The organism is Streptomyces sp. NPDC092370 (assembly GCF_044755265.1).
In the GTDB taxonomy this organism is placed as follows: Bacteria; Actinomycetota; Actinomycetes; order Streptomycetales; family Streptomycetaceae; genus Streptomyces.
Genome location: NZ_JBIVQO010000017.1, coordinates 57,341 through 112,983, shown reverse-complemented (window position 1 = coordinate 112,983; position 55,643 = coordinate 57,341). Strand labels below are relative to the sequence as shown.

51 protein-coding genes and 2 pseudogenes (2 of these 53 running past the window's edge) are annotated in these 55,643 nt (G+C 72.1%); 26 read left to right on the top strand and 27 right to left on the bottom strand.

Annotated features, from left to right (window positions below; translation table 11 throughout):
* Positions 1-2,595, bottom strand: the 5' portion of a protein-coding gene (locus tag ACIQHQ_RS34900; protein WP_402620028.1) for a penicillin acylase family protein. The gene continues 204 nt to the left of window position 1, outside the view; only the first 2,595 of its 2,799 coding nucleotides appear in the window; the start codon lies at positions 2,593-2,595; its stop codon lies off the left edge, out of view.
* A 264-nt stretch (positions 2,596-2,859) separates the two neighbouring features.
* On the opposite strand from ACIQHQ_RS34900, the gene ACIQHQ_RS34895 reads away from it, so the two are divergent.
* Together ACIQHQ_RS34895 and ACIQHQ_RS34890 are read left to right on the top strand one after the other, a co-directional pair.
* Positions 2,860-3,462: a hypothetical protein gene (locus ACIQHQ_RS34895; RefSeq protein WP_384159887.1), complete on the top strand. Its 603-nt coding sequence runs from the start codon at positions 2,860-2,862 to the stop codon at positions 3,460-3,462.
* Between the two features lie 75 nt (positions 3,463-3,537).
* Positions 3,538-4,305: a 3-keto-5-aminohexanoate cleavage protein gene (locus ACIQHQ_RS34890; protein WP_402620107.1), complete on the top strand. Its 768-nt coding sequence runs from the start codon at positions 3,538-3,540 to the stop codon at positions 4,303-4,305.
* Here ACIQHQ_RS34890 and soxR read toward each other — a convergent pair.
* Positions 4,262-4,729, bottom strand: a complete 468-nt coding sequence (soxR, locus tag ACIQHQ_RS34885) for a redox-sensitive transcriptional activator SoxR (protein ID WP_402620024.1) — start codon at positions 4,727-4,729, stop codon at positions 4,262-4,264. The two genes, ACIQHQ_RS34890 and soxR, sit on opposite strands and share 44 nt — an antisense overlap.
* 110 nt (positions 4,730-4,839) lie before the next feature.
* Between soxR and ACIQHQ_RS34880 the strand changes: the two genes are divergently transcribed.
* Positions 4,840-5,301: a MaoC family dehydratase gene (locus ACIQHQ_RS34880; protein WP_033311842.1), complete on the top strand. Its 462-nt coding sequence runs from the start codon at positions 4,840-4,842 to the stop codon at positions 5,299-5,301.
* On the opposite strand, the gene ACIQHQ_RS34875 is transcribed toward ACIQHQ_RS34880, so the two are convergent.
* From ACIQHQ_RS34875 to ACIQHQ_RS34865, 3 genes are all read right to left on the bottom strand, one after another.
* Positions 5,292-5,945, bottom strand: coding sequence for a TetR/AcrR family transcriptional regulator (locus tag ACIQHQ_RS34875; RefSeq protein ID WP_402620021.1), 654 nt, complete (start codon positions 5,943-5,945; stop codon positions 5,292-5,294). The two genes, ACIQHQ_RS34880 and ACIQHQ_RS34875, sit on opposite strands and share 10 nt — an antisense overlap.
* Positions 5,946-6,017: 72 nt before the next feature.
* Positions 6,018-6,263 carry a YiaA/YiaB family inner membrane protein gene (locus ACIQHQ_RS34870; RefSeq protein ID WP_283973190.1) on the bottom strand — a complete coding sequence of 82 codons (246 nt, stop codon included), beginning with the start codon at positions 6,261-6,263 and terminating at the stop codon, positions 6,018-6,020.
* A gap of 60 nt (positions 6,264-6,323) precedes the next feature.
* Positions 6,324-7,475, bottom strand: a complete 1,152-nt coding sequence (locus ACIQHQ_RS34865) for an acyl-CoA dehydrogenase family protein (protein WP_402620105.1) — start codon at positions 7,473-7,475, stop codon at positions 6,324-6,326.
* Positions 7,476-7,550: 75 nt separating this feature from the next.
* Between ACIQHQ_RS34865 and ACIQHQ_RS34860 the strand changes: the two genes are divergently transcribed.
* The 3 genes from ACIQHQ_RS34860 to ACIQHQ_RS34850 all read left to right on the top strand — a co-directional run bounded on the left by ACIQHQ_RS34860 (position 7,551) and on the right by ACIQHQ_RS34850 (position 10,378).
* Positions 7,551-8,192 carry a TetR/AcrR family transcriptional regulator gene (locus ACIQHQ_RS34860; protein ID WP_402620018.1) on the top strand — a complete coding sequence of 214 codons (642 nt, stop codon included), beginning with the start codon at positions 7,551-7,553 and terminating at the stop codon, positions 8,190-8,192.
* A gap of 57 nt (positions 8,193-8,249) precedes the next feature.
* Positions 8,250-8,960 carry an ArsR/SmtB family transcription factor gene (locus ACIQHQ_RS34855; RefSeq protein ID WP_402620015.1) on the top strand — a complete coding sequence of 237 codons (711 nt, stop codon included), beginning with the start codon at positions 8,250-8,252 and terminating at the stop codon, positions 8,958-8,960.
* 449 nt (positions 8,961-9,409) lie between these two features.
* Positions 9,410-10,378, top strand: coding sequence for a DMT family transporter (locus tag ACIQHQ_RS34850; RefSeq protein WP_402620102.1), 969 nt, complete (start codon positions 9,410-9,412; stop codon positions 10,376-10,378).
* On the opposite strand, the gene ACIQHQ_RS34845 is transcribed toward ACIQHQ_RS34850, so the two are convergent.
* From ACIQHQ_RS34845 to ACIQHQ_RS34805, 9 genes and pseudogenes are all read right to left on the bottom strand, one after another.
* Entirely contained in the window at positions 10,367-11,734 is a 1,368-nt protein-coding gene (locus tag ACIQHQ_RS34845; protein ID WP_402620012.1) for an MFS transporter, read from the bottom strand. The genes ACIQHQ_RS34850 and ACIQHQ_RS34845 overlap by 12 nt on opposite strands.
* Positions 11,735-11,924: 190 nt before the next feature.
* Positions 11,925-13,007 (bottom strand): Zn-dependent alcohol dehydrogenase, encoded by a 1,083-nt coding sequence (locus tag ACIQHQ_RS34840; protein ID WP_402620009.1) that lies wholly within the window; start codon positions 13,005-13,007, stop codon positions 11,925-11,927.
* A 106-nt stretch (positions 13,008-13,113) separates the two neighbouring features.
* Complete coding sequence (locus tag ACIQHQ_RS34835; protein WP_402620006.1) at positions 13,114-14,502, bottom strand: aldehyde dehydrogenase family protein; 1,389 nt, start codon at positions 14,500-14,502, stop codon at positions 13,114-13,116.
* Between the two features lie 146 nt (positions 14,503-14,648).
* Positions 14,649-14,800: pseudogene (locus ACIQHQ_RS34830) on the bottom strand (sugar ABC transporter ATP-binding protein); the annotation flags it as partial.
* A 54-nt stretch (positions 14,801-14,854) separates the two neighbouring features.
* Positions 14,855-16,105 carry an MFS transporter gene (locus tag ACIQHQ_RS34825; RefSeq protein ID WP_402620003.1) on the bottom strand — a complete coding sequence of 417 codons (1,251 nt, stop codon included), beginning with the start codon at positions 16,103-16,105 and terminating at the stop codon, positions 14,855-14,857.
* 22 nt (positions 16,106-16,127) lie between these two features.
* On the bottom strand, positions 16,128-17,579 hold the full coding sequence (locus ACIQHQ_RS34820) for a CitMHS family transporter (RefSeq protein ID WP_402620000.1): 1,452 nt from the start codon (positions 17,577-17,579) through the stop codon (positions 16,128-16,130).
* A 134-nt stretch (positions 17,580-17,713) separates the two neighbouring features.
* Positions 17,714-19,981 (bottom strand): molybdopterin oxidoreductase family protein, encoded by a 2,268-nt coding sequence (locus ACIQHQ_RS34815; protein ID WP_402619997.1) that lies wholly within the window; start codon positions 19,979-19,981, stop codon positions 17,714-17,716.
* 94 nt (positions 19,982-20,075) lie between these two features.
* Complete coding sequence (locus ACIQHQ_RS34810) at positions 20,076-20,696, bottom strand: TetR family transcriptional regulator (protein ID WP_402619994.1); 621 nt, start codon at positions 20,694-20,696, stop codon at positions 20,076-20,078.
* Complete coding sequence (locus tag ACIQHQ_RS34805; RefSeq protein WP_402619992.1) at positions 20,693-21,289, bottom strand: hypothetical protein; 597 nt, start codon at positions 21,287-21,289, stop codon at positions 20,693-20,695. Before ACIQHQ_RS34805 ends, ACIQHQ_RS34810 begins: the two co-directional genes overlap by 4 nt.
* A 152-nt stretch (positions 21,290-21,441) precedes the next feature.
* Here ACIQHQ_RS34805 and hmgA point away from each other — a divergent pair, with 152 nt between their 5' ends.
* Genes hmgA through ACIQHQ_RS34790 form a run of 3 tightly spaced genes read left to right on the top strand, consistent with a single transcriptional unit; the run spans position 21,442 to position 24,751 of the window.
* Positions 21,442-22,794, top strand: a complete 1,353-nt coding sequence (gene hmgA / locus ACIQHQ_RS34800) for a homogentisate 1,2-dioxygenase (protein WP_402619989.1) — start codon at positions 21,442-21,444, stop codon at positions 22,792-22,794.
* Positions 22,795-22,820: 26 nt separating this feature from the next.
* The gene (locus ACIQHQ_RS34795; protein ID WP_402619987.1) at positions 22,821-23,570 is read left to right on the top strand and encodes a GntR family transcriptional regulator; all 750 of its coding nucleotides are present in this window, start codon (positions 22,821-22,823) and stop codon (positions 23,568-23,570) included.
* Positions 23,571-23,596: 26 nt separating this feature from the next.
* Positions 23,597-24,751 (top strand): type ISP restriction/modification enzyme, encoded by a 1,155-nt coding sequence (locus ACIQHQ_RS34790; protein WP_402619984.1) that lies wholly within the window; start codon positions 23,597-23,599, stop codon positions 24,749-24,751.
* A 400-nt stretch (positions 24,752-25,151) separates the two neighbouring features.
* Here the strand turns inward: ACIQHQ_RS34790 and ACIQHQ_RS34785 are convergent, their stop codons facing one another.
* From ACIQHQ_RS34785 to ACIQHQ_RS34775, 3 genes are all read right to left on the bottom strand, one after another.
* Positions 25,152-25,418 (bottom strand): hypothetical protein, encoded by a 267-nt coding sequence (locus tag ACIQHQ_RS34785; RefSeq protein WP_033312817.1) that lies wholly within the window; start codon positions 25,416-25,418, stop codon positions 25,152-25,154.
* A gap of 126 nt (positions 25,419-25,544) precedes the next feature.
* Entirely contained in the window at positions 25,545-26,357 is an 813-nt protein-coding gene (locus tag ACIQHQ_RS34780) for an anti-sigma factor domain-containing protein (RefSeq protein ID WP_402619981.1), read from the bottom strand.
* A complete protein-coding gene (locus tag ACIQHQ_RS34775; protein WP_402619978.1) occupies positions 26,354-26,896 on the bottom strand; it encodes a sigma-70 family RNA polymerase sigma factor in 543 nt (180 codons plus the stop codon). Before ACIQHQ_RS34775 ends, ACIQHQ_RS34780 begins: the two co-directional genes overlap by 4 nt.
* A 227-nt stretch (positions 26,897-27,123) precedes the next feature.
* On the opposite strand from ACIQHQ_RS34775, the gene ACIQHQ_RS34770 reads away from it, so the two are divergent.
* From ACIQHQ_RS34770 to ACIQHQ_RS34755, 4 genes are all read left to right on the top strand, one after another.
* Positions 27,124-28,656 carry a DUF4331 domain-containing protein gene (locus tag ACIQHQ_RS34770; RefSeq protein WP_402619976.1) on the top strand — a complete coding sequence of 511 codons (1,533 nt, stop codon included), beginning with the start codon at positions 27,124-27,126 and terminating at the stop codon, positions 28,654-28,656.
* Positions 28,657-28,756: 100 nt separating this feature from the next.
* Positions 28,757-30,328, top strand: coding sequence for a tetratricopeptide repeat protein (locus ACIQHQ_RS34765; protein WP_402619973.1), 1,572 nt, complete (start codon positions 28,757-28,759; stop codon positions 30,326-30,328).
* Positions 30,325-31,929 carry a nickel transporter gene (locus tag ACIQHQ_RS34760; RefSeq protein WP_402619970.1) on the top strand — a complete coding sequence of 535 codons (1,605 nt, stop codon included), beginning with the start codon at positions 30,325-30,327 and terminating at the stop codon, positions 31,927-31,929. The genes ACIQHQ_RS34765 and ACIQHQ_RS34760 overlap by 4 nt, the downstream gene beginning before the upstream one ends.
* A 114-nt stretch (positions 31,930-32,043) precedes the next feature.
* Positions 32,044-33,681 (top strand): protein kinase, encoded by a 1,638-nt coding sequence (locus ACIQHQ_RS34755; protein ID WP_402619968.1) that lies wholly within the window; start codon positions 32,044-32,046, stop codon positions 33,679-33,681.
* A 4-nt stretch (positions 33,682-33,685) separates the two neighbouring features.
* Here ACIQHQ_RS34755 and ACIQHQ_RS34750 read toward each other — a convergent pair whose 3' ends face one another.
* A complete protein-coding gene (locus ACIQHQ_RS34750; protein ID WP_402619965.1) occupies positions 33,686-34,492 on the bottom strand; it encodes an SGNH/GDSL hydrolase family protein in 807 nt (268 codons plus the stop codon).
* 337 nt (positions 34,493-34,829) lie between these two features.
* Between ACIQHQ_RS34750 and ACIQHQ_RS34745 the strand changes: the two genes are divergently transcribed.
* The 7 genes from ACIQHQ_RS34745 (at position 34,830) to ACIQHQ_RS34715 (ending at position 41,665) form a co-directional block, all read left to right on the top strand.
* Positions 34,830-36,035 carry a S8 family peptidase gene (locus ACIQHQ_RS34745; protein ID WP_402619962.1) on the top strand — a complete coding sequence of 402 codons (1,206 nt, stop codon included), beginning with the start codon at positions 34,830-34,832 and terminating at the stop codon, positions 36,033-36,035.
* 513 nt (positions 36,036-36,548) lie between these two features.
* A complete protein-coding gene (locus ACIQHQ_RS34740; RefSeq protein WP_402619959.1) occupies positions 36,549-37,370 on the top strand; it encodes a glycosyltransferase family 2 protein in 822 nt (273 codons plus the stop codon).
* Positions 37,367-38,365, top strand: a complete 999-nt coding sequence (locus tag ACIQHQ_RS34735; protein ID WP_402619956.1) for a glycosyltransferase family 2 protein — start codon at positions 37,367-37,369, stop codon at positions 38,363-38,365. Before ACIQHQ_RS34740 ends, ACIQHQ_RS34735 begins: the two co-directional genes overlap by 4 nt.
* Positions 38,358-39,158, top strand: coding sequence for a polysaccharide deacetylase family protein (locus ACIQHQ_RS34730; protein ID WP_402619953.1), 801 nt, complete (start codon positions 38,358-38,360; stop codon positions 39,156-39,158). Before ACIQHQ_RS34735 ends, ACIQHQ_RS34730 begins: the two co-directional genes overlap by 8 nt.
* A 74-nt stretch (positions 39,159-39,232) precedes the next feature.
* The gene (locus tag ACIQHQ_RS34725) at positions 39,233-40,327 is read left to right on the top strand and encodes a DUF5925 domain-containing protein (protein ID WP_402619950.1); all 1,095 of its coding nucleotides are present in this window, start codon (positions 39,233-39,235) and stop codon (positions 40,325-40,327) included.
* Positions 40,328-40,438: 111 nt separating this feature from the next.
* Entirely contained in the window at positions 40,439-40,825 is a 387-nt protein-coding gene (locus tag ACIQHQ_RS34720; protein WP_402619947.1) for a hypothetical protein, read from the top strand.
* Between the two features lie 63 nt (positions 40,826-40,888).
* Positions 40,889-41,665, top strand: coding sequence for a DUF72 domain-containing protein (locus ACIQHQ_RS34715; RefSeq protein WP_402619945.1), 777 nt, complete (start codon positions 40,889-40,891; stop codon positions 41,663-41,665).
* A 6-nt stretch (positions 41,666-41,671) separates the two neighbouring features.
* Here ACIQHQ_RS34715 and ACIQHQ_RS34710 read toward each other — a convergent pair whose 3' ends face one another.
* Positions 41,672-42,040, bottom strand: coding sequence for a GntR family transcriptional regulator (locus ACIQHQ_RS34710; RefSeq protein ID WP_402619942.1), 369 nt, complete (start codon positions 42,038-42,040; stop codon positions 41,672-41,674).
* A 71-nt stretch (positions 42,041-42,111) separates the two neighbouring features.
* Between ACIQHQ_RS34710 and ACIQHQ_RS34705 the strand changes: the two genes are divergently transcribed.
* Positions 42,112-43,041, top strand: a complete 930-nt coding sequence (locus tag ACIQHQ_RS34705; RefSeq protein WP_390992108.1) for a GNAT family N-acetyltransferase — start codon at positions 42,112-42,114, stop codon at positions 43,039-43,041.
* Positions 43,022-43,522 carry a DUF402 domain-containing protein gene (locus ACIQHQ_RS34700; RefSeq protein ID WP_402619938.1) on the top strand — a complete coding sequence of 167 codons (501 nt, stop codon included), beginning with the start codon at positions 43,022-43,024 and terminating at the stop codon, positions 43,520-43,522. The genes ACIQHQ_RS34705 and ACIQHQ_RS34700 overlap by 20 nt, the downstream gene beginning before the upstream one ends.
* On the opposite strand, the gene ACIQHQ_RS34695 is transcribed toward ACIQHQ_RS34700, so the two are convergent.
* Complete coding sequence (locus tag ACIQHQ_RS34695) at positions 43,481-44,140, bottom strand: class I SAM-dependent methyltransferase (protein WP_402619936.1); 660 nt, start codon at positions 44,138-44,140, stop codon at positions 43,481-43,483. The two genes, ACIQHQ_RS34700 and ACIQHQ_RS34695, sit on opposite strands and share 42 nt — an antisense overlap.
* Positions 44,141-44,277: 137 nt before the next feature.
* Here ACIQHQ_RS34695 and ACIQHQ_RS34690 point away from each other — a divergent pair, with 137 nt between their 5' ends.
* On the top strand, positions 44,278-44,412 hold the full coding sequence (locus tag ACIQHQ_RS34690; protein WP_388250983.1) for a hypothetical protein: 135 nt from the start codon (positions 44,278-44,280) through the stop codon (positions 44,410-44,412).
* Positions 44,413-44,459: 47 nt separating this feature from the next.
* On the opposite strand, the gene ACIQHQ_RS34685 is transcribed toward ACIQHQ_RS34690, so the two are convergent.
* On the bottom strand, positions 44,460-44,909 hold the full coding sequence (locus ACIQHQ_RS34685; protein WP_402619932.1) for a GNAT family N-acetyltransferase: 450 nt from the start codon (positions 44,907-44,909) through the stop codon (positions 44,460-44,462).
* Positions 44,910-45,076: 167 nt separating this feature from the next.
* Here ACIQHQ_RS34685 and ACIQHQ_RS34680 point away from each other — a divergent pair, with 167 nt between their 5' ends.
* Positions 45,077-46,078 (top strand): lytic polysaccharide monooxygenase, encoded by a 1,002-nt coding sequence (locus ACIQHQ_RS34680; RefSeq protein WP_402619928.1) that lies wholly within the window; start codon positions 45,077-45,079, stop codon positions 46,076-46,078.
* 141 nt (positions 46,079-46,219) lie between these two features.
* Here ACIQHQ_RS34680 and ACIQHQ_RS34675 read toward each other — a convergent pair whose 3' ends face one another.
* On the bottom strand, positions 46,220-47,083 hold the full coding sequence (locus tag ACIQHQ_RS34675) for an esterase/lipase family protein (protein ID WP_402619926.1): 864 nt from the start codon (positions 47,081-47,083) through the stop codon (positions 46,220-46,222).
* A 163-nt stretch (positions 47,084-47,246) separates the two neighbouring features.
* Positions 47,247-47,693, bottom strand: coding sequence for a MarR family winged helix-turn-helix transcriptional regulator (locus ACIQHQ_RS34670; RefSeq protein WP_402619924.1), 447 nt, complete (start codon positions 47,691-47,693; stop codon positions 47,247-47,249).
* A gap of 79 nt (positions 47,694-47,772) precedes the next feature.
* Between ACIQHQ_RS34670 and ACIQHQ_RS34665 the strand changes: the two genes are divergently transcribed.
* Positions 47,773-48,147, top strand: a complete 375-nt coding sequence (locus ACIQHQ_RS34665) for a cupin domain-containing protein (RefSeq protein ID WP_402619921.1) — start codon at positions 47,773-47,775, stop codon at positions 48,145-48,147.
* Between the two features lie 16 nt (positions 48,148-48,163).
* On the opposite strand, the gene ACIQHQ_RS34660 is transcribed toward ACIQHQ_RS34665, so the two are convergent.
* Entirely contained in the window at positions 48,164-49,147 is a 984-nt protein-coding gene (locus ACIQHQ_RS34660) for a DNA polymerase thumb domain-containing protein (protein WP_402619918.1), read from the bottom strand.
* A complete protein-coding gene (locus ACIQHQ_RS34655; protein ID WP_402619915.1) occupies positions 49,144-52,647 on the bottom strand; it encodes a DNA polymerase III subunit alpha in 3,504 nt (1,167 codons plus the stop codon). Before ACIQHQ_RS34655 ends, ACIQHQ_RS34660 begins: the two co-directional genes overlap by 4 nt.
* A 154-nt stretch (positions 52,648-52,801) precedes the next feature.
* Here ACIQHQ_RS34655 and ACIQHQ_RS34650 point away from each other — a divergent pair.
* A pseudogene (locus ACIQHQ_RS34650) lies at positions 52,802-53,819 on the top strand (DUF3533 domain-containing protein).
* A gap of 161 nt (positions 53,820-53,980) precedes the next feature.
* Here the strand turns inward: ACIQHQ_RS34650 and ACIQHQ_RS34645 are convergent.
* Together ACIQHQ_RS34645 and ACIQHQ_RS34640 are read right to left on the bottom strand one after the other, a co-directional pair.
* Positions 53,981-55,063 carry a S1 family peptidase gene (locus tag ACIQHQ_RS34645; protein ID WP_402619912.1) on the bottom strand — a complete coding sequence of 361 codons (1,083 nt, stop codon included), beginning with the start codon at positions 55,061-55,063 and terminating at the stop codon, positions 53,981-53,983.
* Between the two features lie 369 nt (positions 55,064-55,432).
* Positions 55,433-55,643 carry the 3' end of a S1 family peptidase gene (locus ACIQHQ_RS34640; protein ID WP_402619909.1) on the bottom strand. 695 nt of this gene lie beyond the right edge of the window, so only the last 211 of its 906 coding nucleotides appear in the window; its start codon lies beyond the right edge, outside the window — the gene reads right to left on this strand; it ends in the stop codon at positions 55,433-55,435.

Below are 55,643 nucleotides of genomic sequence, written 5' to 3'. Positions count from 1 at the left end.
CCGGCAGACGCCGAGGTTTCCGCCGCCGCAGTACTTCCGGGCCAGGGGGCCGTTGACCTGCTCACCGAGCACCGCGCGGACGTCCTTGTCGACGTAGCTCCACCAGCCGTACTGGAAGGAGCTTCCCGCGTGTGAGCCGGTCGGGCCGTGCGCGGCCGACGGGGACTCGTCGACTGGGAGGTTGGCGATGACGGCCGTGTACAGCTCGCTCCCCAGGCCCGGTTCGAACTCGGCCTTGACCAGCAGCGGCCACCAGGCGTCCAGGATGCGGATCGCGTCGGCGTCGGCGTACTTCTTCGAGCCGGCCGCGGTCTCCGTGCGCTTGCCGCCCGCGGCGACCCAGGCCTGGAGTCTGCTGACGGCGGCCGCTGCGGCGGGGTCGCTGACGGGCGAGCTGGTGACGACCTTCAGGAGCTCGGGCAGGACGTCCGCCGCCCGCAGATCGGTCAGCCCGGCGTCGGCCATGGCCTTCACCAGGGCGGCCCTGGTCACCCCTCCCTGCCGGACCAGCTTCTTCACCCGGTCCTCCAGGAGGTTGCCGCGGTGCACGGACCCGTTGCCCCAGGGCGCGGTGGTGTAGTCCCTGGCCTGCTTGTTGTTCCAGGAGACGTAGTAGTCCTGGTCGGTGGAGCGGGGGTGGGCGGAGGGCGGGGTGTAGTCGGCCGTGTTGGTCTCCGGCTCCCAGCCGCGCCACTCGTACGCGGGCCGCGCCCAGGCGGGGAACTCGGCGTCGACGCCGGTCGCCCGCACCGGGTTGTCGCCGCTGTTGTAGTACGCGGTGTGCTCGGAGTCGGCGTAGAACCAGTTGAAGGTGTAGTTGATGTGCTGCACGGCCTTCTGGAAGGACTCCGGGCCCTTGACGTAGTCCGGGTCGTTCAGCATCTGGAAGCCGATGATGGAGTCCGCCTCGTGCATGAAGGACGAGCGCAGGGTGGTGTAGGCGACCCGTTTGCCTCCGACCGTCGCGCGGTACTCGACGGGGCCGTACTTCGTGCGCCAGACGCGCATGGTGTACGAGCCGGCCGCGGTGCCGTCGGCGACCGTGGGCTTCCAGGCGTTCTTCCGCTCGATCTTCTCCATCGGCGTGCAGGTGCCGCGATACAGGTAGTGGTAGTCGTCCTGGCACAGCTCGACGGCGTAGGAGTCGATGATGTCCTGGCCGGACGTCGTGGCGCTCCACGCGTAGTCCTGGCCGCGGCCGAGCTCGACGTACATGCTCAGGCCCGCGAAGGAGGCGCCGCGGGCGCTGATGCCCGGTCCCTGGATCTCCTGGAGCAGCAGCAGCTGGGGGGCGAAGTAGCCGGTCTGCGGGCCGAAAACGGCGACGGGGTGGCCGCTCGCGGTGTGCTTGCCGCTGACCACGAGGGCGTTGGACATGCCGCGCCTTGCCGAGGACAGGGCGGCCTTCGCCGCTTCACCGGACGCGCCGGTCGCACGGGCCGTGGTGGCGCTGCCGGTGCGGTCGTACACGAGCGGTTCCGCCGTCACCGAGCCGGTGTCGGGCAGGGCGGTGCCCTGCGCCCGGTCGGGCTTGCCGCCGTACGGGAAGCTGCCGTCGTGCTGAGTGAGGACGGCCTCCGGATCGTTGCGCATCCGGAAGGACTCCCAGACCTTGGTGCCCTCGGTGACGCCGTACTTCTCCTGGGCGGCCAGCAGCGAGAGGGCGTTGTTCACCTCGCCGCCGCCGCCGGAGCCGAACAGCGTGCCGATGACGGAGGCCAGCGCGACCAGGTCCGTCATCTTGAAGTGTTCGATGGTCCCGGCGTTGGTGACTGAGTCCTTGTGCCCGGTGAGCACGTACTCACCGGGGAAGGAGCGTCCGCTGTCGGAGGCGTCGATGTAGGAGTTGATGCCGTCGAGGTAGGCCTTGACGTCGGCGAGAGCCTGCTGTCCGCGCTCGCCGTTGGTGGCGACGGCGTTGTCGATCTGCGCCTGCAGGTCGGCCTCGCTGTACGGGGCGTGCCTCCAGAACTGCTGTTCCAGGCCCTGGTTGGAGGGCGCACCGCCCGCGAAGGAGGTCAGCTGACCACGCCCGACGTGCCGGAAGACGTCCATCAGCCACAGCCGGTCCTGGGCTGCCGCGTAGCCGGCGCCGAACTCCGTGCCGTATCGGGTGGTACCGGTGATGTGCGGCACACCGGTCTTCTTGTCCCGGACGATCGTCACGTCGCCGCGCCCGGCGGGTCGGACCGTGGAGGCGACCTGGTCGGCGGGGACCCCGAAGGAGGCGTCGTTGAAGAAGGTGTTGATCCTGTCGTTGGTGAGGCCGGGGTAGCCCTTGGCCAGGCCCGCGTACGGCCCGAGCTGGTCCTCGGCGTGTTCGGGCTGAGTGCCGAAGGCCTGGTTCAGGAGGATCTGCGCGAGGGTGGCGTTGCCGTTCTGACCGGGCGGGAGGATGTCCGAGCACTGATTGCCGCAGTGGTCGTTCGCCGCGGCCCTGACCTGCGCGGTCGCTGTTTCCGAGGCGGCAGCCGGGGCAAGCGGCGACAAGAGACCTGCGATCAGGGCGCATACCGATGCTGTCTTCAGGAACCCGGGGATTCCGCTGGGAGTTCTCATTCCGTCGAGAACGGTGCGTGGGGCACGCCGTGGCATGGGGGGCTCCTCCCGCCGGGGGTGGGCCGGATGTTACCGCCGGTATCTCCCGGCTTGAAGATGAACAGGCGTCACTTTTTGGAGACAGCACAACAGGCACACGGACCACGGCAGTCGACTCGCGAGCCCCTTCGGGCGGCTTATGGAGGCCATTTGAAATCGGATGGAGCCGATTCGGTTGTCGATACGTCTATTCGGCGACGTCCTTACGACGACGCGGAAGTGACCGGATTACAGCTGCAGGTGTGACGGAGGTGCAGGACGATGGCCGGTTTCCGGAGTCTGGCGAGACAGGTCCGTGATCCGCGGTGCGATCTGGCCTTGCGGCGCTATTCGCTGCGCAAGTGTCTTGAGAGGTTCGCCCCTTACGGACACAGGGCGACCTGGGACCATCTGTGCTCCCGGGCGGGGTTCGGGCCCGAGGACCGCTCCCCCGATCCGGTGCGGCTCGTGGCCGCGCTGGACGAGCTGGAGGAGGCGCGGGCGGTCTGGCTGGCCTACGAGGTCGAGTTCGCCGAGCGCCGCAAGAAGGAGAAGCACGACGGACTGCGCAGGCCGGGCAGTGTGGACGACTGGCACCGGCTGACGTGGGGCGGTTTCGGCGTGGCGTGGTGCGACGATCCGGCGGTCCATCCCCGTGAACCGCTGGCCGAGGTGCTGCGTCGGCTCATCGCCGCGCTGGAGCGCGAGCCCGGCTCGGAATGCCCGGTGTGCGGTGGGGAGCAGCTCGTCTGGAGGTACGACCTGGACCACGAACCCTCGTCCGGTCCGGTCTGCACGGACTGCGGAATCCTGGTTCCCCGTCCCGTGCTCACGCCCGAGTCCCTGGCGTACGCCCGGCGGGCGAGGCTGTTGGTGTCGGCTTGACGGATGCGGGTGCGCGGGGGGTGCGCCGGGGATGCCGCACCCCCGCTGTCGGTGGCGACTGGCACCATCGACGGCATGATGCAGGTGTGCCTGAACGGTTCACGGACGGCCGCTGACTGCGTGGCCGTGCCGCTGACACCCGAGTCGATGGCCGACTCGGCCGCCGAGGCCGTCGCCGCCGGGGCGACGGACATCCACGTCCACCCCAAGACTCCTTGCGGGCGGGACACGTTGTCGCCGCGGGTGCTCGCGCCGACGCTGTCGGCGATCCGGGCGCGGGTGCCGGTGCCGGTCGGTGTCACCACGGGTGCCTGGGCGGAGCCCGGCCCCGCCGCCCGGCTGGAGCGGATTCGCGCGTGGACGGTGCTGCCCGACCACGCCTCGGTCAACTGGCACGAGCCGGGGGCGGAGGAGACGGCCGCCCTGCTCATGGAGCGCGGGGTGAGCGTGGAGGCCGGCATCTGGTCCGGGACCGACGGGGCGGAGCGGTTCGCGGCCTCACCGCTCGGGCCGAAGGTAGTGAGGGTCCTGGCGGAGGTGACGGACACGGACCCGCTGGGCGCCGTCTCCTCCGCGCGGGCACTGCTGTCCGCCCTCGGGGCCGCGCACGGACGCCCGGTCCTGCTGCACGGCGAGGACGGGGGCGCCTGGCCGGTGCTGCGGCTCGCGGGCCGGCTGGGCCTGGCCACGCGGGTCGGGCTGGAGGACGTCCTGGTACTGCCGGACGGGGAACGGGCGCCGTCCAACGCGCGGTTGGTCGCGGCCGGGCTGGCGGAGTACCGGGCGGGCCTGGCGGACGCTACCCGCGACCTCCCCGGTCGACCATCAGGCGGGACCCGGTGAGGCGTTGGCCGAAGACGTCGTCCGGGTTGGACAGGACGCAGGTGTCGAGGGAGAGACAGCCGCAGCCGATGCAGTCCGCGAGGTGGTCCCGCAGGCGGTTCAGCTGCTTGATGCGCTCCTCCAGTTCGGCGCGCCAGGCCTCGGACAAGTGAGCCCAGTCCTCCCGGGTGGGCGTGCGCTCCTCGGGGAGTTCCGCGAGCGCGTCGCGGATCGTCGCCAGAGGAATGCCGACGCGTTGCGCGGCCCGGATGAAGGCGACCCGGCGTAGCGTGTCTCGCGAGTAGCGGCGCTGGTTGCCCGCGGTCCGGCGGCTGCTGATCAGGCCCTTGGACTCGTAGAAGTGCAGGGCGGACACGGCGGCGCCGCTCCGCGCCGCGAGCTGGCCGACGGTGAGCTCATGGATCTTCTCTGGAATCTGAGGCACCCCTCGAACCCTACCGAGTCCGTTGACACAGCCTCCACGGCCGACCATGCTAAGCAGTCGCTTAGAAATATGGGCGCGCAGACCCCCTGCACACGAGAGGCCTGGAAGACATGGCAGAGCCGAGGATCTTCACGTCCGTCGACGACCTGAAGTCGGCGGTGGGCGAACAACTGGGGTACACGGACTGGCTGGACATCGACCAGAAGCGGATCGACCTGTTCGCGGAGGCCACCGGTGACCACCAGTGGATCCACGTCGACCCGGAGAAGGCCGCCGCGGGTCCCTTCGGCACCACCATCGCGCACGGCTATCTGACCCTGTCGCTGCTGCCCCTCTTCGGACCGCAGCTGATCGCCGTCGAGGGCGTGAAGATGGGCGTCAACTACGGCACGAACAAGGTGCGTTTCCCCGCCCCCGTGCCGGTCGGCTCCCGCCTGCGCGCCACCGCGGCGATCAGCGCGGTCGAGGAGGTGCCCGGCGGCGTCCAGGTGGCCGTCGCCTTCAGCGTCGAACGCGAGGGCGGCGACAAGCCGGTCTGCGTCGCCGAGTCCGTGGCGCGCTACTACCTCTGAGACCCGGCCTCGGACCCCTGGCCCCGGGCACCGACCATGCGCAGCACGAGATCGGCGTACAGTGCCCCGACCTCGTCCGGCGTCCGGGGCCCGTCGACGTTGAACCACCGCGCCACGTCGATGCAGAGCGACAGCACGGCCAACGTCGTGCCGTGCACGTCGATGACCTCGAACTCGCCGGACCGCGCGCCCTCCTCGATGATCCCGCGCACCTCGCCGTCGACCTGCCGCCGCAGCGCGAGGATCTCGGCCCGGGCGTCGGGCCCGAGCGAGTCGAGTTCGTACTGCACGACCCGCGCGGTGGTACGGCCGCCCGCGTGCCAGCGCACGAAGGAGCTCACCGCGTCGGCGAGCCGCTCGGCGGGACTACCCTCGCGCCGGGACGCCGTCCGCAGGATCTCCAGGGCCTTCTCGTGCCCGATCCTGCTGATGCGGTGCAGCAGCTCTTCCTTGGTCTTGTAGTGGATGTAGAGCGCGGCCGGGCTCATCCCGGCGCGGCCCGCGATGTCACGGGTCGTCGTGGCGTGGTAGCCACGCTCGGCGAAGGCCTCCACCGCGGCGACCAGCAGCCGCCGCGCCGCGTCGGGCGTGACCTCGCCCCACGCCTGCGCCTCGCCGCCGGCCGTCTCCTCCGCCGTACTCATCACTCGCCCCTCTCCACTGGCCAGGAGCCAACACCATACCGCCGAAGGTGAGCGAGCGCTTAGTGTGGCCGCTCAGTGCTTCTCGAAGGGGGCGTACGAAGGGGTCGCCCCCTCCTGCCGGTCCCGGATCACCTTGGCCAGCGTGAAGGACGAGGTGACCAGGTACAGGACGGCGATGGCGAGGAAGCCCCGCACCCAGGCGTCGGCGCTCAGCTGGTAGATGCCGACGGCGGTGGCCGCCATGGCGACGGCGAAGGAGGCGACGGCCTGGCCGTAGAAGGCGGCCGTGTTCTGCTGCTTGCCCGGTGTGTCACTCATGAGGGAAAGCATCGGCGGACGTGGCCCGCGCCACATCCGCCGAAGTACTCAGACGCGTACTCAGAACGCCGAGACCCCCGTCAGCGCCCGCCCGATGACCAGCTTCTGGATCTGGCTCGTGCCCTCGTACAGGGTCATGACGCGGGCGTCCCGCAGCAGCTTGCCCGCCGGGTACTCGTCGATGTAGCCGTAGCCGCCGAAGACCTGGAGCGCGTTGTTCGCGGCGCGGACGGCGGCTTCCGAGGCGAACAGCTTGGCCTTGGACGACTCGACGGCGAACGGCCGCCCCCGGTCGATCAGATCCGCGACCCGCCAGGTCAGCAGCCGGGCGGCGTCGACGTCCAGAGCGATGTCGCTGAGCAGTTCCTGGACGAGCTGGTGGTGGGCGATGGTCTTGCCGAACTGCTCGCGCTCCCCCGCGTACCGCACGGCGGCGTCGAGGGCGGCCTGGGCTATGCCGACGCAGCCCGCGGCGACCGACATCCGGCCCTTGGCGAGAGCCGACATCGCGATCGAGAAGCCCTTGCCCTCCTCCCCGACGAGCGCGCGGGCCGGTACGCGCACGTCCTCCAGGGCGAGTTCGGCGGTGGCCTGGCCGCGCAGCCCGAGCTTGCCGTGGACGGTGCGGCGGGTCAGGCCGGGCGTGTCGGCGGGGACGAGGAAGGCGGAGACGCCCTTGTGGCCGGGGGCGTCCGTGGAACGGGCGAAGAGCAGGACGACGTCGGCCCAGGTGCCGTTGGTGATGAACATCTTGCTGCCGTTGATGACGTAGTCGTCACCGTCCCGCACCGCCCGGGTCGTGAGGCTGCCCGCGTCCGAGCCCGTGCCCGGCTCGGTCAGGCCGAAGCAGCCGACCGACGCGCCGGAGGTCAGCCCCGGCAGCCAGCGCCGCTTCTGCTCCTCGCTCCCCCAGGCGGCGACGGTCTTGGCGACGAGCCCGAGGGAGACCGAGACGATGCCGCGCACGGACGAGTCGCCCCGGCCCAGCTCCTCCGTGACCAGGCAGTACGCGAGGTGGTCACCGCCGGAGCCGCCGTACTCCTCGTCGATCGTCAGGCCCAGGAAGCCGACCTCGCCGAGCTTCCCGACGATCGCCGGGTCGACCTCCTCGGCACGGTCCCAGGCGACGACGTGCGGGGTGATCTCGCGCTCCACGAAGTCCCGCGCGAGCTGCCGGACCGCGCTCTGCTCCTCGCTGAGCTCCAGATTCACCACGAGTCACCCCATTTGAAAACCGCACATTTAAATTAGCACTGCTAGTTTTGCGCCCAGCCTACTATGTGCGCCATGGCCCGACCGCGCAAGCCCCTGCTCAGCACCGACCGGATCGTCGCGACGGCCCGGGCACTCGTGGACGCGGAGGGTCTGGCCGCCGTCTCCACGCGGCGGCTCGCCGCCGAACTCGGGGTCAGCGGACCGTCGCTGTACAACCACTTCCGCACCAAGGACGAAATCCTGGAGGCGGTCGCCGACTCGGTGAGCGGCCAGGTGGACCTGTCGATGTTCCAGGACGGCCGGGACTGGCGGACCGCCCTGCACGACTGGGCCGTCTCCTACCGGGCCGCGCTGCGCGACCACCCGAACATCGTCCCGGTGCTGGCCCGCGGCCCCGGCCGCCGCCCGGCCGGACTGCGCCTCGCGGACGCCGTCTACGGCGCGATGGTCGCCGCGGGCTGGCCGCCGGCACAGGCCACGTCCATCGGCGCGCTGATGCGGTACTTCGTGATGGGCTCCGCGCTCGGCTCCTTCGCCGGCGGATTCGTCGACGACGCGAGTGCCTACGACCCCGCCGACTACCCCCACCTCCAGCAGGCCCACCTCTTGGCCGAGCAGCAGGAGAAGATCGACGAGCGCGCCTTCGAGACGGGGCTGAGGGCCCTGCTGGACGGGCTGGCGCGGCAGTACGAGCAGGTGCGGCGGACCGCGTAGGACACCGGGCGGGACAGTTCGGCGAGGGCCGAAGGGTCCGTGTTCCATGCTGGTGACATGACGACGAGGGACCCGCAGGCCGCCGCCCTGGCTCGGCTCGCGGCACTGTTCGCGGACGACACCCGGGCCGCGTGCCTGCTGGCGCTGCTGGACGGGCGGGCCTGGACCGCGAGCGAGCTGGCGCGGCACGCCGGTGTCGCCGCCTCGACCCTGAGCGAGCACCTGGGCAGGCTCGTCGCGGGCGGACTGCTCGCCGAGGAGCGGCAGGGCCGGCACCGGTACGTCCGGCTGGCCGATGCCCGCGTCGCCCACTTGGTGGAGGACCTGGCCGCCCAGGTCGCCCCGTCCGCGGCGGTACCGCCGCGGAACCTGCGGGAGTCGAGCGCCGGCTCGGCAATGGCCCGGGGCCGGACCTGCTACGACCATCTCGCCGGGCGGCTCGGCATCACCGTCACCGATGCGCTGACGGCGCGCGGGCTGCTGGAGCAGGAGACCGGGTTCGCGCTCACCGACGCGGGGCTGGCGTGGTTCGCGTCGGCCGGCATCGGCCTCGAACGGCGGGGCCGGCGTCCCCTGGCGCGGGCCTGCCTCGACTGGACCGAGCGCCGCCCGCATCTCGCGGGCGTCGCGGGCGCGGCCCTGTGCCGGCATGCCCTGGACAGGGGGTGGTGCGTGCGCATCGGCTCGGAGCGGGCCGTGAAGGTCACGGCGGCCGGGGAACGCGCCCTCTTCGATCTGCTGGGAGTACGGGCGGCGGCACTGCGGTAAGCCGCGTCCGGCTCCCGTCGCCCTGGTACGGCACCCCACCGGACTCGGCACGGCGCCCCATCCGACCCGCACGACGCCCCGTCGTACCGGCAGGGCGCCCTGTCCGCCCCTCACGACGCCCCACCCGACCCGCACGACGCCACCCGACCCGCACGACGCCCCCGTCGTGCAACCGGCAGGGCGCCCTGTCCAACCCGCACGACACCCCATCGCCCCGCACGACACCCCACCCGACCCGCACGGCGCCCCCGTCGAAACCGGCACGGCGCCCCACCCGAGCCGCACGACACCCCACCCGACCCGCACGACGCCCCACCCGACCCGCGCGACACCCCACCCGACCCGCACGGCGCCCGGGAACCGGTATGGCGCCTCGTGCGACCTGTACGGCGCCCCGTCCGAAATCCGCGAGCCTTCCGGCCCTGCCCCCTCCTAGCCTCTGGAGCATGATGTCGAACATCTCCCCGCCCCGTCCCGACCGCCGGGCGGAGCTGCTGGCCGCCGCCGCGGCCGCGGTCACCGTCGTGCTGTGGGCGTCCGCCTTCGTCTCGATCCGCAGCGCGGGTGACGCCTACTCGCCGGGCGCGCTGGCGCTCGGGCGACTGCTGGCCGGCGCTCTGACGCTGGGGGTGATCTGCCTGGTGCGGCGGGAGACGTGGCCGCCGCGCTCGGCGTGGCGCGGGATCGCGATATCGGGCGTGCTGTGGTTCGGCTTCTACATGGTCATCCTGAACTGGGGCGAGCAGCAGGTCGACGCCGGCACGGCCGCGCTGGTCGTGAACACCGGACCGATCCTGATCGCGCTGCTCGGGGCCCGGCTGCTCGGCGACCCGATGCCGCCGCGGCTGCTGGCGGGGATGGCGGTGTCGTTCGCCGGTGCGGTGACCGTGGGTCTGTCGATGTCCGGCGAGGGCGGTTCCTCGGTGCTCGGGGTGGTGCTGTGCCTGCTGGCGGCGATCGCGTACGCCGGTGGGGTCGTGGCGCAGAAGCCGGCGCTGGGCTCGGCGAGTCCGCTGCAGGTGACGACGTTCGGCTGCCTGGTCGGCGCGGTGGTGTGCCTGCCGTTCGCGGGGGAGCTGGTCCAGGAGGCCGCGAAGGCACCGGCCTCCGCCACGCTCAACATGGTCTACCTGGGTGTCTTCCCGACCGCCCTCGCCTTCACCACGTGGGCCTACGCACTGTCCCGGACGACCGCGAGCAGGATGGGCGCGACGACGTACGCCGCGCCCGCGCTGGTCGTCCTGATGTCCTGGCTGTTCCTCGGCGAGGTGCCGGGGCTGCTCACGCTGGTCGGCGGTGCGCTGTGCCTGGCGGGCGTGGCGGTGTCCCGGTCGCGCTCGCGGTCGGCGGCCCGGGCCGGGGTTCCGGGAGCGGTGGTGGAACCCCGGCCCGAGCAGACCCCGGACTCAGCTCGCTGACTCGGCCTCCGTGCGGGCCTCGCTCGCGGTCTCCGGCTCCGCAGCGCGCGCCCGGTCCGCGAGGATCTTGATCGACACCAGGGCGATCACCGAGAGTCCGATGATGTAGCCGGAGACTGCCATCGAGGTGCCGGTCGCCTCCAGCAGCAGCACCATCACGAAGGGCGCGAGCCCGCCGCCCGCGACGGCCGCGATCTGGTAGCCGAGGGAGGCGCCGGTGTAACGCATCTCGGGCGTGAACAGCTCGGCGAAGAGGGCGGCCTGGGGGCCGTACATGATGCTCAGGAAGCAGCTGGCCACGAACGTGCCGACCGCGAGCCACAGCAGCGAGCGGGTGTCGATCAGCAGGAAGAGCGGCACCGCCCACAACGCGATGCCCACCGCGCCGAGGGCGTAGACCCGGATGCGGCCGACGCGGTCGGACAGCGCGGCGGCGGCCGGGATCAGCACGAGCTGCGTGAGGCTGACGCAGAGGGAGACGGTGAGCACCGCACCCTTCTTCATGTCCAGCTCTCGGGTCGTGTAGTCGAGGACGCCGGTGATGAGGATGTAGAAGGTGGCGGTGTTCACGGCGAAGGAGCCGCCGGCCAGGAACACCGTGCCCAGGTGGCCGCGCAGGATCGTGCGCAACGGAGAGTTCTGCTCGGACTTCTCCTTCTCGGCGAGCGCCCGTTCGGCCTCCCGGAACGCCGGGGTCTCCTCGACACGCGTGTGGATGTACCAGGCGAGGGCGAGGACCAGCAGGCCGACCAGGAACGGTACGCGCCAGCCCCAGGACGCGAACGCCGCGTCGCTGGTGAACGCACCGGCCAGCAGGAAGACGGTGTTGGCGGTGACCACGCCGATGGGGACGCCGAGCTGGACGACACTGCCGTAGACACCGCGCTTGCCCTCCGGGGCGTACTCGGTGGCCAGGAGCATCGCGCCGCCCCACTGGGCGCCGACGGCGACGCCCTGCGCCACCCGCAGCAGGACGAGCAGGATCGGGGCGGCCACACCGATGGTGTCGTACGTCGGCAGCAGGCCGATGCCGGTGGTCGCCACGCCCATCAGCGTGAGCGCCAGGACCAGCATCGGCTTGCGGCCGCGCTGGTCGCCGAGGTGGCCGGCGACGATGCCGCCGATGGGGCGGGCGAGGAAGCCGACGGCGAAGGTCGCGAACGAGGCGAGGACGCCTGCCGTGGCGTTGCCGGCGGGGAAGTAGAGGTCGCCGAGGACGAGGGCGGCGGCGATGCCGAAGACGAAGTAGTCGTACCACTCGACGGCCGAGGCGAGTGCCGCGGCGGTGGCCACCCGGCGGCGGTTGCCGACTGCGGGCGTGGTCGTGCCGGGCTGAGCGGAAGGTGCCGTGTCCATGGGGTGCACGCTCCGGGGGGTGCGGGGACGGAACGGGGGGTGGCGCGGGTTCCGGGGACCGTACTGACCGGACGGTATGTGCGTCAACGGGTCGCGCACCAGGACTTTTGCCTGTACGTGACACCGACTGCGGGGCCGGACATGCCGAAGGCCCCGGCCTGTCGAAGAGGCCGGGGCATCGGAGACGGGGCTAGAAGACGACCAGGGACCGGCCGCCCTTGCCTGCCAGCATGTTCTCGAAGGCCGCCGGGATGCCGTCGAGGGAGATGCGTTCGGTCACCAGCGCGCTCAGATCCAGGCGGCCGGCCCGGATGTGCTCGGCCAGCACCGGGAGGTCCCGCGCCGGGTCGGAGTTGCCGTAGACGCAGCCGGAGAGGGTGCGGCCCCAGTGGAAGATCTCCAGGGCGTTGAAGGTGACCTGCTGGTCCTTGCCGCCGATGCCGACGACCGTGGTGCGGCCGCCGCGCCGGGTGGAGTCCCAGGCCGTGCGGATGCTGACCGCGCGGCCGGCGCACTCCACGGCGACGTCCACGCCCTGTTTGCCGGTGAGGCCGCGGATCTCGCGGGCGGTGGTGTCCGAGGCGACGAGGTAGTCGGTCGCGCCGGCCGCCCGGGCCAGTTCCTCCTTCTCGGCGGACACGTCCACCGCGACGATCTTCGAGGCGCCCGCGATCCGGGCCGCCTGGATCGCGGACAGTCCCACTCCGCCGACGCCGAACACCGCGACCGTCTCGCCCTGCCGGACGCGGGCCGAGTGATGGACGGCGCCGTAGCCGGTGAGGACCGCGCAGCCGAGGAGAGCTGCGTCGGTGAGCGGAACGCCGTCCGGGACGGGCAGGACGCAGGACGTGGAGACGACGGTCTCCTCGGCGAACGCGGCGACGTTCAGGCCGGGGTGCAGGTCGGTGCCCTCGGCGGTGCGGGCGTAGACGTCGGCGGCGCCGCCCAGGGCGTTGGCGCACAGCCACACCTCGCCGAGCGAGCAGGCGTGGCAGGCGCCGCAGGACGGGGCCCAGTTGAGGACGACCCCGTCGCCGGGCGCGACATGGGTGACGCCCTCACCGACGGCGACGACCGTGCCGGCGCCCTCGTGGCCGAGGACGGCGGGGACGGGCACGCGCATGGTGCCGTCGGACAGGGACAGGTCGGAGTGGCAGACCCCGGCTGCGGCGAGCCGGACGCGGACCTGGCCGGGGCCGGGGTCGGGCAGGTCGATGCCGGTGATCTCCAGTGGGGAGCCGACAGCGGGCAGGACGGCGGCGCGGACAGCCATGACGGAGGGGACTCCCTGGGGCTAGGGCCTGTCGTTCGGAGCAGGCCGCGGGAAACTGACGGTGCCGGACGATGCCGCCTCTGCGGCGCGATCCGGACCGCAGGGCCTAGAACTGGAGGGACTTGGTCTGGAGGTATTCGGTCAGGCCGTGCACGCCGAGTTCGCGGCCGACACCCGACTGCTTGTAGCCGCCGAAGGGGGCGAGGGGGTTGAAGCGGCCGCCGTTGATGTCGACCTGGCCGGTCTCCATCCGGCGCGCGAAGGCCACCGCCTCGGCCTCGTCCCCGGCCCAGACGGCGCCGGCCAGGCCGTACACCGTGCCGTTGGCGATGCGCAGGGCGTCCTCCTCGTCCTCGTACTTCAGGATGGACAGGACCGGGCCGAAGATCTCCTCCTGCGCGATGGTCATGTCCTCGGTGACGTCGGCGAAGACGGTCGGGCTGACGAAGTAACCCGTCTCGCGCGGGGCCTCGGGGCCGCCGGCCACCAGGCGGGCCCCCTCGGCCACGCCCTTCTCGATGTAGCCGAGCACACGCGCCTGCTGCCTGGCGTTGACGACCGGTCCGATGCGGTCGCCGTATTTGGCGGCGGCGGCCGCGGCCAGCTCGACCGCCTCGTCGTACCGGTCGCGGTGGACGAGCATCCGGGTCCAGGCGCTGCACGTCTGCCCGGAATTGGACATGACATTGGCGACCCCGACGTTGACCGCCTTGGCCAGGTCGGCGCTCGGGAGGATGACGTTGGCGGACTTGCCGCCCAGTTCGAGGGCGACCTTCTTGATCTGCCCGGCGGCGATCGCCGCGATCCGCCGGCCGACGGCGGTGGAGCCGGTGAAGGAGACCAGGTCGACTCCGGGGTGCTCGGCGAGTGCCTGGCCGGCGACCGGGCCGAGACCGGTGACCAGGTTGAAGACGCCCGCCGGGAATCCGGCCTCGTGCACGGCGTCGGCGAGGAGCCGGGCCACCAGCGGGGTGTCCTCGGCGGGCTTCACCACGACCGTGCAGCCCGCCGCGAGGGCCGGGCCGGCCTTGGCGACGATCTGGTGCAGCGGGTAGTTCCAGGGCGTGATCGCGGCCACGACACCGACCGGCTCGTGGTGCACGACCGAGTTGCCGGTCTTCTCCTCGAAGGCGTACGTCGCCGCCAGCTCGGCGTACGAGCCCGCGACCGCGATCGGCACGCCCGCGTGGACGGCCTGCGAGAACTTCAGCGGCGAGCCGAGTTCCGCCGTGACCGTCTCGGCGATCTCGTCCGCGCGGGCCACGAGCAGGTCCCGCAGAGCGGCCAGACGCGCCGCGCGCTCGGCGGGCGGGGTCGCGGCCCAGTCCGGCAGGGCGGCGCGGGCGGCCCGTACGGCGTGGTCCACGTCCTCGGCGGTACCCGCGGGGACCGTGCCGATGACCTGCTCGTCGACGGGGTTCACGACCTCGATCACGTCCTGGCCGGCGGCGGGACGCCAGGCGCCCCCGATGTACATGCCGTCGTGTGCCTTCATCGCGCTTTCCTCCGGGGCGGGGCGTTGTCGTCCGACACATAAACTAGCGGCGATAGTTTTTCGGCGCCAGACATCCCGGGGTTCCGGCCCCGGGCATGCCCGGGTCATCACAGCACGGCGTGCGCCCCGCCCGGGTGTGCCGCTCCTCACTCCCCCAGGCCGGGGAGGCGCGTGGGGTGCGGGCGGATGCGATCGCCGTTCTGGTCGAGACGAAGAGGTGGGCGGGGTCCACCAGGAGCGGCACCTGCGTGCCGTGGCGCAGGGCCCGCTCCGGGGTGGTACGGACAAACACCTCGCCACCTGGCTCTTTGTCACCTCGCCGCCGAAGGCGGCAGCACCGCCCTACGACGTGTCAGATATCGCTCCTCCGGCGCGGCGGCCCCCCGCGCCGGAGGCTCTTTCGCGTCCCACGGACCTCACCACCCGCCTCCTCCCGCTCCGGCCGTGACCGCACGGCAACTCCTGCCGACAGCAGCAGGAGCACTCCGAGCATCACGAACGGCGCCGCCACGCCCGCGGCTCCGGCGATCAGCCCGGCCCCGGCGGGCGCGGCGACCTGGCCGAGCCGGTTGCCGGTCAGGCGCAGCGCGAGGGCGGTGGAGCGGGCGTCGTCGGGGGCGGCGTGGACGACCGTCGTCATGGACAGCGGCTGACCGACCCCGAGGCAGAATCCCAGCGCGACCAGCAGCAGACCGAGCGCCCAGACCGGCACCGGCAGCGCGATGGCCGCGCACAGCAGGGCCGCCAGCAGGCAGGTGAGCGTCAGCAGCAAGGTCCGGCCGAGCAGCCGCAGCAGGGGCGTCAGCACCAGGCGGCAGGCGATCGTCGCCGCCGCGCGCGCACTGAGCAGGACGCCGATCACGGACGGCGCGATGCCCCGGTGTTCGCCGACCACCGGCAGATAGGCGGTCAGGATGTCGGTCGCGGACAGCACGGCGAGGCTGATGAAGATGCCCGCCGGCACCCCCCGGGTGCGCAGGATGCCGCGGACCGGGATCCGCTCGGCCTTGTCCGGACGGGACGTGGACGCCGTAGGGCGATGCTCGATGCGCCACAGCGAGGTGAACGCGACGGCCGCGGTCGCGCCCGCCACGATGAGGGCGAGCGCGCTGCTGCCGGCCATGTCCTCGGCGCCGATCAGCGTTCCCGCGGCGACCGGGCCGACGAGCTGGCCGAGGGCGGCGCCGATGGTGAAGTGGCCGAAGTTGCGGTCCTGTTCGTGTGGCGCGGACTGGCGGGCGACGAGGGACTGGGAGCCGATGACGAAGCACAGGTGCCCGAGCCCCATCACCCCGCTCCACAGGGCCATCATCCACAGGGAGCCGGCGACGCCGCTGAGGGCGCAGCCGCCGGCTATGAGGACGACGCCGACCGGCAGCAGGGGCGCGCAGCGGCCGTGGTCGGTGCGGCGGCCGAGCGGCACGGCGGCGAACAGGGGCAGCAGCGCGTAGACACCGGCGATCACGCCGATGGACCGCTCGTCCGCGCCCAGCGCGAGGGCCCGGTAGGAGACGGCGGGCCGGGCCATCGACACCGCCCCCTGCGCGAAGCTGAAGGCGATGACGAGGCGGAGCAGCCAGCCGCGGTTCCCACCGGGCCTCACGACGACATCCTCCATGGAGGGCTCAGATGATTCCGAAGAGCATGCCCGCGCCGAGGATGACCAGGCAGGTGAGGGCGGCCCACTTGACGACGAACCTGGTGTGGTCGCCGAACTCCACCTTGGCCATGCCGACCAGGACGTAGACGGCCGGGACGAGCGGGCTGGACATGTGCAGCGGCTGGCCGACCAGCGAGGCGCGGGCCATCTCCAGCGGGGAGACCCCGTGCGCGGCACCCGCCTCGGCGAGGACGGGCAGGACACCGAAGTAGAAGCCGTCGTTCGACATGAAGTAGGTGAGCGGCAGGCTCAGGATGCCGGTGACGAGGGCCATGTGCGGGCCCATGCTGCCAGGGATGACGTCCACCATCCACTTGGCCATGTGGTCGACCATGCCGGTGCCCTGGAGGACGCCGGTGAAGACGGCGGCGGCGAAGACCATGCCGGAGACGTTCAGGACGTTGTCGGCGTGAGCGGCCAGGCGGGCCTTCTGGTCGGGGATGTGCGGGAAGTTCACCGAGAGGACGAGCGCGGCGCCGATCAGGAACAGCACCGGGATCGGCAGCCACTCCATGATCATGGCGGTGAGCAGGGCGACCGTGAGCAGCGCGTTGAACCAGTACAGCTTGGGGCGCAGGGTGGACCGGTTCGGGTCGAGGCCCTGGAAGCCGTCGTCGTCCGCGGAAGCGGCGGAGCCCTCGGCGTCCCGGGGAGCGTCCGTGCCGGAGTCCGCAGCACCCGTGACGCCGGCCGCGGCCGTGCCGCCCTTGCGCATCGAGACCTTGCCGTCGCCCAAGCCGCCGGAGCCGATGAGCACCGTCTCGGTCTCCTTCTCCTCCTCCAGCACCTCGTCCAGCGTCAGCACGCCCAGCCGCCGGCGCTCACGCACACCGAGCACGTAGGAGAGGATGAAGACGAAGAGCAGGCCCACCAGGAGCGCCGGGATCATCGGGACGAAGATGTCGCTCGCATCGAGCTTCAGCGCGGTCGCGGCGCGGGCGGTCGGGCCGCCCCAGGGGAGGGTGTTCATCACGCCGTTGGCCATGGCGGCGATACCGGTCATCACGACCAGGCTCATCTTCAGGCGCTTGTACAGCGGGTACATCGCCGAGACGGTGATCATGAAGGTCGTGGACCCGTCGCCGTCCAGCGACACGATCGCGGCGAGCACCGCGGTGCCGACCACGATCCGCATCGGGTCGGCTTTGCAGAATTTGAGGATGCCGCGGACGATCGGGTCGAAGAGACCGACATCGATCATCACACCGAAGTAGACGATCGCGAACATGAGCATCGCCGCGGTGGGGGCGAGGCTGGTCACGCCGTCGATGACGTAATCGCCGAGCTTGGCGCCCTTGCCGACGAACACGCAGAACAGCGCGGGAATCAGCACGAGCGCCGCGATCGGCGACATCTTCTTCATCATGATCAGGACCAGGAAGGTCGCGATCATGGCGAAGCCGAGGATGGTCAGCATGAGTGGATACCTAACGTTCGCCCTTGAACTCCCACCAGGGCCGGCGGTGTCCGAGACGTTAGGTCCGTTCAAGCAGCGTTAACAAGACGTTGACGTGCGAGCAATAAGCGCAAAACTGCTGGTCACAGCTTTGCTCAGGTCAGAGCGGTGAGCTTTTCGGTCACGGAGGCGCCTGCTGCGGCCGACGCGGGGACCACCTCGACCGGTACCGCGTTGAGGACCGCGTTGCCCGACAGCGGGTCGAGCAGCCGGCCGTCGAGGAGCTGGTTGACGTTGACGCCGGGGTCCGTGGAGGCGTGGCTGAGGCGGGTGCCGGGACGGTTGTGGCCCCAGCCGTGCGGCAGGCTCACCACACCCCGGCGCACCGCGTCGGTGACCTCGGCGGGTGCGGTGACCTCTCCCCCGGCGCCCTTGACCCGTACGGCTGCCCCGTCCTCGACGCCCAGCCGCTCGGCGTCCTCGGGGTGGATGTGCAGGGTGCAGCGGTTGGAGCCGCCGGTGAGGGCGGGCACGTTGTGCATCCAGCTGTTGTTGGAGCGCAGATGGCGGCGGCCCACCAGGACGAGTCCCCCGGGACGCTCGGCCAGGGCCGCGCGCAGGCGGGGCAGGTCGTCCACGATCGGGCCGGGCAGCAACTCCACCCGGCCGCTGCGGGTCTTCAGGGGCTGGGGCAGACGGGGCCGGAGCGGGCCGAGGTCGATGCCGTGCGGATGGGCGAGCAGCCTCTCCAGGCAGAGCCCGTCCGGTCGCGCGCCGAAACCGTCGCCGTAGGGGCCGAGGCGCAGCATCATGTCGAGCCGCCGCTCGGGGCCGGTGTCGCCGGTGAGCCGGGCGGCGAGCTCGCGCGGGTTGCGGCCGTGGACCGGTGAGTGCGGCTCCTCGACCGCCTTGCCGAGGGTCTGGTCGATGACCATCTGGTCGACGGCCACCGGATCGGCCCCGTACATGCCCGTGACGGCCAGGATCAGCCGCGCCAGGATCTCCGTCTCCGCCATGCGGCCGGGCTCCAGGGGAATCGCGGGGCGGGTGTAGCGGACCTGGTTGCGGACGGCGAGGGTGTTGAAGACGAAGTCGTGGTGCGGGCTCTGGGAGGGCGGCGGCGGGGGCAGCACCACGTCGGCGTGGCGCGAGGTCTCGTTGAGGTACGGGTCGACGCTGACCATGAAGTCGAGCGAGTCGAGCGCCTTGTCGAGCCGGTCGCCGTCGGGCGCGGACAGCACGGGGTTGGCGGCGACGGCGATCAGCGCCCGCACCGGCTCGCCCTCCTCGGTGGCGGTGTCGATCTCCTCCGCGAGGGCCGCCAGGGGCAGTTCGCTCTTTGCCTCGGGGTGGCGGCTCACCCGGGAGTGCCAGCGCCCCAGGGCGAATCCGCGGCCGGGTCCGGCGGGGCGCGGGGTCTTGTCGGTGGCCGCCTGCGGGAAGAGCGCGCCGCCGGGCCGGTCGAGGTTGCCGGTGAGGATGTTCAGGACGTCGACGAGCCAGCTGGCGAGAGTGCCGTGCGGGACGGTGCAGCTGCCGATCCGGCCGTAGACGGCGGCGGTCGGGGCGGCGGCCAGGTCGCGGGCGAGGGTGCGGATGACCCCGGCGTCGACGTCGCAGGCCTCGGTGACGGACTCGGGGGTGAAGTCCCGCAGCTCCTCGGCCAGTTCCTCGAACCCCTGGGCGTGCGGGGTCTCCTCGACGAGGCCCTCCTCGAAGAGCACCCGCGCCATGGCCGCCAGCAGCAGCGCGTCGGTGCCGGGCCGGATCGCGATGTGCCGGTCGGCGAGCTTGGCGGTGCGCGTGCGCCGCGGGTCGATCACGACGAGCCTGCCGCCCCGGGCCTTGAGCGCCTTGAGTTTGCCGGGGAAGTCGGCGGCGGTGCACAGGCTGCCGTTGGACTCCAGCGGGTTGGCGCCGATCAGCAGCAGATGGTCGGTGCGGTCGAGATCGGGCACGGAGATGGCGTTCGCGTCGCCGAAAAGGAGGCCGCTGGAGACGTGCTTGGGCATCTGGTCGACCGTGGAGGCGGTGAAGACGCTGCGGGTGCCGAGCCCGGCGAGCAGGACGGGCGCGTAGAGGGCACCGGCCATGGTGTGCACGTTGGGGTTGCCGAGGACCACCCCGACGGAGTGCGGGCCGTGGCGCTCCACGACGGGCCGGATGCCTGCGGCGACCGCGTCGAAGGCCTCCTCCCAGGTGGCCTCGCGCAGCTCGCCGTCCCGGCGCACGAGCGGCGTGCGCAGCCGGTCGGGGTCGGAGTCGACGGCCCCGAAGGAAGCACCCTTGGGGCAGATGAACCCCCTGCTGAACACGTCATCGCGGTCACCGCGGGCGTGGGTGACGCGCGTCCCCTCGATGGTGAGGGTCAGGCCACAGGTGGCCTCGCACAGGGGGCAGATACGCAGGGCGGTGCGGGACACGGGGTCCTCCCGGGGCGGCGGCTACGGTGACGCGCTGACCCGCCCGAGCATACCGACCGGTATGGACGGCGGGGAGGGCTTGGCGGGATCGAGGTCAGTCGAGCGCCCGCGCCAGATAGCCCCGCAGCATCTCCCGGGCCTCGTCGATGATCCGCTCGTCCCCCTCCGGTGCGACCCGGAACGCCAGGTGCACGAGGGTGTCGGCGGTCTCGACGGCGATGAGGAAGACGCGGCGCAGGTCCTCGTCGGGCTCGCGCCCGAGATACCCGGAGAGCAGTTCGGTGAGACGGTCGGCGACGCGGTGGTTGGGTTCGGCGTGGCGGGCCCCGACCGGGATCTGGTTGCCGAAGTCGACGAGCGAGAAGCCGGGCGCGGTGCGCTTCATCTCCAGGTACTCGTCGAGCACGGCGTCCATGGCGGTGCGCCAGCCCCCGGCCCCGCCGGCCTGCCGGAGGCGCTCGGTGACGCGTACCGAGTACCGCTCGAGGTTGCGCTGGGCGAGGGCGTCGACCATCTGCCCTTTGTTGCCGAAGAAGCGGTAGACCGAGCCGATCGGGACCGAGGCCCGCTGCGCGACGGCACGGGTGCTCAGGGCGTCGTAGCCGACCTCGTCGAGAAGGCCGGCACAGGCGTCGAGGATCCTGGTCAGACGTTCGGCGCTGCGCCGCTGCACGGGCGCACGACGGAGCGATGTCGCATGGGGCACGGGCTTCATGATGCCGCTCCGGCACGCTCCGGTGAACCTCGCCCCCCGAGGTCCGCTCCCTGGGTCCGGGCCTTGTGGCGGGAGGCCGCGTCCGGTGTCACGCCCGGGCCGGGCTCCGAGGAGGTGATGTCGGCCGTGCTCTCCACGGGCTTGCCGTCCACCGCCCAGACGGTGGCGTCGTCGGCGTAGAGGCGGGCCGTGACGCGGTGCGTGCCGCGCGGCACGAGGCGGGCGTCCAGGCGGTACGCCGGGGCGCGGAGGCGGGCGACGGGACGGCCGTCGACGTAGAGGTGCGCCAAGCCGCGCCCGGCCACCGCCCGGGCTGCCGCGCCGGCCGGTGAGAAGCGGAAGTTCCGCACGGTCAGGCGCACGTCCCAGCCGCCGGCCGCGCCGGGCTGCACCTCTATCCCGACGTCGGGCGCCTCCTCCGGCCCGACCTCCCGGAAGGGCCGGCCCTCCGGGTCCCGATCCTCCAGGAGCTTGCCGACCGGCGAGGGCGACGCGACGCCCTCCCGGGCGTCACCGGAGCCACAGCCCGCGGATCCGGCCAGAAGGAGGACACAGACCGCGAGCGCGGCCAGAGATCTCCGTGTCCACGACATGTCGAGGAGCGTAGAACACACGTCCGGCCCGGCGGATCGTTCTCAAGTCGGGTTCAGGTCATCCGTCATGAGGAGGGGCGCGCCCCTCTTGCGTCGGGGAAATCGCAATCCTACGGTGCTGCATAGGAATCGAACGCAAGGGAGCAGCGAACATGGGCGATGGGGGCACCACTCGCGCGAGCGGGTTCGAGCACGGGGGAGCGCGCAAGACCGCCGAAGGGCTGACCTACCTCTCCGGCTTCGGCAACGAGCACAGCTCGGAGGCCGTCCCGGGGGCCCTGCCCGAGGGCCGCAACTCGCCCCAGAGGGCCCCGCTCGGGCTGTACGCGGAGCAGCTGAGCGGTTCGGCCTTCACCGAGCCGCGGGCGCACAACCGCCGCTCGTGGCTGTACCGGATCCGGCCGTCGGCCGCGCACCCGGCGTTCACCCGGACCCACAACGGTGCGATCCGCACCGCCCCCTTCACCCAGACCGTGCCCGACCCCAACCGCCTGCGCTGGAACCCGCTGCCCGATCCGGCGCCCGAGACCGACTTCCTGGCGGGCCTGTGGACCCTGGGCGGCAACGGCGACGCCACCCAGCGCACCGGCATCGCCGTGCACCTCTACTCGGCCAACGCCTCGATGCACCGGGTCTTCGGCGACGCCGACGGCGAGCTGCTGATCGTCCCGGAGCGCGGCGGGCTGCTGCTGCGCACGGAGTTCGGTCTGCTCCATGCGGAGCCGGGACATGTGGCACTGATCCCGCGTGGGGTCCGCTTTCGCGTGGAGCTGCTCGACGAGTCCGCCCGCGGGTATGTGTGCGAGAACTACGGCGCGCCCTTCCGCCTTCCCGACCTGGGCCCGATCGGCGCCAACGGACTCGCCAACCCCCGGGACTTCCGCGCGCCCGTCGCCGCGTACGAGGATGTCGAGGGCCCGGTGGAGGTGGTGAACAAGTTCTGCGGCAACCTGTGGACGGCCACCTACGACCACTCCCCGCTGGACGTGGTCGCCTGGCACGGCAACCACGTGCCCTACGTCTACGACCTGCGCCGCTTCAATGCGCTCGGCACCATCACCTACGACCACCCGGACCCGTCGATCTTCACGGTGCTGACCTCCCCGTCGGACACCCCGGGGCTGGCCGGAGCCGACTTCGTGGTGTTCGCGCCGCGCTGGCTGGTGGGCGAGGACACGTTCCGGCCGCCGTACTTCCACCGGAACGTGATGAGCGAGTACATGGGCCTGATCGAGGGCGCCTACGACGCCAAGGCCGAGGGGTTCGTGCCGGGCGGCGGCTCGCTGCACAACATGATGTCGGCGCACGGCCCGGACCGGGAGACGTTCGACCGGGCGAGCGCCGCCGAGCTGAAGCCGCAGAAGATCGACGACGGCCTGGCGTTCATGTTCGAGACGCGCTGGCCGCTCACCCTCACCCCGCAGGCGGCCCGCGCGGAACACTTCCAGCAGCGCTACGACGACGTCTGGCAGGGCCTGGAGCGGCACTTCCGCCCCTTGCACTGATCATTTCCTAACGGTACGGATGGCCCGTGACCTCCTTCGCCCCGGACTCCATCGTCCTGAACCGCAAGCTGCCGCTGTGGTACCAGGTGTCGCAGTCGCTGCGCGCCTCGATCCTCGGGCGCTCGCCCCGGGATCCGCTGCGGCTGCCCACCGAGGAGCAGCTGGCCGGTCACTACGGCGTGAGCGTGCTGACGATGCGGCAGGCGTTGAAGGAGCTGGAGGACGAGGGGCTGATCTCGCGCCACCGCCGGCGGGGCACGTTCATCGAGCCGGACGCGCGCAGGGGCTCTCCCGTGCGCCTGCTCGGCTCGGTGGACGCGATCGTGGCCCAGCAGTCGGGCATGACGACCGACCTGCTGGACCACGGCACCACGCCGGTGCCGGGCGAACTCGCCGAGTTCTTCCCGGATGTGCGGGAGGTCGCGACCTACCACCGGCTGCGGAGCGACGAGACGACCGGCGAGCCGACGAACCACGCCCGCAACTACGTGCGTCCCGAACTGGCCGCGCGGATCGACCTGGACGACCTCGTCCGCTGGCCGATGACCAAGGTGCTGCGGGACGTGGTGGGGGCGGACATCAGCCGCATCACGGACACCGTGGAGGCGCGACTGGCCGACCCGGAGACCTCCAAACTGCTCCGAGTCCCGCTGCTGAGCCCGATCCTGCACTACACCGGCGTGACGTACGACGCCGGGGGACGGCCTCTGGACGTGGCCGTCATCCACTACCGCGGTGACCGGTTCTCCTTCACGGTGACCTTGGACGCCACCTGACCCGCGCGTCCTTCCCAGGTCGTACGATGCCCTGCGTGACGCACGACGACGCTCCGCTGCTGGCGGACCTCATGCCGTGGTCCGTCGCACCGCCGCGGCTCGGCCGGGGCTGGCCGGCGGCGCCCGACGCGGCGTCCCTGAAGGCCCGCTGGGACGCCTTGGTGAAGGCCGAGGGGCCCGACCGCGCGACTCTGTTCGAGCCGACCCGCTCGCGCACACTGCATACGGCGGTCGGCAGGCTGCCCGGCCGGACCGGAAGCGGCACGGAGAAGCTGGCCCGCGCCTCGGGGCCCTGCCCGGAGCCGGTGCGCGTCCTGCTCGCGCCCTACGACGAGCAGTGGCTGATCCCCGACCAGCGGCTGATCGACGCGGCCCGCCCGGAACTGTGGCGGGTGGCGGACGAGCGGCAGGTCTTCGTGGTGGAGGCACCCGGGACCACCCCTCCCCTGCTCGCCACCTCGCTCCTCCCGCTGCTGCGCCCCGGCCGCGTCCGCCCGCTGTACCGGCGTCCCGGGGGCCGCGAGCCGAACCTGGCCCCGGGCCTGCTGGAGCACCTCGGCACCCGCCTGGGCGGCACCCCGGCGCCGCTGGACGTACTGGCCTGGATCACGGCAACGGCCCGCCCGGATCTCACCGTTCCACTCACCGGTGACGCCGCCGAGTGGGAGCGGGGCCTGGAGCTGGGCCACCGGCTGCTGTGGCTGATGCGCCGCGACGGCGAACGCCCGAAGCTCCCCGGCGGCCGCCGCCCCTACGTCCGCGCCCCGCTGCCCTCCCGGCCCGTGGCGCTGCGCTACGACCGGGACGAGGAGGCGCTGTTCCTGGACGAGGGCCGCATCTCCCCCGTGCCGCCGGAGGCCTGGGACTTCGAGGTGGGCGGGGTCCGCGTCCTGGAGCAGTGGTTCGCGACCCGTCTCGCCGTCCCCGAGCCGGGCACGCTGGCGGCGATCCGCCCCCCGGCCTGGCCGCAGCCCTGGACGTCGGAGCTCCTGGAGCTGATCACCGTCCTCGCACTGCTGGCCGAACTGCGCCCCCAGGAGGCGCCGGAGGTCCCCGCCCCGGTCACGGCCACGGATCTGCGCACGGCGGGTGTCCTGCCGGTACCGGACGCGGCCCGCCGGCCGGCGTCGGTGCTGGAGGAACCCGAGGAGGGCCCCGAGGGACAACTGGCGCTGCTCTGAGCCGGGAGAGGGCCCGCTGCTGCCGGTGGTCATGCGGCTCGGGACGCCCTGTCCTCGGGCGGGGGCTGGGCCGTGCCGGCGCGGGCGATCTCGGAGGAGCTGGCGTCGGTGGGCGTGCCGGTGCTGCTGGGGGTGCGGCCGGTGGAGGGCCGGGTGCTGGTGCTGCCGGCCCGCCGCTCGGGGTGTTCGTGCCGCTGGCCGTGCGCCGCTACGCGCGCGGGGAGCGGTGAGCGAACGTCCGCGGGCGTCGCCCCCGGTCACTGCCGGGCGGGGATGGGCACCGACAGGGGGCGTGCCGCGCTCGGGAACACACCTGGCGCCGCTGCGTGCCGCGGGGTGACGGACGACGGGTGTCGCAGCGCTGTCGCCGGGGGCGGTGTGACCGCCCGAGCGCGGGCCCCTACCTGCTTCCGAACAGCGAGCGACGCAGCCGGCGCAGCGGCGCGAAGAGCGAGACCCGCCGCACGCGTGCGCCCCTGCCACTGCGATCGTGCGGCTGACGCGCGGTCAGTTCCCGCATCAGCGAGGTCGCCTCGACCGTCTCCCGCTGAGGGACGGCGGGACCGCCCAGCACCGAGAGGTGGCGGTCGAGGCGCGAACTGGTCGCGCTGCTCCCGCAGGTGATCGCAGGGACCCTGGCCCTGCTGCGCACTGTTATCTGTTCCATGTCACTCCCCACCCGTACGAGTCCACCCGGCCCGGGCAGGTTAACCCTATCTCCCCGTCCGGGCACGCGTGTATCGCGGTCACAGGATTCACCTTCCCCGTACGGGGGTTGACGATGTATCTCCGATCACTCTCCGAATCCGACAGATTTCAGGGCGAGTTGGACGATCGGCTGGGTGGTGGGCTGCGGCGACCCCCCGACGGGCTCGACGGTCACGGCCAGTGACGTCGCCGAGGTGCCGAGATCCGTTGCGACCAGGGGCGTGTCGCTCTCGAAGAGCCCCAAGGAGCGCGGTTGCGCGCCCGCGCGCATGAGCCACAACTGGTGCACGCGGCCGCCCGATGGGGCGTCGTATCCGCCGAGGGTGACCACCGCACTCCCCTCCGTGGCGGAAGCGATCACTCCGATGGTGCGGCCCCGCCCGTCCCGGCCACTGCTCGCGCGGGCGTCCGGAGCCGCCAGAACGTGGGCGATCTCACGTGAGCGATCCTGCTCGGCGGTCAGCCGCTCCTGCGCCCGATTCGCCTGCACGGCGAACAGTGAGGCGACGACGAGGGCCGCGGCGGCGGTGACCGTCGCGAAGGGCACGAACAGCGGGACCCGGCGCCGCTGCCGGGGCGGCGGCCGGGTGCCCCACACGTGCGGCGGCAGCCGCGTCGCACGCGCGCCGGCCGGCTCGCGCGCCGCACCCTGCGGTGCCGGATCCTGCGGCGTCGTCCGTACGGCGAGCATGACCCGGTCGCGCAGCGCGGCGGGGGCCGGGGCGGCCGTGGACCAGGCGAGCCGGACGGCGTCCTCGGTCAGGGCGCGCACCTCCGCGGCGCAACGGCCGCAGGCCCGCAGATGCTTCTCGAAGCGCACCCGCTCCGGCGGCCCCAGGGCGTCGAGCGCGTAGGGCGCGGCGAGCGAGTGCAGGTCCTCGCGGCGGAAGAGGCTCATGCCACACCTCCGAGGCACTCGCGCATGCGGGTCAGCCCGTCGCGCATCCGGGTCTTGACGGTGCCCAGCGGCAGGGAGAGCTGCTCGGCCACCTCACGGTACGTGTAGCCCTCGTAGTAGGCGAGGGTGACGGACTGGCGCTGAAGAACCGTGAGCCGGTCGAGGCAGCGGCGTACCCACTCGCGTTCGAGTCCGGCCTCGACCTCCTCGGTGACCTGGTCGAAAGCGGTCTGGTTCGCGCGGAGCGCCTCGCGCTGCTCACGTTCCCCGGCCGCGCGGGCGCTGCGCACCCGGTCGACGGCTCGGCGGTGGGCGAGGGTGAGGATCCACGACATCGCGCTGCCCCTGCCGGGGTCGAACTTCGCCGCGGACCGCCACAGTTCGAGCAGCACCTCCTGCGCCACCTCCTCCGACTGGGCGGGATCGCGCACCACACGCCGTACGAGCCCGAACACGGGGCCGGACACCAGTCCGTACAACCCCTCGAAGGCCTGCTGGTCCCCGCCCGCCACACGCAACAGCAGTTCGTCCGCCTCCATTCGGTCCCCCTCTCCGGGGCCGCACCGGGCCCGTCCCCTCGCACGAGGCATTCGCACCACACACACCTCCGGCAGGGGTTACGGATCAGCGCGCCGAAAACGCGGGTCGCCCGGCGATGAAACAACTTCCCCCCCTCGCCGTAAGAACGTTTGAGATTCGACCAATCCGCTTCGCCGACCGCTCCGAATGGCGTGTGTCAGGCAAGTTGGCACGGAGGACGGACGGCATGACACCTATTTCCAGGACCGGTGCGGGACGCGCGAGCATCGCGACCGTGATCTGTGGCGCGCTGGCCACCGGCGGGCTCGCGGCCGCCGGTGTGACCGCGCTGGAACCTGAGGCGGCCTCCGCCTCCAGCCACCGCGAGGCACCGCTGATCTCGGGAACCCCGCAGTACGACAACACCGACGTGTACGCGTTCGTCAGTCCGGACAAGCCGGACACGACGACCATCGTGGCGAACTGGATCCCCTTCGAGGAGCCGGCCGGCGGGCCCAACTTCTTCACGTTCGCCGAGGACGCCCAGTACGACCTGCGCATCGACAGCAACGGTGACGCGCAGGAGGATCTGGTCTTCCGGTACACGTTCAAGACGCACACGAAGAACGACAAGACGTTCCTCTACAACACGGGCCCGGTCGAGAGCCTCGACGACCCCGACCTCAACATCACGCAGACGTACGACCTCGAACTGATCAAGCTGAAGCGTCTGAAGGCCGTGTCAAAGACCAAGGTCGCCGACGACGTGCCGGTGGCGCCGTCGAACGTCGGCAAGGCGTCGATGCCGGACTACAACACCCTGCGCAAGCAGGCGGTGCGCAAACTCGCGGGCGGCGCCCAGACGTTCGCCGGGCAGGCCGACGACCCGTTCTTCCTGGACCTGCGCGTCTTCGACCTGCTGTACGGCGGGAACCTCTCCGAGGTCGGCAACGACACCCTCAAGGGCTACAACGTCAACTCGATCGCCCTGCAGGTCCCCAACAGCTTCATCACCGAGTCCCACGAGCAGCCGGTCGTCGGCATCTGGTCGACGACGCAGCGCAAGAACGCCCGGGGTTACTTCTCGCAGGTCTCGCGCCTCGGCAACCCGCTGGTCAACGAGGTCGTCAACCCGCTGAAGGACAAGGACACGTTCAACGCGTCCGCGCCGCGGGACGACGCGCAGTTCCTGAAGAACGTCACCAACCCGGAGCTGCCCAAGCTCATCGAGGCCATCTACAAGATCCCGGCACCGAAGGAACCGCGCAACGACCTGGTCGACGTCTTCCTCAAGGGCGTCAAGGACCTCAACCAGCCGCCGCACGTGACGCCGTCGGAGCAGCTGCGCCTCAACACCTCGATCAAGCCGTCCGCGAAGCCGAAGCGGCTGGGTGTCCTCGACGGTGACAACGCCGGCTTCCCCAACGGCCGTCGCCTCACCGACGACGTGATCGACGCCTCGCTCCAGGTCGTCGAGGGCGAGCTGCTGGGCGCGAAGAACGACCTCGGTGACGCGGTCGACAAGAACGACAAGGACTTCGAGAAGGCCTTCCCGTACGTCGCCCTGCCGACGGAGGGTTCACGCGGTCCGCTCGCCAAGGGCGTGGACGGCGGCAACGACGTCCGCAGCCAGCTGGGCGACGCGCTCCAGCCGGCCGGTGCGCAGGGCTCGGACGACATGCGCCTGATCGCCGCGTCCGCCGGGGCCGGAGCGGGCGGCATCGTCCTGATCGGCGCGGCACTGATGTGGTGGCGCCGCATGCGGAACCGGGCGTACTGACCCGCTCCGCTCTCCCTGCCGGCGCGGCCCGTCCCCCCACCCCCCACGGCACGGGCCGCGCCGCCGAACCCCGCACCAGACATCCGACCGAGGAGAGGTCATGCCTCCGCGTACGACCGACAGCACACCGCAGAGGAGCGACGACGAAGCGCCGTCGACGGCCCCGGAACCCGGGAACACCGGGGAGCGGGAGGCTTCGGCTGCCGGGACGGGGGCCGGATCCGGCACGGGCGGCGACGGCGCTCCCCACGCCCGCCCGGGCGAGGGTCGCTCCGGCCCCGGCCCCGGCGCCGGTCAGCGGGTCGCCGCCCTGCGGCGGGCCGCCGACGGGGGGCGGCGGTGGCGGGCGCTGCGTCTGGCCGGGTGCGCCGCGCTGCTGGCGGTCGCGGTGACCGGCGGGGCCATCGCGGTCGGGGGTGCGCAGGACCGCGGGGCCGGCGTCACCGCCGTGTCCGCGGCCGGGGCGTTGAAGCCCGGCGATCTCGCCCGGGGGAACCTCGACGCGGGCATCGCGTCCCTGCAGAGGCATCTCCGCGCCCAGCCGAGGGACTTCGGCGGTTGGGCCACGCTCGGCGTCGCCTACGTCGAGCAGGCCCGGACGAAGGGCGATCCCTCCCGGTACCCGCAGGCCGAGCGCGCCCTGAAGCGCTCGCTCGAACTGGAGCCGGGCAACGACCAGGCCCTGGCCGGCCGGGCCGCCCTCGCCGCCGCCCGGCACGACTTCCCGGGCGCCCTGACGTACGCGGGCCGGGCACTCGAACAGAACCCCTACAACGAACGCGCCCTGTGCACCCGTATCGACGCCCTCGTCGAACTCGGCCGGTACGCCGAGGCCGCCGAGGCCGCCGACACCGCCGATGACAGGCGCCCGGGCGTGCCCGTCTTCACGCGGTACGCGTACGTGCGCGAGCTGCGCGGCGACGTCCGCACGGCGCGTGCCGTACTGGAGCGCGCCCTGGATTCCGCGAACGCGCCCGCCGACATCGCGTACGTCGCCACCGCGCTCGGTCAACTCGCCTGGAACCAGGGCGAGTACAAGACCGCGCTCGGCCACTACGCCCGCGCCCTGGCCGCGGACGACGCGTATCTGCCCGCCCTGGAGGGCCGTGCCCGCGCCCAAGCGGCGAGCGGTGACCGGGCGGCCGCCGTGCAGGGGCTGGAGCAGGTCGTCGCCACCTTCCCGCTGCCCGGGGCGCTCGTCGCCCTCGGCGAGCTCTACGAGGACCGCGGCGCCGACGGCGACCGGGCGAAGGCCGGCGACCAGTACGCCCTCGTCGACGCCTGGACGGGCCTCGCCCGCGCCGGCGGTGTCAACGCCGACCTCGACACGGCCATGGCCGCCGCCGACCACGGTGACAGGAAGGAGGCCCTGCGCGCCGCCCGCGCCGAGTGGGACCGGCGCCACAGCGTGCACACCGCCGACGCCCTGGCCTGGGCCCTGCACGTCAACGGCCGTGACGAGGAGGCCCTGCCGTACGCCCGCCGGGCGACGGCAACCGGCTACCGCAACGCCGTCTTCCTCTACCACCGCGGTGTCATCGAGCGCGCCACCGGCGACGAGCGCGCGGCCCGCACGCATCTGAAGGCCGCGCTGGACCTGAACCCCGGCTTCTCGCCCCTCGGGGCGCGTGAGGCCCGTACCGCACTCAAGGACCTGGAGGGGAACCGGTGACCCTGCGCCGGCTGTTCGCGTCCGGCGCCGCCGTCCTCACGGCCGCCTGCGCGCTCACCCTGCTGCCCGCCGCCACGGCGAGCGCCCACCCGCTGGGCAACTTCACCGTCAACCGCTACGACGGCCTCGTCGCCGCCCCCGGTGAACTGCGGGTCCACCACGTGGAGGACCTCGCCGAGATCCCGGCGACGCAGGCGGGTCCGGACATCGAACGGCTGGGCATCGCCCTGTGGGCCCGCGAGCGGTGCGCCGCGGCCGCCGAGGACAGCAGGGCGACCGTCGACGGCCGTGGGGTGGCGCTCACCGCCGAGCGCAGCCACGCGCGCGTGCGGCCCGGGCAGGCGGGGCTCGACACCCTCCGTGTGGAGTGCGAGCTGACCGCTCCTCTGCCGTCGGGGAAGGAGACCGTGTCCCTCGGCTTCAGCGGCGCGGGGGCCACCACCGGCCCGGGCTGGCGGGAGATCACGGCTCGGGGCGACCGGATGACGCTCGTCGCGTCGGACGTGCCGGAGAAGTCGATATCCGCCGAGCTGACCGGCTACCCCGAGGAGTTGCTGTCCTCTCCGGCCGACACCGCGTCGGCCGCCCTGCGGGTGCGCCCGGGCGGTGCCGCCCTGGCCGAGAAGGAGTCGGACGCCCCCGCGGCCTCCGTGCTCCCGCGCGGCGCGGATCGCTGGACGCGGGCCCTGGACGACCTGGTCGCCCGGCAGGACCTCACCGCCGGCTTCGCCGCGCTGGCCCTCCTCATCGCCGTCGTCCTGGGTGCGATGCACGCGCTCGCCCCGGGCCACGGCAAGACCATCATGGCCGCGACGGCGGCGGCCCGGGGCGGCCATGCCCGGATGAAGGACGTCCTGCCCATGGCCGCCTCGGTGACGGTCACGCACACCCTGGGCGTGGTCGCCCTGGGCCTGCTGGTCACGGCCGGCTCGGCGGCGGCGCCCTCGGTGATCGCCTGGCTCGGCGTCGTCAGCGGTCTGCTGGTGACCCTGGCCGGCGCGAGCCTGGTCCGCCGCGCCCTGCGCGGCCGCGCGCACGCCCAGCACCCGCACGGCCATCATCACGACCACGGAAGCCACACGCACGACCACGACGGCCACACGCACGACCACGGCCATCACCACGACCATGACCACCCGCACGACCACAGCCACGAACACGACCATGGCCACCCGCACGACCACAGCCATCCCCACCCGCACCCCCAGGTGATCGAGCACACCCACGGTGGTTCCACCCACAGCCACCCCGTCGCCCCCACCCTCCGCGGCACGATCCTCATGGGGTTCGCGGGCGGGCTCGTGCCCAGCCCGTCGGCCGTGGTGGTACTGGTCGGCGCCGCGGCCCTCGGGCAGGCCTGGTTCGGTCTGCTGCTCGTCGTCGCCTACGGCGTCGGACTGGCGCTCACCCTCACGGCCGCCGGCTACGCCGTCGTCAAGGCGGGCAGCGGCATGACCCGGCTGCTGGACCGGCGCCCCCGTTGGACGGCGGGCCCGATGGCGGCCCTGGTACGCCGGACCGCACCGCTCGGCTCGGCCTTCGCCGTGGTGGCCCTCGGAGCCGGACTCGTGTTCAAGGGGGCGGCATCCGCACTCGGCTGAGTTACGTTCGTGAGGCATCGGACGTCAGGAGAAAAGCGGACGTCGTGAGGAAATCCGTCCTCATGGGGAAAACACTCCTCATGGAGATCTCGCCCGGCTGCGAATGGGGGCGCCGTGTTCGAAGAACCGGGCCGTGAGCGCGTGATCGCGGGCCGCTACCGGCTCCTGGCACCGCTCGGCGAGGGCGGTATGGGCACGGTGTGGCGCGCCCTCGACGAGGTGCTGCACCGCGAGGTCGCCGTCAAGGAGGTGCGTGCCCCGGCCGGTCTGGCGGGCGACGACGTGCAGCGGATGTACGCGCGCCTGGAGCGCGAGGCGTGGGCGGCGGCCCGGGTCACCAACCGCAATGTGGTGACGGTGTACGACGTGGCGACGGACGACGGCCGGCCGTGGATCGTCATGGAACTGGTCCGCGGTCTCTCCCTCGCGGAGGTCCTGGACGCCGAGGGCCCGATGGCACCGCAGCGTGCCGCGCACATCGGCGCCGAGGTGCTGGCCGCGCTGCGGTCCGCGCACGAGGCCGGGGTGCTGCACCGCGACGTGAAACCGGCCAACGTGCTGATCTCGAACGACGGCCGGATCGTGCTCACCGACTTCGGCATCGCCATGGTCGAGGGCAGCTCCGCCCTGACCATGACCGGGGAGGTCATCGGCTCGCCCGAGTTCCTCGCCCCGGAGCGGGCGCTCGGCCGCACACCGGGCCCGGAGTCCGACCTGTGGTCGCTCGGGGTGCTGCTGTACGCGGCGGTCGAGGGCCACTCCCCCTTCCGTCACGACACCCCGCTGAGCACGCTGCGGGCCATCGTCGACGAGGAGTTGCCGCCGCCGTACCGGGCCGGTCCGCTCGCTCCGGTGATCGAGGGACTGCTGCGCAAGGATCCCGAGCAGAGGCTGCCGCCCGAACGGGCCGAGCAGGATCTGCGGGTCGTCGCCGCGGGCGGCTCGCCGGGCGCGGACACCACACGGGCGGTTCCGTTCCCGCCGGCGGGAACGGGCCGCTCCGAGTCCGCGCCCACACCCCCGATGCCGTACCCGGGCCGGCCGGCGGCGTCCGGTTCGGGTGCCACCACGACGGCCACCGGCCCGGACCGGGACCGCCGGGCCGGCCGGGTGCTGGTCGCGGGTGTGATCGCCCTGGCGCTCGCGGTGGGCGGGCTGACGTACGCGCTGCTGAACGACGAGAACGGTTCCGGCGACAACGGCCAGAGGGCCGGGGAGAGTACGCCCACGGCGACCAAGAGCCCGCCGCGCAACACGGGGACGGAGAAGTCCGGCCCGTCGCCGACGCCGAGCAGGACCGAGGAGAGCAGTCCGCCGCCGCAGTCGGTGCGGGTCGCCCTGGAGGGCCGGCGCACGGACTACTCGGGGACGTGTCCGCCGCCCAACGCCCAGGCACCCGAGTTCACGGCCACGCTCACGGTGGGGCGGCTGCCGGCCGAGGTGAGCTACCGCTGGGTCACGCGGGACGGCCAGGTGCTCGACGGGGGCTGGAAGACGCTGTCGTTCGCGGAGGGCGGCGGCCGTTCGAAGCGGGACACGGTGCGGGTGACGACCGAGGCGGAGAGCGGGACGTTCGAGAACGAAATCGGCGTCGAGGTGCGCGAGCCGGTGCGGACCACGTCCGAGTCGGTGCCGTTCTCGGTGACGTGCGAGACGGAGACCCCGACGGGCGGGGCCTCCCCTTCTCCTTCCGGCACGGAGCCGGGCCCGGAGTCGGAGTCGGACTCGGACTCGGACTCGGACTCCGGCTGAGCGGTCAGTCGTTGTTGTTGAGCACGGGCAGGTAGCCGCCCGACTGGCCGGGTGCCTTCGGGTGGTAGGACTCGCCGATGTTCAGCCAGCTGACGCTGTGCAGCCAGGAGGCGCCGGAGCAGATCTCGTGGCCGGTGAAGGTGGTGCGTACGTCACCGAAGGCGAAACCGTGGTCGGCGGCGCGCTTGGCGATGGCGGTGTTGAGGTGGTCGGAGGCGTCGTTGATGGCCTTGCGCTTGGTCTCGGACAGGCCGAGACAAGGGGCGCCGAGCTTGTAGAAGCGGGGGTAGCCGAGGACGACGACCCGGGCGGTGGGGGCCTTCGAGCGGATCGACGAGTACACACTGTCGAGTTTGCCGGGCAGCGTGGAGTCCACGTACGCGCGGGCCGTGTTGATGCGGGAGACGCAGGAGCTGTCGGACTGGGTCACGCAGGTCGTCATCACGTCGGCGAAGCCGGCGTCGTTGCCGCCGACGCTGATCGAGACGAGGGCGGTGGAGGCGCTGAGCGGGGTGAGCTGGCTCGCCAGAACATCACCCGTTCGGGCGCCCGAACAGGCCGTGAAGTGGAAGGTCGAGGGTGAGTGGGCGGCGGCCCAGAGGTAGGGGTACGCCTTGGTGCTGCGCTTGCAGTCGCCGCTGGAGCTGATGTAGCTGCCGGCTCCGACTCCCGAGGAGTAGGAGTCACCGAGGGCCACATAGCCGCCAGTTGGGGCGAGTGAGGACGCCTGCGCCGTCGCCGCCCCGGTAAGGGCGGTGCCGACGGCGAGGAGGAGCGAGCTCACGAGGACGACAAGTCGGGAACGTCTCATGGAACCTCCCTTTAGCAGGATCTCTGCCATAACCGTCGTAGCAGCTACGCGCATTGACAGGAAGTGTCCATGCCAAGTCTTTTCGACCCCTCCGTGGATGCTTGGCGCGTTCACCACGCCTCAGGTCGCGCACCGGATCTCCTTTGTTACGTGCTCATGACAGGTTTGTTGACTGATGCTCAACTCCCTTGTGCCACGCCGACAGTTGGTCGACGCTTTACTCCGGCCGGGCGCGGAACGCGACGCTCCCCGGCCCGTGTGCGCGAACACGCGCACACCCCCCACATGACGCGCGTCCCACCCAGGCGCGCGCCGCCTAGAGGAGGACTCCCTCGTAATGGCACCACTGCGTAGCAAGAGACTCGGGTTCGTCGCACTCACCTCGCTGGCGACCGCCGCCCTCATGGGCGGGCTCACCACGCTTCCCGCCCAGGCCGCACCCGCCGAGGGCCGGGTGCTCGCGGCGGGCTCCCCGACCGCGATCAAGGACAGCTACCTCGTCACGCTCAAGAAGAGCGCGGGCCTGAAGGCGTCCTCGGCCGCGGGCAAAAGCCTGGTGAAGGAGTACGGCGGCTCGGTCGACAAGACGTTCGGCAAGGCGCTGAACGGCTGGTCCGCCACCCTCTCCGCCACCGAGGCCCGGCGGCTCGCCGCCGACCCGGCGGTGGCCTCCGTCGAGCAGAACCAGCGCGTCACGCTCGCCGCCACCCAGTCCAACGCCCCGTGGGGCCTGGACCGCGTGGACCAGGCCTCGCTGCCGCTGTCCGGCACCTACACCTACCCGGACAGCGCGGGCAGCGGCGTGACGGTCTATGTGATCGACACCGGTGTGCGCATCACCCACCAGCAGATCAGCGGCCGTGCCGCACACGGCTACGACGCCGTCGACGGCGACAACAACGCCTCCGACGGCAACGGCCACGGCACCCATGTGGCCACCACGATCGCCGGCTCCACCTACGGCGTGGCCAAGAAGGCGAAGATCGTGGGTGTGCGCGTTCTGAACAACAGCGGCTCCGGCACCACGGCCGGCGTGATCGCGGGCATCGACTGGGTGACGAAGAACCACTCCGGCCCCTCGGTCGCCAACATGTCGCTGGGCGGCGGAGCCTCCGCGACCCTGGACACGGCGGTCCGCAACTCCATAGCCAGCGGCGTCACGTACGCCGTCGCCGCGGGCAACAGCAGCACCTCCGCCTCCTCGTCCTCCCCGGCCCGGGTCACCGAGGCGATCACGGTCGGAGCCACCACCAGCACGGACGCCAAGGCAAGCTACTCCAACTACGGCTCCACCCTGGACATCTTCGCGCCCGGCTCGTCGATCACGGCCGGCTGGCACACCGGTGACACCGCCACCAACACCATCTCCGGCACCTCGATGGCGACCCCGCACGTCGCGGGCGCGGCGGCGGTCTACCTGGCGGGCCACACCTCGTCGACCCCGGCCCAGGTCGCGACGGCCCTGGTGAACGGCGCCGTCACCGGCAAGGTCACCAGCGCGGGGTCCGGTTCGCCGAACCGTCTGCTGCAGATCGTCCCGTGATCGACGTCCGCACCAGCACCAGCACCAGCACCAGCACCAGCACCAGCACCAGCACCTGAACACACGTTCCCCGAAGGCCCAGGCCGCCTTCGGGGAACGCATGTTTATGGGACGGCAACGGTCAACTTGCGTCGCACGGAACGCCTCTCGCAACGCCCAAACCAACAAAAACGTGAGAGGCCGCTCCAGGTCTTGCCATACGGGTTCAATCGTCAATACCGTCATACATCTCACCCGCATCGGTCCGTCAGCAAGCGGCTCTAGGGGAGGGCTCAAGGACCGCGACGAACCGGCGCGGGGCGCGGTAGGGGGGTGCCGTGCTCGGTGACCGCAACTGTCTCCGGGCCGTGCCGCGCGGTCGGCTGCCGTTTTCGCGGCCGGCCAGCTTTGCCAGCTCACCCGGCGTGCCCGAAGCTCCACCTCGGCGTGCCACGGGTGAGAACCCCCCTTTCGAACCGGACTGGATCCGGACTGCCCTGGGGGGGCGGTCCACCGGACGAGAGGGACCAGCTCATGAGTTCCGTACTGCAACCGGCCGCGACGGACCCGCATCCGCCGACCGCCGGGAAGTACCGGCCCGTCTCCACACACCTGGCCATAGCGCCGCCGGTGAGCGTGGTCATCCCGGCCATGAACGAGGCGGAGAACCTTCCGTACGTCTTCAAGACCCTGCCCGGCTGGATCCACGAAGTGGTCCTGGTCGACGGCAACTCCACCGACAACACCGTCGAGGTGGCCCGCGAGCTGTGGCCCGAGGTCAAGGTGGTCGAACAGCGGGGCAAGGGCAAGGGCGACGCCCTGATCACCGGCTTCCAGGCCTGCACCGGCGACATCATCGTGATGGTCGACGCGGACGGCTCGGCGGACGGCGGGGAGATCCTCTCCTACGTCTCCGCGTTGGTCTCCGGCGCGGATTTCGCCAAGGGCTCCCGCTTCGCCAACGGCGGCGGCACCGACGACATGACCTTCATCCGCAAGCTCGGCAACTGGGCGCTGTGCACGGTCGTCAACCGCAAGTTCGGCGCCCGCTACACCGACCTCTGCTACGGCTACAACGCGTTCTGGCGCCACTGCCTCGACAAGATCGACCTCGACTGCACCGGCTTCGAGGTCGAGACGCTGATGAACATCCGGGTCGTCAAGGCCGGGCTCAAGGTGCAGGAGATCCCGAGCCACGAGTACCTGCGCATCCACGGCGTCAGCAATCTGCGGGCCGTGCGGGACGGACTGCGCGTGCTCAGGGTGATCCTTCAGGAGCGCTCCAACCGCCGCGCGCTGCGCCGTCGCTCACCCAGGTCGCCGATGCTGGACGGCATGCGGGGAGAGGTGTCTTGAGCGGTCCCGGCATCTCCGTCGTGATCTGCGCGTACACCGAGGACCGCTGGGAGGACGTCCTCGCGGCGGTCTCCTCGGTCCGCGCGCAGTCACGGCCGGCCCTGGAGACGCTGCTGGTCGTCGATCACAACGAGACGCTCCGGGAGCGTCTGGACAAGGAATACAAGGACTCCTCCGACGGCACCGTGGTGCGGGTGCTCGCCAACGCGGGCCCCCGCGGCCTGTCCGCCGGCCGCAACACCGGCATCGCCGCGGCCCGCGGCGAGATCGTGGCCTTCCTCGACGACGACGCCGTGGCCGAGCGCGACTGGCTGCGGCACTTCGCCGAGGCGTACGCCGACCCGCGGGTGATGGCGGTCGGAGGGCGCACGGTGCCGGTCTGGGCGTCGGGGCGGCGGCCGGACTGGTTCCCGGAGGAGTTCGACTGGGTGGTGGGCTGCACCTACCGCGGCCTGCCACGCGGCCGGGTGCGGGTGCGCAACGTGCTCGGCGGCAACGCCTCGTTCCGCCGCAGCGCCTTCGACGCGGTGGGCGGTTTCGCCACCGGCATCGGCCGGGACGGCGACAAACGCCCCCTCGGCTGCGAGGAGACGGAACTGTGCATCCGCCTCAGCCGCGCCCGGCCCGACGCGGTCCTGCTGATCGACGACCGGGCGGTGATCCATCACCGGGTGCCCCGGATCCGGGAGCGGTTCCGCTACTTCCGCACCCGCACCTACGCCGAGGGCCTGTCCAAGGCCCTGGTGGCCCGGAGCGTGGGAGCCGAGAAGGGCCTGGAGTCCGAACGCCGGTACGCCACCCGGGTCCTGCCGGCCGGAGTCGCCCGGGGTCTGCGGGACGCCCTGCTGGCCCGGCCGGGCGGTGCCGGACGGGCCGGGGCGATCGTGGCCGGGGTGCTGACGGCGACGGGCGGTTACGTCGTCGGCAGCACCCGGGCACGCCGGGGCGCAACCACGTTCTCGGTGCCACAGGTGGAGGTGACGGCCCGTGAGTGACGCCCGCGTACCGATCCTCATGTACCACGCGGTCGCGACCGACCCGAACGAGGCGACCCGCGCCCTGTCGGTGACCCCGGAGGCGTTCGCCGAGCAGATGGCGGTGCTCGCCGACCGGGGCCGCACCCCGGTCACCACGGCCGAACTGGCGTCGTGCTGGCGCTCCGGCCGCACGCTGCCGGAGCGGCCGGTCCTCATCACCTTCGACGACGGCTACGAGGGTGTGCACCGGCACGCCCTCCCCGCGCTCGCCAAGCACGGCTTCCCGGCCACCCTGTTCGTCTCGACCGGGTGGCTCAGGGGCCCGTACGACACTGGGGGCGGCCTGGACACCATGCTGGACTGGGACCAGGTCCGCGAACTCGCGGCGGCGGGCGTCGAGATCGGCGGGCACAGCCACAGCCACCCGCAGCTCGACCAGGTCTCCGAGGCCACCCTGCGGTTCGAGCTGATCCACTGCAAGGAGATCCTCTCGGACCAACTGGGCGCCGTGCCCACCTCCTTCGCCTACCCCTACGGCTACTCCAGCCGCCGGGTCCGGCAGGCGGTGCGCGAGACGGGTTACGCCCAGGCCCTCGCCGTCGGCAACGGGCTCGCGCGCCGGGCGCAGGGGCCGTACGCCCTGCGGCGGGTGACGGTGCGCCGCGGCACCGGCATCGAGGAGTTCGAGCAGGTGGTCGAGGGCCGCGCGATCGCCCGTACGTTCGCCCGGGACCGTGCCCTGACCAAGGGGTACGCCGTGGTCCGCAGGACCCGGCAGGCGCGCCGCCTGGTCTCCCGCACCGGGGGCTGACCTGCAGGGGACAACACGCCGTGTGCACCGGGAAACCGGGTGCACGCGGCGCTCCCGTGCCGGATCATGGCGGCATGTCTGACAACCCGCACGAGGCGCTGCCGATCCGGCTCAACGTCGACGACTCCGACTCCCCGTCCGACGTCGTCGACGCGCTGTTCCTCGGCCGCTTCGCGACGGGCGAGCAGCCGTTCTCCCACGCGGTGAACATCGACCGGGTCCGCTCCGGGGCGACGCTGATGCCGTCCGGCGCCCGCCTGCTGCGCGTCGCCCGGGACGACGACCGCAGCGCGACCCTCGCCGAGGGCGACGGCTGGACGCTGCTGGTCTCCCGCTGGAACCGGGGCGCCGACGTCACGGTGACGGCGACCAGCGAGGAACTGGCGAAGAAGGTCCTCGACCAGGCCACGGACGGCGCGGCGGACGAGCCCGAACCGCAGCCGGAGAACGTCACGATGGGTTTCTGGTACGTCTCCCCGCGCCGCGGCCCGCACCGCACCACCCGCCAGATCGCGGCGGGCACCTGGGACGAGGTCCGGCCCAACTACACCGCGCCGGTGGCGGACGCCATGGACCGCCTGATGAAGACGACCCCCGAGGACATCGCGGGCCGTCTCCTGCTGCTGCACGGCCCGCCGGGCACCGGCAAGACGTCGGCCCTGCGGACGCTGGCCCGTTCCTGGCGCGACTGGTGCCAGGTGGACTGTGTCCTGGACCCCGAGCGGCTCTTCTCCGACGTCGGCTACCTCATGGACATCGCCATCGGTGAGGAGGACGCGACGGGCAAGGGCCGCTGGCGGCTGCTGCTCCTGGAGGACTGCGACGAGTTGATCCGCGGCGAGGCCAAGCACACGGCGGGCCAGGCCCTGTCAAGGCTGCTGAACCTGACGGACGGCCTGCTCGGGCAGGGCCGCAACGTCCTGGTCGGGGTCACCACCAACGAGGACCTGGAACGCCTGCACCCGGCCGTGGTCCGGCCCGGCCGCTGCCTCGCCCGGATCGAGGTCGGTGCGCTGACCCGAGCCGAGGCGGTGAACTGGCTGGGCCGGGAAGACGGGGTCGGCCGCGAGGGCGCGACGCTGGCGGAGCTGTACGCGCTGCGCCGGGGCACGTCCCCGACCTCCCTGCCGGAGCCGCGCGATGGCGTCGACGCGGGGCTGTATCTGTAGCGAGGCCACCCCGGGGCCGCTGACAACCGCTTCTCACCTCCCTTTTGACCGGGCGTGCCACAGTGTCCGGCGGAGCGGCACCGAGCTCCGCACGGATCAGGGAGGCCTGTGATGGCAGACGCGGCACCCACCCGTGTTCAGCGAACCGGCCCACGCGTCGCGCGGTGGCTCCTGCCCGTCGTCCTGGGCGTCGTCTACGGCGACTGGGTCGCGGTGAACCGGCGTCACGGTGGCCCGATCACCGGACCGGATGTGGCGTCGGGTGTGTGGAGCGCGCTGGTCTTCATGGCCCTCTGCATCGCCGTGGTCCAGGTGACCCGGCGTCTCAGACCTGACCTGCACGCCCTGCTCCGGGCCGTCTTCGCCCGCGCCGCGCCGGGCTTCCTCTACGGCCAGACCGGGGACGACCTCCGCCCGGTGGTCATCACGACGCTGCTGGTCACGGCAGGCGTCTTCCTGCTGTTGTTTCACCGCTTCCACACGCGCACCACCGCGTAGCGGATCCACAGACCTGGCCGGTTCACTGCCGCCCTCCAGGGCACCTGGTGCTTTCATAGGGATATGACCCTGTTCGTCGGCACGTCCGGGTGGCAGTACAAAGACTGGCGGGACGTCCTGTACCCCTCCGGACTGCCGATGCGGCTCTGGCTGGAGGAGTACGCGGGGCACTTCGCCACCGTCGAGATCAACAACGCCTTCTACCGGCTTCCGGCCCGGGAGACGTTCGAGGACTGGCGGGGGCGGGTGCCCGGGGACTTCGTCGTCGCGGTCAAGGCGAGCCGCTATCTGACGCACATCAAGCGGCTCAAGGACCCCGAGGAGCCGGTGCACCGGCTGATGAGCCACGCGGCGGGCCTCGGCGACCGCCTGGGTCCGGTCCTGCTCCAGCTCCCGCCCACCCTGCGCGCCGACCCGGGCCTGCTGGACGCGTGCCTGGCCTGCTTCCCGGCCCCGACCCGGGTCGCGGTCGAGCCGCGTCACGACTCCTGGTGGACACCGGAGGTCCGCAGGGTCCTGGAGTCCCGGGGCGCGGCCTTGTGCTGGGCCGACATCCTGGCCCGCCCGGCCACACCGCTGTGGCGCACCACCGGCTGGGGCTACGTCCGCTTCCACCAGGGCCGTGCCCGGCCCTGGCCCCGCTACGGCCGCCGCTCCCTCGCCACCTGGCTCGACCGCATCGCCACGACCTGGTCCGGCGGCGAGGACGTCTTCGCGTACTTCAACAACGACCCGGGGGGTGCCGCGGTGGCGGACACGATGGCGTTCGCACGGGCGGGGAGGTCGGCGGGTCTGGACATCACACGGACACCAAAGCGGCTGACGCAATTGTCCGGCTGAGAGGCCCTACCCCCCGTGAGCCGCCCGCAGGGCGTCCCGGACCGCTGCGAGCGCGACGTCCTCGCCCAGCCCGAGCCTCCTGGCCCGCTCCACGTAGGCCTGTGCGGCGGAGGCCAGTTCGCGGTCCGCCGCCGAGCCGGCCGCGGCCACGAACGTGCCGTTGCGGCCCCGCGTCTCGATCACCCCGTCCGCCTCCAGCGCCCGGTACGCCTTGGCGACCGTGTTCGCGGCGAGGCCCAGCGACTGAGCCAGTCCCCGCACGGTCGGCAGCCGGTAGCCCACCGGCAGCGCACCCGACCGCGCCTGCTCGGAGATCCGCGCCCGCACCTGCTCGTAGGGCGGAGCGCTGTCGTCGATGTCGATCCTCAAGGTCACGAGCCGATTGTCGCGCACCCGGCGGAAAATGAGAGGCACCGCCGAGGGGTTCACACGTAGCGTGCGCCTCCATGACCGTGATCGTGCGCGACCTGCGCCCCGATGTCCCGGCCGACGCCGAGGGGTTCTCCACCACCCGTCGCCTCGCCCTTCCGTACATGCTCTCCACACCCGAGTCCGTGGTGCACACCCTGACGCACGCCCACCCGGACGCCCACTTCGGGCAGCTCGTCGCCGAGGAGGACGGTGAGATCATCGGCACGGCTCAGGTCAGCGTCGCCCACGACAGCCCGGAGCCCGGCCAGGGCTCGGCCAACATCTACGTCCGTCCCGGCCACCGGGGTCGCGGCGCCGGGTCGCTCCTGCTGCGCACCGCCGAGGAGCGCCTGGGGCGCCTGGGCGTCACGAAGCTGTTCACCTGGGTGCTGGACGAGCCGGACAACCGTGCCTTCGCCGAGCGGCACGGCTTCCGGGCCAGCCGTTCCGCCTGGTTCCTGCGCCTGGACCTGGCGGCCGGCACCCTGCCGCCCCGCCAGGACCTTCCGGCGGGAGTCGAACTGCGCACGGCCACCGACTTCGCGGACGACCCGCGCCCGATGTTCGAACTGGACGCGGAGACCTCGTCGGACGAACCGAGCGACATCGACGTGGAGTTCACGGACTACGAGGCCTGGGTCGAGGAGCACTGGAAGCACCCGCTGCTCAACCGCGACCTGACCACGGTCGCGGTCGTCGACGGCCGTCCCGCCGCGTTCAGCGTGGCGTACACCGACGGCGACTCCCGCTACGGCACCGCCATGACCGGCACCGCCCGCGCGTTCCGCGGCAGGGGCCTGGCGAAGCTCGCCAAGAACGACTCCCTGCACCGGGCACGCGCCGCGGGGTACACGGAGGCGTTCACCGGCAACGACACCGGAAACGAGCCGATGATCGCCATCAACAAGTGGTTCGGCTACGAAGTCTGCGCGAAGGAAGTGCGCTATGTCCGCGAACTCGGCTGACGGGCCCGCCCGGCTGGACGTCGTCCTCGTCAAGGCGGGCCGTACGAAGATCCGTTACACCGGCGAGCTGCTGGCGGACGACGGCACGCGCGTCGCGGTACGCGCGCCCTGGGCGGGCTCCGGCGTCCGCGACTTCGGGTTCGTCCGCTTCGAGCCCGGGGACGTCTTCACGGAGTACTACTGGCGCGACCGCTGGTACGCGGTGAAGGAGGTCCGCTCGGCGACGGGCACGCTGAAGGGCTGGTACTGCGACGTCACCCGCCCCGCCCTGCGCTCCGGCCCGGAGCTGGTCGTGGAGGATCTCGACCTGGACCTGTGGCGCTCCGCGGACGGCACGGACGTACGGCGCCTGGACGAGGACGAGTTCGCCGAGAGCGGCCTCGGCGAGTCGGACCCCGAGGCGGCACAGGCCGCCCTGGCCGCGCTCGACGAGCTGGAGTCACTGGCCCGCGGCGGCGGTTTCACCGCGCTCCTGGCCTGACGCCCGGGCTTGCGCGATCACCACGTACCGCTCGTCCGCCACCGCCCCGCCCCACAGCAGCGAATCGCCGGAGAGCCGCTCCACGCGCACCTGCCCGGCGATCGGACCGAGCAGGTGCGTGATCCGCTCGGCCGGTATGCCGACCGGCGCGACGCTCCCCCACACGCCCTCGACCAGCACGCATCGCCCTCCCGGCCGCAGCAGCCCGCACCAGTGCCTGAGGGCGCGGCCGGGGTCGGGCAGGGCCCACAGAACGTGCCGGACGAGCACGGCGTCGAAGCGCCGCTCCGCGACCGGCGGTGACGCGGCGTCCCCGAGGAGGAACACCGCGTCGCGACCGTCCAGCTTCCGCCGGGCGAGCCTCAGCATCGCCGGGGAGAGGTCCACGCCCGTCACGTGATGCCCTTGCTCGGACGCGAGGAGTGACAGGCTGCCGGTGCCGCAGCCGAGGTCGAGGACGTCGCCCGCGCGCCCCGGCAGCCAGCCGCGCAGCCGCCCCGCCCAGGCGCGGCGCACGTCGGGGTCGCGCAGGCCGTGGTCGGGTTCCTCGTCGAAGGAGGCCGCCTCGGCGTCCCAGTCCACCTCGGAGCAGGTCACCGGCTCCCCGTCATTCGTCATGACCCGAGAGTGACACCCCCCACTGACACTCGAATCGTGACTGGCGCCACTGACAGACCAGGAACGATGAGTAACTCTCCCCCGAAAGGTCTACCTCCGTGAGAACGCGGAACCCGGTAGACCCTGAGGAGGCAGCCATGCGCCGTGTGACCGTGCAGAAGCCCCTGAAGAAGACGGACGTCCGCCGGGTCCGCGACGAAGCCGACGAGCGTCCCGCGGGGCGCCCGGAGGTCCGCAAGGACGTCGCTCGCACATGGTGGCCGGACGCCTGAGCGGCCGGTGCCGGTCATGAGACGCCTCGCAGCGGCCACCCGCGGGGTCAGAGCAGCCGCTTGCTGTAGTGCACACGGTCATAGGGCCCGTCCACGCGGCGCTCCACCCGTTCGTAGCCGTACCTCGGGTAGATCTTCTGGTTCTCCCACATCAGCGCGTTGGTATAGAGCCTGATCTCGGGCAGCCCCAGCGCACGCGCGTGTGCCTCCACGAACCGCAGCAGGCGCCGCCCCACTCCCCCGCCGTGGGCGGTGGGGTGGACGGCGATGGTGTCGAGGAAGAGGTGGTCCTCGAACGCCTCGACCACGACGAGCCCGGTCACGGGATCGCCCGTCACGAACACCTTGCCCGCGGCCACGTTCGCCGCGTGGTCCTCCTCCATGGGCTGCGGCACCCGCCCGATGCGCTCGACGTAGGGGCGGAAGGCCGCGTCGATCACGTCCGCGACGACCGGTACGTCGGCGGCTCCGGCCGGCCGGATCTCCTCGTCTGCCATGCCGTGACGGTACTTACCTGATGCCAGTCCGAACACTCCCTTAAGCGGGCCATAAGGATCTCCTCCACCCTCCCCCAGCAGGCGATTTCCCGGTTTTCAGGGGCTAGCTTCGGGACCACCCCAGGGGATCCGGCCCTGTCCCTTGCACCGTTTTGAGGAGTTCCCGCATGCCCGCACGCCGCAAGGCCGCCACCGCCGCCGCCCTCGGCGGCCTCCCGCTCGCCCTGACCGCGCTGTCCGTCGCCCCGGCCTCCGCGCACGGCTCGATGGGTGACCCGGTCAGCCGGGTCTCGCAGTGCTACGCCGAGGGCCCCGAGAGCCCCAGGTCGACCGCGTGCAAGGCGGCGGTCGCGGCCGGCGGCACCCAGGCCCTCTACGACTGGAACGGCATCCGCATCGGCGACGCGGGCGGCCGGCACCAGCAGCTCATCCCGGACGGCAAGCTGTGCAGCGCGAACAGCGAGGAGTTCAAGGGCCTCGACCTGGCCCGCGCCGACTGGCCCGCGACCGGCGTGAGCAGCGGCTCGCACACCTTCACGTACCGCGTGACCGCGCCTCACAAGGGCACCTTCACGGTGTACATCACCAAGCCCGGCTACGACCCGGCCAAGCCGCTCGCCTGGAAGGACCTGGACCTCGCGCACCCCGTCGCGACGTCCACGAACCCGGCTGCCACCGGCGGCTTCTACACGTTCTCCGGCACCCTGCCCCAGCGCTTTGGCAAGCACCTGCTGTACGCGGTCTGGCAGCGGTCGGACAGCCCGGAGGCCTTCTACTCCTGCTCGGACGTCAGCTTCGGCGGCGGTGGCGGCGCGGCGGGCGGCGCCGCCCCGGCCCCCTCCGCATCCGCTCCCACCAAGGAGCAGATCGAGGAGGGCAACGACAAGTCGACGATCGAGCACCACGGGCACGGCGACGACGACGCCAGCACCTCGGCCCAGCCGGCCGCGGCCGCGAAGGGGAGCACGGCGGTCCGGCCGAAGGCCGCCGCATCCGCGCCCAACCGGCCCGAGGCGGCCGGTGCCACCGGAAACCTCGCCGAGACCGGCGGTGACAGCGGCACCGCTCATCTCACGATCGGCGGCGCGGCCACCCTGGCGCTCGGCTCGTCGGCCCTGTTCCTGTCGGCCCGCCGCCGGAGGGAGAGCTCCGGACGGCACGGCCGGTGAACCACGGCCGGTGAACCACGGGCCCCGGTGAACGGGGTCCGTCGACCCGGCCCACCGCCCCCTGACCAGGGGCCTGTCCGGCGGCTCAGGCCGGACGGGCCCCGAACTGTTTCCCTGACACGTGTCAGCCGATGACACGTGTCATTCGAAGGCCGATGCGCAGGTGGTGGGCCTGGCCCGCCCCGGATCGAGGGCGTTGGCCACCTCGTGGAAGGCGACCCGGTCGAGCAGCCCGACGGCCACGTGCTCGGACAGGTCGACGGGGCACAGGTCCTGGAGCAGGACGTTGCGCACGTCCGGCCCGCTCAGGTACTGGCTGCGCCACGGTGTGACCACCTCGTCGTACCGGGTGGCGATGACGGTGTAGCGCACGCCGGGCACCGTGTCGCCGCCCGTGTTGAGCTTGGTGAGGAAGGCGGAGCCGGCGACCTGGTCGGCGAGGGCGGGGGTGTTCTTCGCCAACAGGTCCGCGGCGCCGGGGAAGTAGGGCAGCAGGTGGGTGAAACCGCTCAGGGTGGTGCCGTGGTTGCTGGGCGCGATACCGACCAGGGCGTTCACCTTGGCGGCCCCGCCGAGGAACTTCACGTAGTAGCGGGGCATCATGCCGCCCTGCGAGTGTCCGACGACATCGGTCTCGGCGGCGCCGGTGGCCGCGAGCACCCGGTCCACGAAGTCCTTCAGCTGCCCGGCGGACTTCTCGACGGGGCCTAGGCCGTGAAAGAAGGGAACGCCCTCCAACTGGCCGTAGTCGAGGGAGAAGACGCAGTAGCCGCGGACCTTCAGGTAGGGGGCGAGGCCCAGCCAGTTGTCGACGGAGTTCCCGAGGGTGCCGTGGACCAGGACGACGGGGCGGGGGTGGGTGGCGGACGGCTTGCAGGAGTAGTCGTTCCAACCGGAGCTCGGGGCGCCGGCGGAGGCCTGGGCGGTGCTGGTGGGGACGGTGACGGCGGCGGCGGTCAGCAGCAGCGCGGCCAGGGGTCTGAGCGCTCGTTTCCAGGGCAGCATCGGGTGATCTCCTTGCGGCTCAAAGGGGGCGCGACGGCACTGGGCCCTGTGATCCGGATCACGAGGATGCTGTTCACTCGTCAAGTTACGGGCGGGTAGTCGAACTGGGAAGTTACGCGTCAGTAAAAACTTCCAGTGGTAACCACCGCTCGGGCGCCCGGCCTCACCAGGCGGGCCGTACGGGTCCGCGAGGGGCGACGCGCAGCAACTGCTCCCCCAGCAGGCACAGTTCCCCCTCCCCGAGCACCGCGGCCCACTCCCGCACCACCTCGGCCGCCGCTTCTTCCGCGGCCCTCGTGCAGTCCCGGCCCCGCCCGGTCAGCACGATCAGCCGCGCCCGCGCGTCCCCGGGGTGCGGCCGCCGCTCGGCGTACCCCTTGCGCACCATCTCGTCGACGAGCTGGCTCGCGGCCTGCTTGGTCACCCCGAGATGGACGGCGAGGTCGGTGACCGTCGCGCCGTCCGGAGCGAGCCGGGCGAAAGCGAAGCCGTGCGCGGGCCGCAGCCCCTCGAAGCCGCGGGCGATCACGCCCTCGTGGATGCGTTGCGTGAGTCCGCCGGCGGCGGCGAGCAGGGCGGCGGACAGGGTCATGGCGTCGGAGTCGTGCACGCATGCATTGAAACACCCTTGACGCGATGGTCAAGCTGCTTGACTATATAGTCAAGCAGCTTGACCACTTGGAGACCTCATGCCCATCGTCCGATCGTCCGAAGCCGTCACCCACGAGATCCACGGCGCCCGCTTCGTCTCGTACGCCACCCCGAGCAGCGGCAGCAAGGAGCTGTGCGCCTGGCGCGGCGAGCTCCCGCCCGGCCTCAAGGCGCCCGCGCACACGGTCAGCCGGGAGGAGATCTTCCATCTGCTCGACGGCGAACTGCTGATCACCCTCGACGGCCGCACCGAGCGGATCACCGCGGGCGACACGGTGATCATCAACCCAGGCGCCACCCTGACCGTCGAGAACCAAACCGACCGGACCGCGCACTCCTGGGTCACCACCTCGATCGGCCTGGAGGCACGGCTGGCCGACGGCAGCCGCATCGTGCCGCCGTGGGCCAACTGACGTCATGCGGAAGGCTCTACGCCGCCCGCCCCCCTAGCCCCCCGGGCATCACCGCCCGCGGCCCGAACTTCGCCCGCGCGCGATCCGCGACCTCCTCGATACGGCGGACCTTCTCGTCCACCGGGTCGAAGGTCAGCTGATGGCAGGCCTGGTCGGCGGGGTCGAGCCCCTCGGCGCGCAGGGCGATCGCCCGCACCCGGGCCCGCTGCAGTCCGAGCGCCTCGTACATGCCGTACGCGGCCCTGGTCAGCGCCGGGGAGTGCGCGGTCGGTTCGGGCAGGGTGCGACTGCGGGTCGTGGCGGACCGGTCGGCGTAGCGCACGGTCAGGGTGAGCGTGCGGCAGACCTTCTCCAGGGCGCGCAGCCGGGCGCCGATCTCCTCGGCGGCCGACAACAGCGCCCGGCGGTGCCGGTCCGGGTCCAGTTCGTCGCGCCCGAAGGGGCGTTCCGTGGCGAGGGACCGGGAGACGGCGTTCGGCACGACCCGGCCGCGGTCGACGCCGTTCGCCTTCTCGCGCAGCTCGCGGCCGGCCTTGGCACCGATCAGCCGCTGGAGTGTGGACAGCGGTGCGGCGGCGACCCGGCCAAGGGTGTCGAGGCCGTAGTCGCCCAGCGTGCGGGCGGTCGCGGCGCCCACGCCGGGCAGCTCGGCGACGGGCTTTTCCGCGAGGAACTCCGTGATGGCGCCCGGCTCGTCGGGCACCGCACACGTCACCCCGGGCACGGCGTCGCGCAGCGCCATCCGGGCCAGCATCGGCCCGGGCCCTGCTCCGATCACGCAGTCGACCCCGTACAGCGCGAGCGACCGCACCCGGATCACCGAGGCCAGCTCGACGGCGTCCCGCCCGAAGTACCGCTCGGCGCCGCGCAGGTCGGCCAGCGCCCCGTCCGGTGGCAGGGCCTGGACGACGGGGGTGAACTCCTCGAGCATCCCGAGCAGGTGGGGCAGGTCGGCCTCGCTCGTCGGAGGCAGCTGGAAACGTACGCAGAGGATGGTCATCCCGCACTCCCCGGACTCTGGTGCCACAACTTCCTCGTGCTCGCGGACCCTTCGCCCGCCGGACGCAGATCGGCCCAGGGGTGCATCTCGTACCCCGTGGGCATGCGGATCTTCCGCTGCTCCATCGGATCCCGGGCCGCGGAGCCCGTCGGCGCGGGTGCTCCGTCCGACCCGGCGAGCCGCCGGCGCGCGGCCCCCTCACCGTCGCCGCCGGAAGCGTCATCGCCGGAACCGCCGGGGCCGGCCAGCCGGGCCGCGACCCCCTCGAGCCCCTCCTCCCGGCGCACCTCCAGCAGATCCGCGAGGTTCCAGGCGGCGGCGCCCACCACGCTGAGGCTGCGCGGGCCGCGGCGCTGCACCACCCCGCGCACCAGCAGCAGCCAGGAGTGGAAGACGGTGTGGGCGCAGGCGTCGTGGGAGTCGTCGAAGAAGGCGAGGTCGATAAGGCCCGTGCCGTCGTCCAGGGTGCTGAAGATGACCCGCTTGCCGGACCGGATCGGCGGCGTCTGGGTGGCCGCCTTGGCGCCGGCGACCAGCACCGTCTCTCCGTGCCGGGCCTCGCGCAGCCGCCGTGCCGACACCACGCCCAGCTCGTCGAGGAACTGCCGGTGGTCGTCCATCAGATTGCGTGAGGCGTCCATGGACAGCACACCCAGCTCGGCGCTGAGCCGTTCCGAGGAGGTGAGGTCGGGCAGCCCGGCCGGAGCGGTCTTCCGGCCTCCGGCCAGGGGGAGTTGCCCGCCGCCCGCACCCCGGGCGCCCCGGTGCAGCTCGGTCAGATGCAGTTGCAGATCCCGGCGGTTGGCGCCGAACGCGTCCAGCGCTCCCACCTGTGCGAGCCGCTGGGCCAGCGGACGGCTGGGGCGGCCCCGCTCCCAGAAGTCGACCAGCGAGGCGTACGGCTGCCCCTCGGCGATCCGCGCCGCCTCGGCCTCGCTGATGCCGTGCACATCGGAGAGCGCCAGCCGCAGCCCCCATTCACCGGACACCAGTTCGATACGATGGGCGACTCCCGATGTGTTCACATCCAACGGCAGCACGGGCACCCCACGCCGCCGCGCGTCCGCCAGCAGCAGCCGCTTGGGGTACATCCCGGGGTCGTGCGTGAGCAACCCCGCGTAGAAGGCGGCCGGGTGATGGGTTTTCAGCCACGCCGACTGGTACGTCGGCACGGCGAAGGCCACCGCGTGCGCCTTGCAGAAGCCGTACGAACCGAAGGCCTCGACGATCTCCCAAGTCCGCTGGATCGTTTCCTCGTCATAGCCGTTCGCCGCCGCGTGCTGCGCGAACCACACTTTGATCCGCCCCTGCGACTCCGCGTCCGACAGCCCGCGCCGCACCCGGTCGGCCTCGCCGCGCCCGCAGCCGGTCATGATGTCGACGATGTCGATGATCTGCTCGTGGAAGACGACGACCCCGTAGGTCTCCTTCAGCGGCCCCTCCAGATCCGGGTGCGGATACCGGATCGGCGCCCGTCCGTGCCGCGCCTCGATGAACGGCCGCACCATGTCGGCCGCGACCGGGCCGGGCCGGAACAGCGAGATGTCGACGACGAGGTCGTGGAAACCGGCCGGCTGGAGCCGCCCGACCAGATCCCGCTGCCCGGGCGACTCGATCTGGAAGCACCCGAGCGTCTCGGTGGACTGGATCAGCCGGTACGTCGCGGGGTCGTCCGGCGACAGCGCGTCCAGATCGACCCTCTTCCCCGAGACCCGCTCCACCTCCTGCACCGCGTGCGCCATGGCCGACTGCATCCGCACACCCAGCACATCGAGCTTCAGCAGCCCGAGCTCCTCGACGTCGTCCTTGTCGAACTGCGACATCGGAAAGCCCTCGCCGCTGGTCGGCATGACCGGGGTACGCGCCAGCAGCGAGGCGTCGGACAGCAGCACCCCGCACGGGTGCATGGCGACCCCGCGCGGCAGGGCATCCAGCGCCTCGACCAGCTCCCACAGCCTCCCGTACTTCTCCTTCTCTCCCGCCAGCGCGCGCAGCTCGGGCAGTTCCTCCAGCGCGGCGCGGGCGTCCCGTGCCCGGATGTGCGGAAAGGACTTGGCGATACGGTCGATCTCGGCCGGGTCCATGGACAGGGCGGCCCCCACGTCACGGATGGCGTGCCGTACGCGATACGTCTCCGGCATGGCGACCGTCGCGACCCGCTCGGTGCCGAACCGGTCGATGATCGCGCGGTAGACCTCCAGCCGGCGCGCGGACTCCACGTCGATGTCGATGTCGGGCAGCACGACCCGCTCCTTCGACAGGAACCGCTCCATCAGCAGCCGGTGCTCGACGGGATCGGCGTGCGCGATACCGAGCAGGTGATTGACGAGCGATCCGGCCCCGGAGCCCCGGGCGGCGACCCGGACGCCCATCTTCCGTACATCGTCGACCACGTGGGCGACGGTCAGGAAGTAGGAGGCGAATCCGTGGTGGGCGATGATGTCGAGCTCGTGGTGCATCCGCTCCCAGTACTCCCGTCGCCGGTCGTATCCGCGCAGCACCATCCCGGCCGCGGCCCGTGAGGCCAGCGTCCGCTGGGCGGTGCGGTGCCCGGCGCCGACGAGGTGCGGCTCGGGGAAGTGGACGGTGCCGATCCCGAGATCACCCTCGGGGTCCACCAGGCACTCGGCGGCCGTGGCCTCCGTCTGCTCCACCAGACGGTGAGCGGTCTGCCCCCGGAACCCCGCGGCCTCCACGATCCGCTTCGCCGCCTGGCGCATGTCCCCGGCGCCCTTGAGCCATGCCTCACCGGAGTCCAGCCCCCCGGCCGGGTCGATGGGCACCAGCCGCCGGGCGGCGTCCAGGACGTCGGCGACGGGCCCCAGCCCCGGGTCGGCGTACCGCACCGCGTTGGTGAGCACGGGCCGGATCCGCTGCTCGGCGGCGAAGCCGACGGTACGGGCGGCCAGCCTCAGCGACCCGGGCCCCGTACCTTTCCGGCCGTGCCAGACGGCCTCCAGCCGCAGGTCGTCGCCGTAGCTCTCCCGCCAGGGCACGAGCAGCCGCGCCGCACGGTCGAAACGCCCCGCGGCCAGGGCGCGCCCGACATCCGATTCCGGCCCGAGCAGCACGGTCAGACCCTCGGCACGATGGCGCCCCCAGGGCAGCAGGGGCGTCGCCCCCTCCCCCTCGTGGGCGGCCGAGACGAGCCGGCACAGCTCCCCCCAGCCCCGGGCACCGTCCCGGGCGAGGAAGACCACACGGGGGGCCGATTCGTCGACGAAGGCACCACCCCGCACCGGGGTCCGGCGCCGCCGCCCCTGCCGCTCGGGCCCGGGCTCCGCGCCCGCCACGGCCAGATCGACCCCGAACAGCGGACGGACCCCCGCCTTCCCGCAGGCCTTGGAGAACCGGACCGCACCGGCGAGCGTGTCGCGATCGGTCAGCGCCAGGGCGTCCATGCCCCGCTCGGAGGCACGCTCGGCCAGCCGCTCCGGGTGCGAGGCTCCATGGCGCAACGAGAATCCGGAGACGGTGTGCAGATGCGTGAACCCCGGCACACGCACCTCCCGCACTCGTGAGCCACACCAGCTCTCGAACATCTGTTCCCAGCTACCTCACCCCCACCATACCCCCATCCTCGAATGTATGTGCGACATCCGTTCGGCCCCACCCCACCTGCGGAAACACCCCGCGACCCCCGACCGTGGAGGCATGCCGCACCGCCCGTTCCTCGCCGAGGTGGGAGACGCCGTCACCCCGCGGGCCACCCTGCTCATCGTCGGCGTGATCGCGCTCCAGCTGCTGTTCATCGCGTCCTACGTGGGAGCACTGCACGACCCGAAGCCCAAGGACGTGCCCTTCGGCCTGGTAGCCCCTGAGGCCGCGGCCCAGCAGGCGCTCACCCGGCTGGAACGCCTTCCCGGCTCCCCCCTGGACCCCCGCGCCCTGCCCGACGAGTCGACGGCCCGGAACCGGCTCACCCACCGCGACATCGACGCCGCCCTGATCATCGACCCCAGGGGCAGCACCGACACCCTCCTGGTCGCCTCCGGCGGCGGCAGGGTCCTCTACCACCACGCTGACGGCCCTCGTCACCACCCTGGAGAAGTCGGAGCGGCGCACCATCCGGACGATCGACGTGATCCCGTCCGCACCCCACGACCCCAACGGGCTCTCGTCCTTCTACCTGGTGATCGGCTGGTGCGTGGGCGGTTACCTGGGCGCCGCGGCCCTGGCCGTCAGCGCCGGGGCGAAACCCTCCGACCCCACGCGCGCCGCGATCCGCCTGGCGGTCATGGTCCTGGTCGCGATCACCGGCGGTCTCGGCGGAGCCCTCATCACCGGCCCGGTCCTGGACGCCCTGCCGGGCAGCACCGCGGCCCTCTGGGGCCTGGGCACCCTGATCATCTTCGCCGTGGGCGCGGCCACTCTCGCCCTCCAGGGCCTCTTCGGCACGATCGGCATCGGCCTGGTCATCCTGCTGGTGGTCGTCCTCGGCAACCCCAGCGCGGGCGGCGCCCTGCCGCCGCCCCTCCTCCCGCCTTTCTGGAAGGCGATCGGCCCGGCCCTGCCCCCGGGTGCCGGCACCTGGGCGACGCGCTCCATCGCCTACTTCGGCGACAACGCGATGACGACGTCTGTCCTGGTCCTGTCGGCGTGGGCGGTGGCGGGAACCGCGATCACCCTGGCGGCGTCCGCGCTGCGCAGACGGGCGAACCCGACGCCGTGACCACAGCTCCCCGCAGGCGCACGGTGAGAAGGGGACGCGCCGGGGGGTGTCCGCCCACAGCGGTTCGGCGGCCACTCACGCACGGCCCGCACCCCCCAAGAGCCCGCACGCAGAAAGTCCCGCCCCTCGCACAAGGGGCGGGACTTGACACACTCAGCGTGTCAGCCGATCTGCGTCCCGGTCGCCGACAGCGCCTCCGTCACCGGCTGGAAGAACGTCTCCCCGCCCGAGGTGCAGTCACCGCTGCCGCCGGAGGTGAGCCCGACCGCCTTGTCGCCCGAGAACAGCGACCCGCCGCTGTCACCCGGCTCCGCGCACACGTCGGTCTGGATCAGCCCGTTGACGATGTCGCCGTTGCCGTAGTTCACAGTGGCGTCCAGTCCCGTGACCTTGCCCTCGTGCACCTGCGTGGTCGATCCGCTCCGGGTGACCGCCATGCCGACGGTCGCGTCCACGGCGCCCGAGATCTTCTGGGTGGACCCGTTGTACAGGTTCACCTCACTCGGGTGGTCGACCTCCGCGGTGTACTTGACCAGCCCGTAGTCGTTGTCCGGGAAGCTGGAGTCCGCATTGGTGCCGAGCGCCTTGCCACTGGAGTCCGACCAGGCGGAGACGCCCTCGGTGCAGTGCCCGGCGGTCAGGAAGAACGGCTCGCCGCCCTTGACCACGTTGAAGCCGAGCGAGCAGCGCCCGCCGCCGCCCGTGATCGTGTCGCCACCGGCGATGAAGGGCTTGTACTCCCCCTTCGACCGCTTGAGTTCGGCCTTCGCCCCGAGTCCGTCCACGACCTTCGTCAGCGTCGCCCACTCGGCCTTGGAGACCGTGCGGTCGGCGGTCACGACGACCTTGTTCGTCGTCGGGTCGGTCACCCAGGCCGTGCCCGGGATCGTCGCGTGTTGCTTCAGCGTGCTGCGGGCGCTCTTGAGTTCGCCGAGGGAGTTCGCCACGACTCTCGCCTTGGCGCCTGCCTTCTCGACGGCCTGCGCGGCGGCCTCGTCGAGCACGTTCACCACGAGGCTCTTGCTCTTGGTGTCGTAGTACGTCCCGGCCGCGTCGCCGCCCAAGTCCTCGGCCAGCGCCGAGGCGAGCTTTCCGGCCGCCACGACCGACAGGGTGCGGGGGGCGGACGCCTCAGGGGTCTCACTGGCGTTCGCGGTCTGGAACGTCACTCCCGCGGCGACCAGTGCGGTGATGCCCGCACCTGCCACGGCTGCACGCCGCTTGGGTATGCGTCGGTGCTTCAACTTCTGTCCTCCTGTGGGGGGTCGGCACGAGAGGTTGTGGGGACCTCACGAGCCGGAAGGGCCTCGTTGACGAGCGCCTACTATTCCGAGGACAACGGGGAGCACACAAGGGTGAGTTCGAGACGCGCGTAGACAGCGCTTCGCCTGCCCGCTCAATTTGACCGCTCACGGTCAAATCGGCCCCAACTTACGCGCGTTCACACTGCAAACATTACGCGCGAGTAATGTGCGCGTACTCTGCGAGGTCTCCCCATGGCCGAATCTCGCTCCTGCGTCGCCCCGTTGCGGAGGGGCGTCCGCACGCGGCACGAAGCCCCCGCACGCGGTGCGTGCGGGGGCCACGAAGTACTGCGAAGTGCCGCCGGGGTCCTAGTAGACGCTGACGCCGTAGGCGCTCAGGGCCTCCGTGACGGGCTGGAAGAACGTCGTGCCACCGGAGGAGCAGTTGCCGCTGCCGCCGGAGGTCAGACCGTACGCCGTGCCGTTGCTGCCGTAGAGCGAACCGCCGGAGTCACCGGGCTCGGCGCAGACGGTGGTCTGGATCAGGCCGGAGACGATGTCGCCGCCGCCGTAGTTGACG

Coding starts and splice junctions, on each gene's coding strand:
- ACIQHQ_RS34895 (WP_384159887.1), top strand. CDS start 2,860: ATGGCCGGTTTCCGGAGTCTGGCGAGACAGGTCCGTGATCCGCGGTGC.
- ACIQHQ_RS34890 (WP_402620107.1), top strand. CDS start 3,538: ATGATGCAGGTGTGCCTGAACGGTTCACGGACGGCCGCTGACTGCGTG.
- ACIQHQ_RS34880 (WP_033311842.1), top strand. CDS start 4,840: ATGGCAGAGCCGAGGATCTTCACGTCCGTCGACGACCTGAAGTCGGCG.
- ACIQHQ_RS34875 (WP_402620021.1), bottom strand. CDS start 5,945: ATGAGTACGGCGGAGGAGACGGCCGGCGGCGAGGCGCAGGCGTGGGGC.
- ACIQHQ_RS34870 (WP_283973190.1), bottom strand. CDS start 6,263: ATGAGTGACACACCGGGCAAGCAGCAGAACACGGCCGCCTTCTACGGC.
- ACIQHQ_RS34860 (WP_402620018.1), top strand. CDS start 7,551: ATGGCCCGACCGCGCAAGCCCCTGCTCAGCACCGACCGGATCGTCGCG.
- ACIQHQ_RS34855 (WP_402620015.1), top strand. CDS start 8,250: ATGACGACGAGGGACCCGCAGGCCGCCGCCCTGGCTCGGCTCGCGGCA.
- ACIQHQ_RS34850 (WP_402620102.1), top strand. CDS start 9,410: ATGTCGAACATCTCCCCGCCCCGTCCCGACCGCCGGGCGGAGCTGCTG.
- ACIQHQ_RS34845 (WP_402620012.1), bottom strand. CDS start 11,734: ATGGACACGGCACCTTCCGCTCAGCCCGGCACGACCACGCCCGCAGTC.
- ACIQHQ_RS34840 (WP_402620009.1), bottom strand. CDS start 13,007: ATGGCTGTCCGCGCCGCCGTCCTGCCCGCTGTCGGCTCCCCACTGGAG.
- ACIQHQ_RS34835 (WP_402620006.1), bottom strand. CDS start 14,502: ATGAAGGCACACGACGGCATGTACATCGGGGGCGCCTGGCGTCCCGCC.
- ACIQHQ_RS34820 (WP_402620000.1), bottom strand. CDS start 17,579: ATGCTGACCATCCTCGGCTTCGCCATGATCGCGACCTTCCTGGTCCTG.
- ACIQHQ_RS34810 (WP_402619994.1), bottom strand. CDS start 20,696: ATGAAGCCCGTGCCCCATGCGACATCGCTCCGTCGTGCGCCCGTGCAG.
- ACIQHQ_RS34805 (WP_402619992.1), bottom strand. CDS start 21,289: ATGTCGTGGACACGGAGATCTCTGGCCGCGCTCGCGGTCTGTGTCCTC.
- hmgA (WP_402619989.1), top strand. CDS start 21,442: ATGGGCGATGGGGGCACCACTCGCGCGAGCGGGTTCGAGCACGGGGGA.
- ACIQHQ_RS34790 (WP_402619984.1), top strand. CDS start 23,597: ATGCCCTGCGTGACGCACGACGACGCTCCGCTGCTGGCGGACCTCATG.
- ACIQHQ_RS34785 (WP_033312817.1), bottom strand. CDS start 25,418: ATGGAACAGATAACAGTGCGCAGCAGGGCCAGGGTCCCTGCGATCACC.
- ACIQHQ_RS34780 (WP_402619981.1), bottom strand. CDS start 26,357: ATGAGCCTCTTCCGCCGCGAGGACCTGCACTCGCTCGCCGCGCCCTAC.
- ACIQHQ_RS34775 (WP_402619978.1), bottom strand. CDS start 26,896: ATGGAGGCGGACGAACTGCTGTTGCGTGTGGCGGGCGGGGACCAGCAG.
- ACIQHQ_RS34770 (WP_402619976.1), top strand. CDS start 27,124: ATGACACCTATTTCCAGGACCGGTGCGGGACGCGCGAGCATCGCGACC.
- ACIQHQ_RS34765 (WP_402619973.1), top strand. CDS start 28,757: ATGCCTCCGCGTACGACCGACAGCACACCGCAGAGGAGCGACGACGAA.
- ACIQHQ_RS34750 (WP_402619965.1), bottom strand. CDS start 34,492: ATGAGACGTTCCCGACTTGTCGTCCTCGTGAGCTCGCTCCTCCTCGCC.
- ACIQHQ_RS34745 (WP_402619962.1), top strand. CDS start 34,830: ATGGCACCACTGCGTAGCAAGAGACTCGGGTTCGTCGCACTCACCTCG.
- ACIQHQ_RS34740 (WP_402619959.1), top strand. CDS start 36,549: ATGAGTTCCGTACTGCAACCGGCCGCGACGGACCCGCATCCGCCGACC.
- ACIQHQ_RS34725 (WP_402619950.1), top strand. CDS start 39,233: ATGTCTGACAACCCGCACGAGGCGCTGCCGATCCGGCTCAACGTCGAC.
- ACIQHQ_RS34720 (WP_402619947.1), top strand. CDS start 40,439: ATGGCAGACGCGGCACCCACCCGTGTTCAGCGAACCGGCCCACGCGTC.
- ACIQHQ_RS34715 (WP_402619945.1), top strand. CDS start 40,889: ATGACCCTGTTCGTCGGCACGTCCGGGTGGCAGTACAAAGACTGGCGG.
- ACIQHQ_RS34705 (WP_390992108.1), top strand. CDS start 42,112: ATGACCGTGATCGTGCGCGACCTGCGCCCCGATGTCCCGGCCGACGCC.
- ACIQHQ_RS34700 (WP_402619938.1), top strand. CDS start 43,022: ATGTCCGCGAACTCGGCTGACGGGCCCGCCCGGCTGGACGTCGTCCTC.
- ACIQHQ_RS34695 (WP_402619936.1), bottom strand. CDS start 44,140: ATGACGAATGACGGGGAGCCGGTGACCTGCTCCGAGGTGGACTGGGAC.
- ACIQHQ_RS34690 (WP_388250983.1), top strand. CDS start 44,278: ATGCGCCGTGTGACCGTGCAGAAGCCCCTGAAGAAGACGGACGTCCGC.
- ACIQHQ_RS34685 (WP_402619932.1), bottom strand. CDS start 44,909: ATGGCAGACGAGGAGATCCGGCCGGCCGGAGCCGCCGACGTACCGGTC.
- ACIQHQ_RS34680 (WP_402619928.1), top strand. CDS start 45,077: ATGCCCGCACGCCGCAAGGCCGCCACCGCCGCCGCCCTCGGCGGCCTC.
- ACIQHQ_RS34675 (WP_402619926.1), bottom strand. CDS start 47,083: ATGCTGCCCTGGAAACGAGCGCTCAGACCCCTGGCCGCGCTGCTGCTG.
- ACIQHQ_RS34665 (WP_402619921.1), top strand. CDS start 47,773: ATGCCCATCGTCCGATCGTCCGAAGCCGTCACCCACGAGATCCACGGC.
- ACIQHQ_RS34660 (WP_402619918.1), bottom strand. CDS start 49,147: ATGACCATCCTCTGCGTACGTTTCCAGCTGCCTCCGACGAGCGAGGCC.